44 protein-coding genes, 1 pseudogene and 1 riboswitch (1 of these 46 running past the window's edge) are annotated in these 53034 nt (G+C 48.8%); of the genes and pseudogenes, 27 read left to right on the forward strand and 18 right to left on the reverse strand.

Features of this window, described 5'->3' with window-relative positions; genetic code table 11:
* Together FQ015_RS07510 and metG are read right to left on the reverse strand one after the other, a co-directional pair.
* Positions 1 to 2627, reverse strand: partial view of a DUF4132 domain-containing protein gene (locus tag FQ015_RS07510; RefSeq protein ID WP_160523909.1) — the 5' portion only. Its footprint begins 1171 nt before the window's first position; the window shows 2627 of its 3798 coding nt (coding positions 1-2627); the start codon lies at positions 2625 to 2627; its stop codon lies off the left edge, out of view.
* A gap of 140 nt (positions 2628 to 2767) precedes the next feature.
* Positions 2768 to 4801: a methionine--tRNA ligase gene (gene metG / locus FQ015_RS07515; protein ID WP_160523910.1), complete on the reverse strand. Its 2034-nt coding sequence runs from the start codon at positions 4799 to 4801 to the stop codon at positions 2768 to 2770.
* A 131-nt stretch (positions 4802 to 4932) separates the two neighbouring features.
* On the opposite strand from metG, the gene apbC reads away from it, so the two are divergent.
* The 6 genes from apbC (at position 4933) to FQ015_RS07545 (ending at position 11725) form a co-directional block, all read left to right on the forward strand.
* The gene (gene apbC / locus FQ015_RS07520) at positions 4933 to 6042 is read left to right on the forward strand and encodes an iron-sulfur cluster carrier protein ApbC (protein WP_001005448.1); all 1110 of its coding nucleotides are present in this window, start codon (positions 4933 to 4935) and stop codon (positions 6040 to 6042) included.
* 262 nt (positions 6043 to 6304) lie between these two features.
* A complete protein-coding gene (locus tag FQ015_RS07525) occupies positions 6305 to 6586 on the forward strand; it encodes a YehE family protein (protein WP_001046488.1) in 282 nt (93 codons plus the stop codon).
* Between the two features lie 295 nt (positions 6587 to 6881).
* Positions 6882 to 7424 carry a fimbrial protein gene (locus FQ015_RS07530; protein ID WP_000830468.1) on the forward strand — a complete coding sequence of 181 codons (543 nt, stop codon included), beginning with the start codon at positions 6882 to 6884 and terminating at the stop codon, positions 7422 to 7424.
* An 80-nt stretch (positions 7425 to 7504) separates the two neighbouring features.
* The gene (locus tag FQ015_RS07535) at positions 7505 to 8179 is read left to right on the forward strand and encodes a fimbria/pilus periplasmic chaperone (protein ID WP_160523911.1); all 675 of its coding nucleotides are present in this window, start codon (positions 7505 to 7507) and stop codon (positions 8177 to 8179) included.
* A gap of 15 nt (positions 8180 to 8194) precedes the next feature.
* A complete protein-coding gene (locus FQ015_RS07540; RefSeq protein WP_160523912.1) occupies positions 8195 to 10675 on the forward strand; it encodes a fimbrial biogenesis outer membrane usher protein in 2481 nt (826 codons plus the stop codon).
* A gap of 15 nt (positions 10676 to 10690) precedes the next feature.
* Complete coding sequence (locus FQ015_RS07545) at positions 10691 to 11725, forward strand: putative fimbrial-like adhesin protein (protein WP_000702197.1); 1035 nt, start codon at positions 10691 to 10693, stop codon at positions 11723 to 11725.
* 81 nt (positions 11726 to 11806) lie between these two features.
* Here FQ015_RS07545 and rcnB read toward each other — a convergent pair whose 3' ends face one another.
* Both rcnB and rcnA read right to left on the reverse strand, forming a co-directional pair.
* Positions 11807 to 12145: a Ni(II)/Co(II) efflux transporter accessory subunit RcnB gene (gene rcnB, locus FQ015_RS07550; RefSeq protein ID WP_000153074.1), complete on the reverse strand. Its 339-nt coding sequence runs from the start codon at positions 12143 to 12145 to the stop codon at positions 11807 to 11809.
* A 204-nt stretch (positions 12146 to 12349) separates the two neighbouring features.
* Positions 12350 to 13171 carry a nickel/cobalt efflux protein RcnA gene (gene rcnA / locus FQ015_RS07555; protein ID WP_000134588.1) on the reverse strand — a complete coding sequence of 274 codons (822 nt, stop codon included), beginning with the start codon at positions 13169 to 13171 and terminating at the stop codon, positions 12350 to 12352.
* Between the two features lie 120 nt (positions 13172 to 13291).
* On the opposite strand from rcnA, the gene rcnR reads away from it, so the two are divergent.
* The 9 genes from rcnR to FQ015_RS07595 all read left to right on the forward strand — a co-directional run bounded on the left by rcnR (position 13292) and on the right by FQ015_RS07595 (position 23722).
* Positions 13292 to 13564, forward strand: coding sequence for a Ni(II)/Co(II)-binding transcriptional repressor RcnR (gene rcnR / locus FQ015_RS07560; RefSeq protein ID WP_000019944.1), 273 nt, complete (start codon positions 13292 to 13294; stop codon positions 13562 to 13564).
* Between the two features lie 91 nt (positions 13565 to 13655).
* Positions 13656 to 13752, forward strand: a riboswitch (TPP riboswitch).
* Between the two features lie 34 nt (positions 13753 to 13786).
* Positions 13787 to 14575, forward strand: a complete 789-nt coding sequence (gene thiM, locus FQ015_RS07565) for a hydroxyethylthiazole kinase (RefSeq protein WP_160523913.1) — start codon at positions 13787 to 13789, stop codon at positions 14573 to 14575.
* Positions 14572 to 15372 carry a bifunctional hydroxymethylpyrimidine kinase/phosphomethylpyrimidine kinase gene (gene thiD / locus FQ015_RS07570; protein WP_160523914.1) on the forward strand — a complete coding sequence of 267 codons (801 nt, stop codon included), beginning with the start codon at positions 14572 to 14574 and terminating at the stop codon, positions 15370 to 15372. The genes thiM and thiD overlap by 4 nt, the downstream gene beginning before the upstream one ends.
* A 64-nt stretch (positions 15373 to 15436) precedes the next feature.
* On the forward strand, positions 15437 to 16252 hold the full coding sequence (locus FQ015_RS07575; RefSeq protein WP_160523915.1) for a glycoside hydrolase family 25 protein: 816 nt from the start codon (positions 15437 to 15439) through the stop codon (positions 16250 to 16252).
* Between the two features lie 85 nt (positions 16253 to 16337).
* On the forward strand, positions 16338 to 18425 hold the full coding sequence (locus FQ015_RS07580; protein WP_237427016.1) for a DUF6493 family protein: 2088 nt from the start codon (positions 16338 to 16340) through the stop codon (positions 18423 to 18425).
* The gene (locus tag FQ015_RS24705; RefSeq protein ID WP_237427018.1) at positions 18426 to 18911 is read left to right on the forward strand and encodes a DUF7825 domain-containing protein; all 486 of its coding nucleotides are present in this window, start codon (positions 18426 to 18428) and stop codon (positions 18909 to 18911) included.
* Entirely contained in the window at positions 18908 to 21586 is a 2679-nt protein-coding gene (locus FQ015_RS07585; protein WP_202385077.1) for a DUF6493 family protein, read from the forward strand. Before FQ015_RS24705 ends, FQ015_RS07585 begins: the two co-directional genes overlap by 4 nt.
* Positions 21587 to 22930, forward strand: a complete 1344-nt coding sequence (locus tag FQ015_RS07590) for an SWIM zinc finger family protein (protein WP_160523917.1) — start codon at positions 21587 to 21589, stop codon at positions 22928 to 22930. It begins immediately after the preceding gene.
* Positions 22931 to 22975: 45 nt separating this feature from the next.
* The gene (locus FQ015_RS07595; RefSeq protein WP_000434034.1) at positions 22976 to 23722 is read left to right on the forward strand and encodes a GntR family transcriptional regulator; all 747 of its coding nucleotides are present in this window, start codon (positions 22976 to 22978) and stop codon (positions 23720 to 23722) included.
* Here FQ015_RS07595 and FQ015_RS07600 read toward each other — a convergent pair.
* From FQ015_RS07600 to FQ015_RS07610, 3 genes are read right to left on the reverse strand one after another with little or no spacing between them, the layout of a single operon-like run.
* The gene (locus FQ015_RS07600) at positions 23696 to 24661 is read right to left on the reverse strand and encodes a carbohydrate kinase family protein (protein ID WP_088541338.1); all 966 of its coding nucleotides are present in this window, start codon (positions 24659 to 24661) and stop codon (positions 23696 to 23698) included. The genes FQ015_RS07595 and FQ015_RS07600 overlap by 27 nt on opposite strands.
* Positions 24658 to 25662 (reverse strand): ADP-ribosylglycohydrolase family protein, encoded by a 1005-nt coding sequence (locus FQ015_RS07605; RefSeq protein WP_160523918.1) that lies wholly within the window; start codon positions 25660 to 25662, stop codon positions 24658 to 24660. Before FQ015_RS07605 ends, FQ015_RS07600 begins: the two co-directional genes overlap by 4 nt.
* On the reverse strand, positions 25659 to 26936 hold the full coding sequence (locus FQ015_RS07610) for a nucleoside permease (protein ID WP_088541340.1): 1278 nt from the start codon (positions 26934 to 26936) through the stop codon (positions 25659 to 25661). Before FQ015_RS07610 ends, FQ015_RS07605 begins: the two co-directional genes overlap by 4 nt.
* Positions 26937 to 27192: 256 nt before the next feature.
* On the opposite strand from FQ015_RS07610, the gene fbaB reads away from it, so the two are divergent.
* The 8 genes and pseudogenes from fbaB to FQ015_RS07650 all read left to right on the forward strand — a co-directional run bounded on the left by fbaB (position 27193) and on the right by FQ015_RS07650 (position 34810).
* Positions 27193 to 28245, forward strand: a complete 1053-nt coding sequence (fbaB, locus tag FQ015_RS07615; RefSeq protein ID WP_000129551.1) for a class I fructose-bisphosphate aldolase — start codon at positions 27193 to 27195, stop codon at positions 28243 to 28245.
* A 316-nt stretch (positions 28246 to 28561) separates the two neighbouring features.
* Positions 28562 to 29416: a tagatose-bisphosphate aldolase subunit GatY gene (gene gatY / locus FQ015_RS07620; protein ID WP_160523919.1), complete on the forward strand. Its 855-nt coding sequence runs from the start codon at positions 28562 to 28564 to the stop codon at positions 29414 to 29416.
* A gap of 28 nt (positions 29417 to 29444) precedes the next feature.
* Positions 29445 to 30707, forward strand: a complete 1263-nt coding sequence (gene gatZ, locus FQ015_RS07625; RefSeq protein WP_160523920.1) for a tagatose-bisphosphate aldolase subunit GatZ — start codon at positions 29445 to 29447, stop codon at positions 30705 to 30707.
* A gap of 9 nt (positions 30708 to 30716) precedes the next feature.
* Positions 30717 to 31166: a PTS galactitol transporter subunit IIA gene (gatA, locus tag FQ015_RS07630; protein WP_160523921.1), complete on the forward strand. Its 450-nt coding sequence runs from the start codon at positions 30717 to 30719 to the stop codon at positions 31164 to 31166.
* A 34-nt stretch (positions 31167 to 31200) separates the two neighbouring features.
* The gene (gene gatB / locus FQ015_RS07635) at positions 31201 to 31485 is read left to right on the forward strand and encodes a PTS galactitol transporter subunit IIB (RefSeq protein ID WP_000823264.1); all 285 of its coding nucleotides are present in this window, start codon (positions 31201 to 31203) and stop codon (positions 31483 to 31485) included.
* Positions 31486 to 31488: 3 nt separating this feature from the next.
* Positions 31489 to 32843: pseudogene (locus tag FQ015_RS07640) on the forward strand (PTS galactitol transporter subunit IIC).
* Between the two features lie 47 nt (positions 32844 to 32890).
* Positions 32891 to 33931, forward strand: coding sequence for a galactitol-1-phosphate 5-dehydrogenase (gene gatD, locus FQ015_RS07645; protein WP_160523922.1), 1041 nt, complete (start codon positions 32891 to 32893; stop codon positions 33929 to 33931).
* 105 nt (positions 33932 to 34036) lie between these two features.
* A complete protein-coding gene (locus FQ015_RS07650) occupies positions 34037 to 34810 on the forward strand; it encodes a DeoR/GlpR family DNA-binding transcription regulator (protein WP_202385078.1) in 774 nt (257 codons plus the stop codon).
* An 81-nt stretch (positions 34811 to 34891) separates the two neighbouring features.
* On the opposite strand, the gene yegS is transcribed toward FQ015_RS07650, so the two are convergent.
* Positions 34892 to 35791, reverse strand: a complete 900-nt coding sequence (gene yegS / locus FQ015_RS07655; RefSeq protein ID WP_039021732.1) for a lipid kinase YegS — start codon at positions 35789 to 35791, stop codon at positions 34892 to 34894.
* Positions 35792 to 36205: 414 nt separating this feature from the next.
* Between yegS and FQ015_RS07660 the strand changes: the two genes are divergently transcribed.
* Positions 36206 to 36523, forward strand: coding sequence for a hypothetical protein (locus FQ015_RS07660; protein WP_001353116.1), 318 nt, complete (start codon positions 36206 to 36208; stop codon positions 36521 to 36523).
* Between the two features lie 513 nt (positions 36524 to 37036).
* Here the strand turns inward: FQ015_RS07660 and trhP are convergent.
* A complete protein-coding gene (trhP, locus tag FQ015_RS07665) occupies positions 37037 to 38398 on the reverse strand; it encodes a prephenate-dependent tRNA uridine(34) hydroxylase TrhP (RefSeq protein ID WP_000476037.1) in 1362 nt (453 codons plus the stop codon).
* Positions 38399 to 38599: 201 nt separating this feature from the next.
* Here trhP and FQ015_RS07670 point away from each other — a divergent pair, with 201 nt between their 5' ends.
* Positions 38600 to 39205: a hypothetical protein gene (locus FQ015_RS07670; RefSeq protein ID WP_039021731.1), complete on the forward strand. Its 606-nt coding sequence runs from the start codon at positions 38600 to 38602 to the stop codon at positions 39203 to 39205.
* A gap of 273 nt (positions 39206 to 39478) precedes the next feature.
* Here the strand turns inward: FQ015_RS07670 and FQ015_RS24150 are convergent, their stop codons facing one another.
* The 9 genes from FQ015_RS24150 to mdtA form a co-directional block, all read right to left on the reverse strand.
* Entirely contained in the window at positions 39479 to 39892 is a 414-nt protein-coding gene (locus FQ015_RS24150; RefSeq protein WP_237427020.1) for a hypothetical protein, read from the reverse strand.
* A gap of 121 nt (positions 39893 to 40013) precedes the next feature.
* Complete coding sequence (locus FQ015_RS07680) at positions 40014 to 40733, reverse strand: tetratricopeptide repeat protein (protein ID WP_160523931.1); 720 nt, start codon at positions 40731 to 40733, stop codon at positions 40014 to 40016.
* A 98-nt stretch (positions 40734 to 40831) separates the two neighbouring features.
* Entirely contained in the window at positions 40832 to 41164 is a 333-nt protein-coding gene (locus tag FQ015_RS07685; RefSeq protein ID WP_005075721.1) for a YegP family protein, read from the reverse strand.
* 179 nt (positions 41165 to 41343) lie between these two features.
* A complete protein-coding gene (baeR, locus tag FQ015_RS07690) occupies positions 41344 to 42066 on the reverse strand; it encodes a two-component system response regulator BaeR (protein ID WP_000137876.1) in 723 nt (240 codons plus the stop codon).
* Entirely contained in the window at positions 42063 to 43466 is a 1404-nt protein-coding gene (gene baeS / locus FQ015_RS07695; RefSeq protein ID WP_160523924.1) for a two-component system sensor histidine kinase BaeS, read from the reverse strand. The genes baeR and baeS overlap by 4 nt, the downstream gene beginning before the upstream one ends.
* Positions 43463 to 44878, reverse strand: coding sequence for an MFS transporter (locus FQ015_RS07700; protein ID WP_160523925.1), 1416 nt, complete (start codon positions 44876 to 44878; stop codon positions 43463 to 43465). The genes baeS and FQ015_RS07700 overlap by 4 nt, the downstream gene beginning before the upstream one ends.
* Complete coding sequence (gene mdtC, locus FQ015_RS07705; RefSeq protein ID WP_160523926.1) at positions 44879 to 47956, reverse strand: multidrug efflux RND transporter permease subunit MdtC; 3078 nt, start codon at positions 47954 to 47956, stop codon at positions 44879 to 44881. It lies immediately after the preceding gene.
* On the reverse strand, positions 47957 to 51079 hold the full coding sequence (gene mdtB, locus FQ015_RS07710; RefSeq protein WP_160523927.1) for a multidrug efflux RND transporter permease subunit MdtB: 3123 nt from the start codon (positions 51077 to 51079) through the stop codon (positions 47957 to 47959). It lies immediately after the preceding gene.
* Entirely contained in the window at positions 51079 to 52326 is a 1248-nt protein-coding gene (gene mdtA / locus FQ015_RS07715) for a multidrug efflux RND transporter subunit MdtA (protein WP_160523928.1), read from the reverse strand. The genes mdtB and mdtA overlap by 1 nt, the downstream gene beginning before the upstream one ends.
* A 278-nt stretch (positions 52327 to 52604) precedes the next feature.
* Here mdtA and FQ015_RS07720 point away from each other — a divergent pair, with 278 nt between their 5' ends.
* Positions 52605 to 52661 (forward strand): type I toxin-antitoxin system Ibs family toxin, encoded by a 57-nt coding sequence (locus tag FQ015_RS07720; protein ID WP_100249771.1) that lies wholly within the window; start codon positions 52605 to 52607, stop codon positions 52659 to 52661.
* 271 nt (positions 52662 to 52932) lie between these two features.
* Positions 52933 to 52989: a type I toxin-antitoxin system Ibs family toxin gene (locus FQ015_RS07725; RefSeq protein WP_100249771.1), complete on the forward strand. Its 57-nt coding sequence runs from the start codon at positions 52933 to 52935 to the stop codon at positions 52987 to 52989.
* Positions 52990 to 53034 lie beyond the last annotated feature (45 nt).

Genomic DNA, 53034 nt, shown 5'->3' on the forward strand with positions numbered 1-53034 from the left:
AGCGAAGTAAATGCCCAGTTTTCTTTTGCGGGTGCGCCAGCTTCTGTCCAGGCGGTATACAGATCCCAGCCAAAGTCAGCCAGTGATTCGCGAGTGAAGGTTTCTTTGATGATCTCCAGCCCAGCGTAGGCGGTAATGTCGCGAGGAAAGCTCAGCATAGTGCCCAGGTGGCGCATAGCGTCATCTGGTAGAGGCAGGTTGTTACTTTTAAGCCGTGGTCTGCGCCATAAGGTGAACTGATAAAAGCCGGGCAGTGGGGCGATTTTTGCGGGATATTCTTCCAGAGGATCGCTATCAAATAATGTTGCCAGCGCAGCTAAAACATCAGGTTGATTATATCCTTGCGCGATTTTCTCAATCGTTTCTCGCTGGTTTAATTTCACTAGCAGGCGGAGCGCCTGGCGGGCATATTCCCGATTTTGGCACGGTTTGCCCAGTGCCAAAGGCAGTAGCCCGGCGGCGGCATGGCGCGGGTTATTTGCCAGCCAATTAACGGCATCCTTGTAAGCCATTTTTTTCTGTAACCGCTGCGCCATTGGTAAGGCTAGTTCACTGGCCCCAATAAAGAGGGTGAATATCCACAGTCGTTGATGATCTCGTTGCAAGCAGGTCATAAACGCAGGAATGGCCGTACTACCAAAAACTGCCAGAATCTCTTTCTCACCTGAATATCGCTCCTCAATGATTATTTGGTTGAGAAATGAAATCGCCTGTTGTCCCGGTAAGTAACAAAGCGCAGATAGATTCCAGCTTTTGTTGGCATTGTTGTGATATTTCGCAAACTCAGCTTTTAGTGCTGGAAAATCAAAGCGCAACAAGGCATCAACAGCGCTTTGCGGTATATATTTTTTTTCATGTAAGTCATCTTCGCAATGCAGCCATTCATTAAAACCTAATTGCCAAAGGATTTGTTGTTCTGGTGTAAAAGGAATGAAAGATGTCTCCCAGCTTTCTTTTTCAATTAGTGGCAGGTCGGTAAATAAGGTTTGCTGTGATGCCTGATATTGTGCGATTTCATAGAATCTGGATATGTCAGTATGGCTGATTAACTCTGTAATTCCTGGTGTGATATCCGTGACGGCAGGAATGGGAAGCACAGGTAAATCAAATACGGGTATTACATTTTTCTTCTTATTTATTATCCACGGTGGAGCGACAAACAGCTCTGGCAACATATCCGCAGTGGCATACTCACATTCTTTAGCTACTGACTGAGGACGACATTCAGATAAGATGCCTGCCGCTTTAGCATTAACCCAGGGAATGACGTCAGTGACTAACTCTGGCGTGACGGTAATCAGTTTGACAAGCGCTTTACGCCACTCTTTGTCTTCATGTATTGCCAGCAAAGTAGCATAAGCGGCAATAGCCGCAGCGGGATGTTTTTGGCAGGCTTTGCTTAAGTATTCCAGGTGCTTTTTCTTGCTATTTACACCGAGGATCAGAATTTGAATCGCATCCGGGTGATTCGTTTTCCATAGCCATTTGACAAGATCTTCAGTCTCGCTGATGCGCTCGAAGAGATAAGTGGGATTGTCAGAATGCTCTTCCACAAACTCAGTAAGTATCCGGCTTACACCGCGCCCCCCATTATTTGCCAGCAACATTGCCAGATAAGCGCGAAAATCACGATACAACGGTGGGAAGTCGTATTTTTCTGCTGTAGTCAGAGCTATATCATCGGTTACTACCAGTCTTAACCAGGTTATCGCCGGAACGTTTTGGTCTGCATAATGTAGCGCCATAGCATTGGCAATATCCGGGCGTTCAGGGAGCAGTAACGCGGCAAAAGGTTGCCGTGCTGGGGATAGCGTCGGAATAGCAGTAAGCACTTTATCCACACAGCGTTGCCACTCATCTTCTGAAGCGAGTGAAAGATGATGACATAGACGTTGATGCCAACTCGGTAGCGATTCTGCTTCGTGATTAGGTGGAATGATGGTGGTTACTGCGCCTTTTACTGGTTTATATTTGAGTTGAAGAGCGAGAAGGGCGATTTCAACGGCACTTTCCAGACCACAGCGAATGACTAAGTCATCGACCAGTTCATCTTGAGAGTAAGAGTTCCAAAAGCCCCAGAGCAATGCTGCATCAGATTGCGCACTCCCTGTCGGTTGATTACCCTGAACTCGCATTTGTAACTCAGCAAAAGCCTGCTGCCAGTTTTCTGGATAAGAGCGGTAATTATTGTCGGGGTCATATGCCCTCGTGTTATTCGCGATGCGCTTCCATATTTGGCCATCTTTGTGCAGATAATTGATATCTCTGGGGCGAGAGCGATGTGGAAAAGCAAATCGGTTAATATCGTCGGTTAGCGGAATGGCTGCATCATCAGCCAGCCATGGGCGTTTGTTTTTACTCTCAGGTGAAGTTTCAACGTCAGGAGTGACTTTGGTGACGGGGGGGATATGCACGTTTGCCGAAGCGTCTTCCACATAGCCTTTTTTCGTTTTCTCAGCGATAAGCTTCAGTTCCGCTTTTTCCGCCGCCGCAGCATCAGCAAAGCTTTTTATCTGGCTTTGCCCTTGGGTGCCAACTTTTCCCCAACTGATATGCAACTCGTTACCTTGCTGCTCCACCGTCCAGAATTTATGTGATTTTTCGTCCTGATAGATAAAACTCTTCATCCGTGTTCCCTGTATTTATATCCAGTTATAAGCGGATGCTATCAGTTAATGAAAAAAATTAAGAGCGTTGAACAAACAAGAAAACAACTTTAGGAATTCATAAAGAAAAGGCGCTGTCGATGCAGCGCCTTGAAGGGGGATTATTTCACCTGATGGCCCGGTTTAGCACCGGCATCCGGGCTTAGCAGGAAGATATCTTTCCCGCCAGGACCGGCAGCCATCACCATGCCTTCGGAGATACCGAAGCGCATTTTACGTGGTGCCAGGTTAGCCACCATAATGGTGTGACGACCAATCAGTGCCTGCGGATCCGGGTAAGCAGAACGAATGCCGGAGAAGACATTGCGTTTTTCACCGCCGAGATCCAGCGTCAGGCGCAGCAGTTTGTCAGAACCTTCAACAAACTCTGCGTTTTCGATCAACGCCACGCGCAGGTCAACTTTGGCGAAGTCGTCATAGGTGATGGTTTCCTGAATCGGATCATCTGCCAGCGGGCCAGTAACTGGTGCGGCAGTGGCTTTCACTTCTTCTTTAGATGCTTCCACCAGTGCTTCAACCTGCTTCATGTCAATACGGTTATACAGCGCCTTGAACGGATTCACTTTGTGGCCCAGCAGCGGTTGCTGGATACCATGCCAGGTCAGTTCCGTATTGAGGAATGCTTCTGCACGCTCGGTCAGTTTCGGCAGTACCGGCTTCAGGTAAGTCATCAGCACGCGGAACAGGTTTATGCCCATCGAGCAAATTGCCTGCAGGTCGGCATCGCGGCCTTCCTGTTTCGCCACCACCCACGGAGCCTGTTCATCGACATAGCGGTTAGCCAGATCAGCCAGTGCCATGATTTCGCGCACTGCTTTACCAAATTCGCGGCTTTCCCATGCTTCACCAATCACTTCAGCGGCATCCGTGAAGGTTTTGTACAACTGCGGGTCAGCCAGTTCGCTTGCTAACACGCCGTCAAAACGCTTGTTGATAAAGCCCGCGTTACGGGATGCCAGGTTTACAACCTTATTAACGATATCGGCATTCACGCGCTGGACGAAATCCTCGAGGTTGAGATCGATATCATCAATGCGCGAAGAGAGTTTCGCAGTGTAGTAGTAACGCAGGCTGTCAGCGTCAAAATGATTCAGCCAGGTGCTGGCTTTAATAAAGGTGCCGCGAGACTTGGACATCTTCGCGCCGTTCACCGTTACATAGCCGTGAACAAACAAGTTGGTCGGCTTGCGGAAGTTGCTACCTTCCAACATGGCAGGCCAGAACAGGCTGTGGAAGTAAACAATATCTTTACCGATGAAGTGGTACAGCTCGGCGGTGGAGTCTTTCTTCCAGTATTCATCGAAGCTTACGCTGTCGCCGCGCTTGTCACACAGATTCTTGAAAGAACCCATGTAGCCAATCGGTGCGTCCAGCCAGACGTAGAAATATTTGCCCGGCGCGTTCGGAATTTCAAAACCGAAGTAAGGGGCGTCGCGGGAGATATCCCATTGTTGCAGGCCAGATTCAAACCACTCCTGCATTTTGTTTGCCACCTGCTCCTGCAACGCACCGCTGCGGGTCCATGCCTGCAGCATTTCGCTGAAAGAGGGCAGATCAAAGAAGAAGTGTTCAGAATCACGCATTACCGGGGTAGCGCCAGAAACCACCGATTTCGGCTCGATCAGTTCAGTCGGGCTGTAGGTCGCGCCGCAGACTTCGCAGTTATCGCCGTATTGATCCGGGGATTTACATTTCGGGCAGGTGCCTTTTACAAAACGGTCCGGCAGGAACATGCCTTTTTCCGGATCGTACAGTTGAGAGATGGTGCGGTTTTTAATAAAACCGTTTTCCTTCAGGCGAGTATAGATAAGTTCTGACAACTGTCGGTTCTCTTCACTGTGCGTCGAGTGATAGTTGTCATAGCTGATGTTAAAGCCTGCGAAATCAGTCTGATGCTCCTGACTCATTTCGCCAATCATCTGCTCCGGAGTGATACCAAGCTGCTGAGCTTTCAGCATGATTGGTGTACCGTGGGCATCGTCGGCGCAGATGAAGTTGACCTCGTGGCCGCGCATTCGCTGGTAACGGACCCAGACATCAGCCTGGATGTGCTCCAGCATATGGCCGAGGTGGATTGAGCCGTTAGCGTACGGCAGTGCGCACGTCACCAGAATTTTCTTCGCGACTTGAGTCATAGTAGGCATTACTTCTTAATAGTGAAAAGGGGTTAGATAGTACCAAATGGGAAAATGTTAAGTAAGTACTTCTCTATATTCTTCAGGTAAACTATCAGCTGATGGTTTATCTATACAAAAAAGGAGTCGGGATGAACGAACAATCCCAGGCCAAATCACCAGAAGCCCTGCGCGCAATGGTCGCCGGGACACTGGCCAATTTTCAGCACCCAACCCTGAAGCATAACCTCACCACGCTGAAAGCGTTGCACCATGTCGCCTGGATGGACGACACGTTGCATGTGGAACTGGTTATGCCATTCGTCTGGCATAGCGCGTTCGAAGAGTTAAAAGAGCAATGTAGCGCCGAACTGCTGCGCATCACCGGGGCGAAAGCTATCGACTGGAAACTGTCGCACAATATCGCCACCTTAAAACGCGTGAAGAATCAGCCGGGAATTAACGGCGTGAAGAACATTATTGCTGTCAGCTCCGGTAAAGGCGGCGTGGGTAAATCCTCCACGGCGGTAAATCTGGCGCTGGCACTGGCGGCGGAAGGGGCGAAAGTCGGCATTCTGGACGCCGATATCTACGGCCCATCAATACCCACCATGCTGGGCGCAGAAAATCAGCGTCCAACTTCGCCGGACGGTACCCATATGGCACCGATTATGTCTCATGGACTGGCAACCAATTCAATTGGTTATCTGGTTACTGACGACAATGCGATGGTGTGGCGTGGTCCGATGGCGAGCAAGGCGTTAATGCAGATGTTGCAGGAAACCTTGTGGCCGGATCTCGACTATCTGGTGCTTGATATGCCGCCAGGCACCGGTGACATTCAATTGACACTGGCACAAAACATTCCAGTAACTGGCGCGGTAGTGGTCACCACCCCGCAGGACATTGCGTTGATCGATGCGAAAAAAGGCATTGTGATGTTCGAGAAAGTCGAGGTTCCGGTGCTCGGTATTGTCGAGAACATGAGTGTGCATATTTGCAGTAACTGTGGTCACCATGAACCGATTTTCGGTACCGGTGGTGCAGAGAAACTGGCCGAGAAATACCACACGCAGTTGCTGGGGCAGATGCCGTTACACATTTCCTTACGTGAAGATCTCGATAAAGGCACGCCAACAGTTATCAGCCGTCCGGAGAGCGAATTTACTGCTATCTACCGCCAGCTGGCTGACCGCGTTGCAGCCCAGCTTTATTGGCAGGGAGAAGTCATTCCTGGCGAGATTTCCTTCCGCGCGGTCTGACGCGTATTAACCTTTTTGGTTGTTTTTCGTACACCGCAGAGATGTTACATTGATGCGGTGTATTTGTTTTTGCCGCATTAATGAACACTTATTTAATGCTGCGAATATTCTGCGGACCTTCGTCCGAAACTCTATAAAGTCGATTGATCGTACAGGCAATGCATCATTATCATCCTTCGTGGCTGTGTAGTGGATGTACAGCTATAGTTTGTTATGCACTCATTTTATCCAGGCATAACCTTTACTACAGGGATAACGTTCAATGAATAAGTACTGGCTGTCAGGAATTATTTTTCTTGCCTATGGAATGGCTTCTCCCGCGTTCTCTTCACAGACTGCCACATTAACGATTAATGGCAGGATCAGTCCCCCAACATGCAGTATGGCTATGGTTAATGGTCAACCTCAACAGCATTGTGGTCAGTTAACGTATGATGTTGATACCCGTCATCAGGTTTCTTCGCCAGTCAAAGGTGTGACGACAGAAGTGGTTGTTGCAGGTAGCGATAGCAAACGTCGAATCGTGTTAAATCGCTACGATTAATTTGCCACCCTGGTTCTTTAAGCGGATTTAGAAAGCTGAAATCATTCGTGTGAATGATTTCAGCTTTTTTATTGATATTAATAATACCATTTAAAAAAATCTGCATTAATTAATAGATGTGATAAATATTTAATACGCTTAAGTATTTGTTGTATTTATATTGCAATAGTTAATTTGTTTTAAATCAATAAAACAATATGTTTACATTGCGGCAACTTTTTTGATGTGAGAAATTTGTTTCCAAGAGATACAGACTCTTAACAACCAAAAAATAAATTTTATTAAGGAACATATTATGAAACGTTCAATTATTGCTGCCGCTGTCTTTTCTTCTTTTTTTATGAGCGCTGGGGTATTTGCCGCAGACGTTGATACCGGAACATTAACCATTAAAGGGAATATTGCAGAATCTCCGTGTAAATTCGAAGCGGGTGGCGATTCAGTAAGTATTAATATGCCAACTGTACCAACCACTGTCTTTGAAGGTAAAGCTAAATACTCGACCTATGATGATGCAGTCGGTGTAACCAGCAGCATGTTAAAAATTAGCTGTCCGAAAGAAGTTGCTGGTGTAAAACTCTCGTTGATTACCAACGATAAAATAACCGGAAACGATAAGGCGATAGCCAGTAGCAACGATACCGTGGGGTACTATCTCTATTTAGGTGATAACAGCGATGTCCTGGATGTTTCTGCACCTTTTAACATTGAGAGTTATAAAACAGCGGAAGGTCAATATGCTATTCCGTTTAAAGCAAAATACCTGAAACTGACAGATAACTCAGTGCAATCAGGTGATGTGTTATCTTCTCTGGTTATGCGTGTGGCGCAGGATTAATAAATAAAATTGCAAGTTTCTCCAGGTAATAAACATGGCCGCTATCCCCATGGCGGCTTTTTAATTTAAGAGGCATTAAGATGAAAGGATTATTATCTTTACTCATTTTTTCTATGGTCCTTCCTGCGCATGCCGGAATTGTTATCTACGGGACGCGCATTATTTACCCGGCAGAAAATAAAGAAGTGATGGTGCAGTTGATGAACCAGGGAAACCGTTCTTCGCTGCTGCAGGCGTGGATTGATGATGGCGATACGTCGTTACCACCAGAAAAAATTCAGGTTCCTTTCATGTTAACGCCACCAGTGGCCAAAATAGGGGCAAATTCCGGGCAGCAAGTAAAAATCAAAATTATGTCGAATAAACTGCCCACTAATAAAGAGAGCATTTTTTATCTGAATGTTCTGGATATTCCACCAAATAGTCCAGAGCAAGAGGGCAAGAATGCACTGAAATTTGCAATGCAAAACAGAATCAAATTGTTTTACCGGCCTGCGGGTATTGCACCGGTAAATAAAGCGACATTTAAAAAGTTACTGGTAAATCGCAGTGGCAATGGATTGGTGATAAAAAATGACTCAGCAAATTGGGTAACGATTTCGGATGTCAAAGCTAATAATGTCAAAGTCAATTATGAAACTATTATGATTGCCCCCTTAGAAAGTCAGAGTATTAATGTCAAAAGTAATAATGCGAATAACTGGTATCTGACCATTATCGATGACCATGGCAACTATATTAGTGACAAAATTTAATTGCAGGAGCTGCCTATGTTGAGAATGACCCCACTTGTATCAGCAATCGTAGCGTTATTGCTCGGCATTGAAGCTTATGCAGCTGAAGAAACCTTTGATACCCATTTTATGATAGGTGGAATGAAAGACCAGCAGGTTGCAAATATTCGTCTTGATGATAATCAACCCTTGCCGGGGCAGTATGACATCGATATTTATGTCAATAAGCAATGGCGCGGGAAATATGAGATTATTGTTAAAGACAACCCGCAAGAAACATGTTTATCAAGGGACATTATCAAGCGGTTAGGCATTAATACCGATAACTTTGCCAGCGGTAAGCAATGTTTAACATTTGAGCAACTTGTTCACGGTGGGAGCTATACCTGGGATATCGGAGTTTTTCGTCTCGATTTCAGTGTACCGCAGGCGTGGGTGGAAGAACTGGAAAGTGGCTATGTTCCACCGGAAAACTGGGAGCGGGGTATTAATGCGTTTTATACCTCTTATTATGTGAGTCAGTATTACAGCGACTATAAAGCGTCGGGTAATAGCAAGAGTACATATGTACGTTTTAACAGCGGGTTAAACTTACTGGGGTGGCAACTGCATTCTGATGCCAGTTTAAGTAAAACAAATAGCAATCCAGGGGTGTGGAAAAGCAATACCCTGTATCTGGAACGTGGATTTGCCCAACTTCTCGGCACGCTTCGCGTGGGTGATATGTACACATCAAGCGATATTTTTGATTCTGTTCGCTTCAGCGGTGTGCGGTTGTTTCGTGATATGCAGATGTTGCCTAACTCGAAACAAAATTTTACTCCACGGGTGCAGGGGATTGCTCAGAGTAACGCGCTGGTAACTATTGAACAGAACGGTTTTGTGGTTTATCAGAAAGAGGTTCCTCCTGGCCCGTTTGCGATTACAGATTTGCAGTTGGCCGGTGGTGGAGCAGATCTTGATGTCAGCGTGAAAGAGGCGGACGGTTCGGTAACCACCTATCTGGTGCCTTATGCAGCAGTGCCGAATATGCTGCAACCCGGCGTGTCGAAATATGATTTTGCGGCAGGTCGTAGCCATATTGAAGGGGCGAGCAAACAAAGTGATTTTGTTCAGGCGGGTTATCAGTATGGTTTTAATAACTTATTGACGCTGTATGGCGGATCGATGGTCGCGAATAATTATTACGCGTTCACTTTGGGGACTGGCTGGAATACACGCATTGGTGCCATTTCCGTCGATGCCACGAAGTCGCATAGTAAACAAGACAACGGCGATGTGTTTGACGGGCAAAGTTATCAAATTGCCTACAACAAATTTGTGAGCCAAACGTCGACGCGTTTTGGTCTGGCGGCCTGGCGTTATTCGTCGCGTGATTACCGGACATTTAACGATCACGTTTGGGCAAACAATAAAGATAATTATCGCCGTGATGAAAACGATATCTATGACATTGCCGATTATTACCAGAACGATTTTGGCCGTAAAAATAGCTTTTCTGCCAATATGAGCCAGTCATTGCCAGAAGGCTGGGGTTCTGTGTCCTTAAGTACGTTATGGCGAGATTACTGGGGGCGTAGCGGCAGCAGTAAGGATTATCAGTTGAGTTATTCCAACAACCTGCGACGGATAAGCTATACCCTCGCGGCAAGCCAGGCGTATGACGAGAATCATCATGAAGAGAAACGTTTTAATATTTTTATATCGATTCCCTTTGATTGGGGTGATGACGTTACGACGCCTCGTCGGCAAATATATATGTCTAACTCAACGACGTTTGATGATCAGGGTTTTGCCTCAAATAATACGGGATTATCGGGAACCGTTGGATGCCGGGATCAATTTAACTATGGGGTCAACCTGAGTCATCAGCATCAGGGAAATGAAACGACAGCTGGAGCGAATTTAACCTGGAACGCGCCGGTTGCGACAGTGAATGGCAGTTATAGTCAGTCGAGTGCTTATCGACAAGCTGGAGCCAGTATTTCAGGGGGCATTGTCGCCTGGTCGGGTGGCGTTAATCTGGCGAACCGTCTTTCCGAAACGTTTGCTGTGATGAATGCGCCAGGAATTAAAGATGCTTATGTCAATGGGCAAAAATATCGTACAACAAATCGTAATGGAGTGGTGGTATATGACGGAATGACACCTTATCGGGAAAATCACCTGATGCTGGATGTGTCGCAAAGCGATAGTGAAACAGAATTACGTGGTAACCGGAAAATTGCCGCACCTTATCGCGGCGCGGTCGTACTGGTTAATTTTGATACCGATCAGCGCAAGCCCTGGTTTATAAAAGCGTTAAGAGCGGATGGGCAACCATTAACGTTTGGTTATGAAGTCAATGATATCCACGGTCACAATATTGGTGTTGTCGGTCAGGGAAGCCAGTTATTTATTCGCACTAATGATGTACCGCCATCGGTTAATGTGGCAATTGATAAACAACAAGGGCTCTCATGCACAATCACCTTCGGTAAAGAGATTGATGAAAATAGGAACTATATTTGCCAGTAATAATCGGGTGGCTCTATGAAAATTCGCATAATGTTATTTATATTAATTATGATGGTAATGCCTGTGAGTTATGCAGCATGTTATGGAGAGTTATCTGCCCAGCATAATTTTGCTGTTCAGGGGGATTTTGCACTTACTCAAACACAAACGGCAACATATGAGCATAATTTTAATGATTCGTCATGCGTGAGTACAAATACTATCACCCCTATGAGCCCGTCGGATATTATTGTTGGACTTTATAACGATACCATTAAATTAAATTTACATTTTGAATGGACCAATAAAAACAACATCACGTTGTCAAATAATCAGACCAGTTTCACCAATGGTTATTCGGTAACGGTGACACCTGCGGCCAGTAATGCAAAAGTGAATGTTTCTGCGGGGGGCGGCGGTTCAGTGATGATTAATGGTGTTGCGACATTATCCAGTGCTTCATCATCGACACGCGGGAGTGCTGCAGTACAATTTTTACTGTGTTTATTCGGTGGCAAGTCATGGGATGCATGTGTAAATAGCTACAGAAATGCATTGGCACAAAATGCAGGTGTCTATTCCTTTAATCTGACATTGTCATACAACCCGATAACCACAACCTGCAAACCGGACGATTTATTAATTACTTTAGAGAGTATTCCCGTTTCACAATTACCAGCTACAGGTAACAAAGCAACAATAAATAGTAACAAAGGGGATATTGTTCTGCGTTGTAAAAACTTATTAGGTCAACAAAATCAAACATCACGGAAAATGCAGGTGTATTTATCAAGTTCTGACTTGTTAACCAACAGCAACACAATACTGAAAGGTGCGGAAGATAATGGCGTAGGATTTATTCTTGAAAGTAATGGTTCTCCAGTCACACTTTTAAATATCACTAACAGCAGTAAAGAATACACAAATTTAAAAGAAATTGCGGCAAAGTCAAAACTTACAGATACAACGGTTTCAATTCCGATAACTGCCAGTTACTACGTCTACGATACAAATAAAATTAAATCTGGCGCACTGGAGGCAACCGCATTAATCAACGTGAAATACGACTAATAACAAGCAAGACGAGCAAGTGGCTAATAATAAAAAATAACAAGGTGTCTGCATTTCCCCCTCATGATGAGGGGGCTTTTTTTAGCGATGATAAAAAATCTCACCATCGTAGGCTTTAATGATTTTACCGTCGGTGTCGCTGATCAACACGTACGCGCCACCCATATAGGTCCAGTGCGTCCCGGCATCAGGCGCGGGCAGGTTACGTAACTGCCACTGCTTAATGTTGTACTCATCGGTGCGGTACATCTCTGGGACGGTATCGCCTGGTTTGAAATGCTTAAAGTCAGCAATGAAACTGCTTAACTCATACTTAGAAATTCCCGAGGTATTGGTCGAACCCGCGGTGGCTGGTGCGGCCCAGGCGGCACTGGTAACCAGCAAAAGCACACCCAGCAACATCTTATTTTTAATGGTCATAAACTCTCCACTTTGGGGATCTGTAATATCAGTCGCATATCTTTCCTGCCATACAATATAACTGACAAGCGATATTTTGTTAGTGATCCCATGATTTCGTAAAAAGTGTAAATGAAAGGATGCCCTAAAAGCATCCTTAGCGAGCAGAGAGCCAGCGGAAATAGCTGATTTAAGAATCATCCTGGGCTGAAGATAACATGCAGCCTATCGCATAATGCCCATAAAGCCATGCACGCCCATATACACCCCAACTAAGCCAATCAACAGACTGGAAAAATAGGGGGCACGTTTAGCGAGAGTGTTAAATCCGCTCCAGCGTTTTGCGACCTGCTGAACGCTGATTGCTGCGCCAACGCCTACGGTGACTAGCGTTAACGCCAGGCCAATGCTGAAACTGACGACCAGTGTTGCGCCTAGTGTCAGGGCTTTCAACTGAATACAAATCAACAGCACGGTAATTGCTGCCGGGCAGGGGATCAGTCCACCTGTTAACCCAAACAATAAAATTTGCCAGTTGGTCACTTCTCTGCCATCGAAGCGTCGTTTAATGTCATTGGCATGGGCTCGTGCATGAGCATCCTGATACTCCCCATGTTCGTGATGGTGATGATGTCCATGGTCGTGGTGATCTTCGTGATCGTGATGATACTCATGATCATGCCCGTGCATATTCTCCAGCCAGTTGCGTTCGCCGCGCCAGGTACGCCAGAACATCCAGAACGCGGTGCCAATAATGATCACCGCGGAAATCAACTGGAGCCACGGTTCTGCAGATTGAGCAGTAAAACGTTTGCTGATCACCATCCCGCCAAAGGCAATCAACCAGACCACCGCGGTATGCGAAATGGTTGCTGCCAGTCCGAGCATCACCGCCTGTTTAATGGTGCCTTTGATGGCGATGATAAACGCCGCCATCATCGTTTTTGAGTGCCCTGGTTCCAGGCCATGAAGCGCACCAAGTAAGATGGCGCTGGGGATGAAGAACCAGGCATTTCCTTGCTGAAGAAGAGTGGTAAATTCGGTCATGATAATAATTCTTAGTATTAATTCGGCAATCCGATTCTACTCCCCCCCAGTACCTGATACTACCCCCCAGTAGAATAATAGTGCTATGATTTTTCATGTTCTTGTTAACCAGGTGTTGCCATGTCTCATACAATCCGTGATAAACAGAAACTGAAAGCGCGTGCCAGTAAGATTCAGGGCCAGGTCGTGGCGCTCAAGAAAATGCTCGACGAGCCGCACGAATGCGCTGCAGTTTTACAACAGATTGCTGCTATCCGTGGCGCGGTAAACGGTTTGATGCGGGAAGTGATTAAAGGTCATCTGACGGAACACATCGTTCACCAGGGGGATGAGCTAAAACGTGAAGAAGATCTGGATGTCGTTCTGAAGGTGCTGGATTCTTATATCAAATAATTTCACAACGTTATTGTAATACCGCCGTTTTTCCTCGTTTACAACGTGTGCGCGGGACATTACCATCCATCTCTGCGATTCATCATCGCAACCAAACGACTCGGGGTGCCCTTCTGCGTGAAGGCTGAGAAATACCCGTATCACCTGATCTGGATAATGCCAGCGTAGGGAAGTCACGGACCACCAGGTCATTGCTTCTTCACGTTATGGCAGGAGCAAACTATGCAAGTCGACCTGCTGAGTTCCGCGCAATCTGCGCACGCGTTACACCTTTTTCACCAACATTCCCCTCTTGTGCATTGCATGACCAATGATGTGGTGCAGACCTTTACTGCCAATACCTTGCTGGCGCTCGGTGCATCGCCAGCGATGGTTATCGAAACCGAAGAAGCCAGTCAGTTTGCGGCTATCGCCAGTGCGTTGCTGATTAACGTTGGCACACTGACGCAGCCACGCGCACAGGCGATGCGTGCCGCCGTTGAACAGGCAACACACTCTCAAACCCCCTGGACGCTTGATCCGGTCGCGGTTGGCGCACTCGATTATCGTCGCCGTTTTTGTCATGAACTTTTATCTTTTAAACCGGCAGCGATACGTGGTAATGCTTCGGAAATCATGGCATTAGCTGGCGTTGCTAATGGTGGACGGGGAGTGGACACCACTGACGCCGCGGCTAACGCGATACCTGCTGCACAAACACTGGCACGGGAAACTGGCGCAATCATCGTGGTCACTGGCGAGGTGGATTATATTACCGATGGTCGTCGCACCGTTGGCATTCACGGCGGCAATCCGTTAATGACCAAAGTGGTAGGAACTGGCTGTGCATTATCGGCAGTTGTCGCTGCCTGTTGTGCATTACCAGGCGATATGCTGGAAAATATCGCATCTGCCTGTCACTGGATGAAACAAGCCGGAGAACGCGCCGTCGCCAGAAGTGAAGGGCCTGGCAGTTTTGTTCCCCATTTTCTTGATGCGCTCTGGCAATTGACGCAGGAGGTGCAGGCATGAAACGGATTAACGCTCTGACAATTGCAGGCACTGATCCCAGTGGTGGCGCAGGAATTCAGGCAGATCTCAAAACGTTCTCTGCACTTGGTGCTTATGGTTGTTCAGTAATAACCGCCCTGGTAGCGCAAAACACCCGAGGCGTGCAATCGGTGTATCACATAGATCCTGATTTTGTCGCCGCGCAGTTGGATTCGGTGTTCATTGATGTGCGAATCGACACCACTAAAATCGGTATGTTGGCGGAAACCGATATTGTTGAAGCGGTGGCAGAACGGTTGCAACGTTATCAGATCCAAAACGTGGTACTCGACACCGTTATGCTGGCAAAAAGCGGCGACCCGCTGCTTTCACCTTCGGCGGTTGCCACGCTGCGCAGTCGATTATTGCCACAGGTTTCATTAATAACGCCAAACTTGCCCGAAGCTGCCGCCTTGCTCGACGCGCCACACGCGCGCAACGAACAGGAAATGCTGGAACAAGGGCGATCGCTGTTGGCGATGGGCTGTGGCGCAGTGCTAATGAAAGGTGGTCATCTGGATGATGAGCAAAGCCCGGACTGGCTGTTTACCCGCGAGGGTGAACAACGGTTTACCGCACCGCGCATTATGACCAAAAACACTCACGGCACTGGTTGTACGCTCTCTGCGGCGTTGGCTGCACTGCGCCCGCGCCATACAAACTGGGCTGACACCGTACAGGAGGCAAAAAGTTGGCTTTCTGCTGCGTTAGCGCAGGCCGACACGCTGGAAGTGGGGCACGGAATTGGTCCGGTTCACCACTTCCACGCGTGGTGGTGAGCACCTTACTATAGCTGCTTTGGTTATTGTCAGTATTTGGCGCTGACATTCAGGGATGAAACCAATGCAGCTGAGAATCACCAGTCGAAAAAAATTCACCGCTTTATTATGCGCTCTGGGGCTCATTTCTATCGTTGCGATTTATCCGCGTCAGACGGTGAATTTTTTCTATTCGACAGCAATTCAGATTAAAGACTACATCCACTTCTACGGTTATCGCCCGGTCAAATCTTTTTCTATTCGCATTCCTGCCAGTTATGCCATTCACGGAATAGATGTTTCGCGCTGGCAGGAGCGGATCGACTGGCAGCGGGTGGCTAAAATGCGCGATAACGGTATTCGCTTGCAATTTGCCTTTATCAAGGCGACGGAAGGCGAAAAGCTGGTGGATCCGTATTTTTCGCGTAACTGGCAACTAAGCCGCGAAAATGGCCTGCTGCGCGGGGCGTATCATTATTTCTCCCCGTCGGTATCCGCTTCAGTTCAGGCTCGATTATTTCTGCAAACGGTGGATTTCTCACAAGGCGATTTACCTGCCGTGCTGGACGTAGAAGAACGGGGAAAATTATCGGCAAAAGAATTACGCAAGCGGGTAAGTCAGTGGCTAAAAATGGTCGAAAAACGCACGGGAAAAAAGCCGATTATTTATGCAGGCGCGACGTTTTATCACACGAATTTGGCGGGGTATTTCAATGAGTATCCGTGGTGGGTTGCGCACTACTATCAACGTCGTCCGGACAATGACGGCATGGCATGGCGTTTCTGGCAACATTCCGACCGTGGCCAGGTGGATGGCATTAATGGCCCGGTGGATTTTAATGTGTTTAATGGCACGGTGGAGGAGCTGCAGGGATTCGTGGGGAGCACATTCACGAAGTAAACATCAAAAATCAGAATTTCGGGGGCTGATAAAACAGGTGTTCAACCCGGTATCATGAATAATACTCCATGGAAGAGACTCGCCAATGATACCTGTCGAACTGATTCGCCAAAAAGATTATCCAGCCATTGTTGATTGGGGATTGTCATTAACCGAAAATGAGCGAATTATTGCCTTAAAGGAATTGCAGAACTTTGATTATATTTCACTTCGTCTGGGGGAATATGTTGACGATGCAATCCCTTTGACAAAAATCGTTTGTACGCGTAGTTATGCAGATCAAAAAATGTTTCCTGTTAGCTGGCCAGTGAAACATACGTTACTTCATGTGGTTAGCAGAAGTCGTTACCATGCTATACATGATGCGCTAATCACTTATTTTAATCACTGCCCTCCTGATTATCTGGATAGCGTGTTTGAGGATTGTTTGCGCGTTCCGCATACATACCCAGATATCCGTCTTATCTGGCGTTGGTTTCAGCAAGGCTGGATTACCTTCAACGAAGCAGCGTTTGCCAACGCGTTATTTCACGTTGAGATGTATACTCGCAACGTTCAGGATGAAATTATCTGGCTGCGGGAAAACCCTCAAATCATAGAAAAGATAATTTTACCTTTCACGCAATATGACGTCCCTGTGCTTTTGCTAAGTCACTTTCATCAGGCCGATAACACGCATCATTGTGGTGTCGTTACCGAATTTTGGGATGAAGTGTTTAAGCAACTGTTTGCTGAAAATCTTTTACCTCGCCAGCTCATTAAAGAACTGTTAGCTTCATTAACAAATAATTTTAAAAAAGGTCGCATTGACTGGCATATTCGTCTGATAAAGATGTTTAACCCACAAGAAGATGAATGGATTGATAATCAACAGTTATTATTTTCAGGGCTGAATGCCAGCAATAATTCAGTCGTCAATTTTGTTATTCAGACAATTCAAACATTTTACTCTCACCCTGAGTTCGACCATTCATCATTTATGCAGTGTTTTCCGGTAATTAGCGGACGAGAAAAATGCGATAAATCATTATTAATAGCACTTGATATTGCCGGTGATTTGGCAGAGCGATATCCACAATATCGTACAACACTGGCGCAAAACGTATCTGGAACCTTAATTCAGCGTAGCGAAAAGTTACAACTGCGCACAGCTGAATTAATGTTGAAATACCAATTGGCACAGGACGTTGCCGCGTTAGCTGAGCCATGGTTGGCGGGCTTAAAGCACAGTGTACTGGCACTGTTACAATGTGATTCACCGCTGGGCGAAAGTCATGTTATTCCCATGCTACAACATGAGCAGGTTATTGTTCCTGAAAACTGGGATGCGTTGTTGTTTCAAACTGGAAAAATGTTGGAAAATAAAGAAGCCCTGGACATTGAGCTTTTTTATGCCGGGATTATTGCTCTGCAAGATGAACTTCCTGATGGTTATAAAAAACAGTTACAACCGTACTATAAAAAATTACATAAAAAGTATCTCGGATCATCAATACTATATAGCCTGAAGGATTTTTTTCAGCAGTGGTTAAGTGATGAGTATGCATCAACGCCAGAGCGACATGAACGCCGCCTTCCGCATTTACAAAACCAAAACCAATTGGTACTGGCACGGTTGCGTGATAACTGCCACTTAAGTTTACTGGCAACACCAAGCCATACGCCGTTCTATGTTTCGCCACAAATCCTGGTGGAGAGATTGTTGGCCCACGAACGCGAGAATTATCCGGTTGATGTTGATGATTTAATTGTCGCCTGTAATCGTATTTTGCCAGGCGAGGTTACCGAAGAAGTGAAGCAACAGGCATTAATGTTAACCGGGAAATATGCCCGGGCGGTGCACTATATGTTGGGGATCACAGATGATATATCGGCAACAAATGACGAGTATTTACCACTCTGGACACAGATTACACGTACCCGAGATACAAACGGAGTATTCCCACAATATGAATCTATCGCCATCGCGCAGGCGAGTTGGCCTGGCATAGCCCAACCATTTACCTGTACGTATCGCATATTAATTGATAAGAATGAATATAAAACCTGGTACAGACTGGCATTAAATAACCGTGTGATTCATTGCTGGAAGAGAGATAGTCTTCACCATTATCCTGGTCATTATTACTATATGAGTCTGCGTCGAGATGAGTGTTGTCACTGGAAGGATTAATTGTATTATTTATCTCTGGTACCACATAACCCGGATTCATGGTTAAATCATTTTATTCCAGCGACGGCATCGGGAAACGAAGTTGATGGCTTTGAAGAATGCTTATATCCTCTACAATATTTGCTTGAAAACCAACTTCGAGTTCATCAGGCAGGTTGGATCTACATTGCAGTTTGTTTACTTTTTGAGAAAAAGATTAGCCGCGATTTGGCAGCAGAATATATACAATTGGCTATCCAGCATAACTTTGTAAACAGTCACTATCTGTCTGAATGTATTGCTTATTTACTTATGAATAAGTATGCGCCAGTTAATAGATTTATTGAATATCTTGATAACCACAATAGTGATCCCGCAGTACGAAAATTTCAAAAGCAAATTGTTGAGAATTGCATCACACTGGCTGGTGACAACGATCTTCCCATTAACTATAAAAAAATAATAGCTTACATGAATGAATTTACAACGCAAGGATGTGTGAAATGACCGATATTAAAGAACAGTACTGTAATATTATTGAGTCGGGAAATTCAGAGCAGTTGATGGCTTTCTTAAAAGAACTGGATGAAAAGTCTCGAAAAGACTTAGTTCCATTAATCAAGAAGGATGTAAAAAGATTAAGTAGTTTCAAGGAGATATCACGGAATACATGGGGGATTATTGGTAATAAAAATCAATTTAAAATGTTAAGTATTGCAATATTATGCTGTTACAATAAAAAAGACTTTAAAAGTATAAATTCTCGCATATTTAGAGATAATCAAGATTTGGATATGGCACTGGCGCTATTTTCTCCTGACTGGTTTACCGATTATGTCAATATTTTCGCAGATAAAGATGGTTGTCCTTTTAATTACGAGCAAATTAGTGACTGGATCGCGGCAGGTTATCTTTCTAATGTGTCGCCAATGCTTATCGTAAAAAAAATAATTCATAGTAAAATGCTACAGAAGCACTCATTCACTTTAGATGTTCATCTCTGGGAAATATTTAATTATCCTTGTAATATATCATGGGCTGAAAGTTGGCATCATACACAAGAGAAACCAGAAGACGCCGATGAACATAGATGGATATACTTGTTCAAAAAATACGTTCAACAAAAAAGGTTAGACAGAATGCGGGTTTTAAAAGAAAGCCTTCTTGCTGTCATTCGCGGATTCAATAAAAATCAAACTAACTGGTATGTGGACTTGTTGACTGCTCTGGAACCTGCTGAAAATGAATGTTTGCAACTACAAAATGAATTATTTTCAGTATTTCATTGCCCGCAAAACAAACCAATTTCCTATGTATTAAAAATTATTAACAGCCTTAGTGCAAATCCTGAATTTGATTATGATGCATTTATTAATCATCTGCCTCTCATTTTTTCCTCAACAATTAAGAGTACTTTGAATAGTACTTTAATACTGGCTGATAAACTGGCAAGTAAATATCCTGATAAACGAATGACAATTTGTTATAACCTCACCGGTGTCTTTATAAATAAAGATGCCAGCCTTCAGGAGAAAGCGGCAAAACTAATTGTTAAGTATGGCGATCCGACAGATGCTGAGTTGAGTGCACTGTTGGATAGTTATATTAATAATTTGCTTGCTGGCACTAAACAATTATTAACGGATTTTCTTGATAGCAAACCCCCGGTTGCTGATGAAGCGTTGCTATTGCACCCAGTTATATCATTAATTCGTGATGATAACCGTATCCCAGAAATTGAAAGCTGGGATGATTTTGTCTTCCTGGCAGGTAGAGCGTGTCTTAACCTGGAATCGTATCATTTTGACCTGTTTCCCGCAGCGTTGTTACGTTTTGCGCCTGAGATTAATAAAGATAATCTTAGTCAACTGGAGCCTGCTTTTGGTCTGGCGCTGAAAACATTGCAATCTGGTTCTTCATCAGTTGGCGCATTCGATCAAATCCTTGCAACATTTATCCTTGAGTTTGCTGGTTATTTACTTAATAAATTACCTAACGAAAATATACTTAAAAAGTATAATCAATATCTTGAATTAATTAATAATGAAAATAAGAACTTAAAACTTAACTGGGGGTTTCATGAGTGGCAAAAATCTACCAAAGCAAAATTTCAGCCATGGATTGATATATTAATAAATGTCCTGCATTCGTTACAAAAATCAAACCACCTGCCACTTCTTTCAACTCCGACGCATTTGCCGTGTTTTATTGATCCCTGTACTCTTGTGCAAAGGTTAAGAAAATATCAAAAGGTAACTCAGGTTCCTGATAATTTAGATTTACAACTTGCTATTCAACGTTGCGTGATACCTGAAAATGAAATTAATTTAGCCGGATTAAACCAAAATGATACTGCGCTATTAAAATATTTCTTCCATGGTGATGTGAAGTCACTTAAATGTGTTGAAAATGATGATTTAGCATTGTCAGCCATTATTACACGTAATACCAGTCACTATGATTTAGCGTCATTCGAATACGGTTTGATTTTGCTAAGCAAAAACAATTTACCTGCAAATATCATCTCTAATGAGTTTTCATGGTGCCTTGAGACAAAAACACAGACAGTACCTTATTCAAAGGAGATAGTTTCTTACAAACAATTGAACTTTGATATATCTCGATACTGGCAGCAGGAAAAGACCAGACTTTTTTATGCCTTTAGTTTTATGAAAACATCGAATGGTTGGGAAACAGATAAGCAACGACTGTTATTTTCTTTTCCCGCTGCTCACGATCTTTTTTTAGTGCGGTTTATCGAATACCACTTTAAAACAGAATATAACGAGCCACGTGACACGATCCACTTGTTGCAGGCAATGCTTGAATTGCCTTTGCCGCTAACACCCATGGGACATCTACTTACCGCTTTTTGCATGCTTCACGCCGACAAAACTGTCCGTGCTCTTGCTGGCGAACTATGGATTGAAAAACTGTGTTATCCACAAGGTGTGAATTCTGCCCATATCGGCGACATCCTTGGTCGGCTGGAAAAAGAGGGCTGGTCGCCACTCAAACGCTTTACCGATCTTGCCATGCAGGCGCTTATCAATATCAGTTCCCGCCACAATCAGGCATTACTTGAGATGATAAGTGCAATGGACAGCCATTTGAGCACGGTAAAAATCACCAATTACAAAAAGCTCAATGAGCTGCAACTCGAACTTACAAGGAAGTCATAAATGGAAGAGACACTCACTTATAGTTACAACATCCCATCCGCTTTGCACAAAACAAACGGAAAAGATGAATTACGCCTGGCGAAATACAGTGAGATCCAAAAGGCGTCTGACGCTCCCTGTTTTTTTGTCGGTCAGGTCAGGCAACCTTTTTTGATGGCGCGTTGTTTAATTGCCCTTTCCAACGTGGTGAAGTCGAGCTTTAACCTTTCGCCCGCGCAACTGGCGCTACTGAAAGATCCCATTGTCAGCGCAGGAAATGAGCGGGTGCGTTTTGAAGGATTTTCCCACTGTGCCGGGGTCTATGCGCGGCTTGATATTTTGCCCGATGGCTTAAACGGAGAGTTTTTACAAAGCGGCACGACCAATGTCGATTTTAACCAGCCTATGCTCTCGGCATTAGCAGGGGTAAGCAATAGTGAAGCTGTTACCTTATCCGTCGGTCAGAAATCGGTGGGGTTACATCTGGAAAATCACCAGGTTATTGAACGCAAAGTGCCACTTCCGGTGAAATGGATCAAAGGTCTGAGTAGCGTACAGGTCTACCTTGCTCAGTCGGCAAAAGGCCACCAGTTTACTAAAGTCCAGGCGCAGCAACTGTTTCGTTCCTTACCCAAAGGACAGGTGAAAACCGATTACTATTTACAGGTACGCGGTACGACGCCACAGTTTTCGCCAGTAAAATCAGTTAACGCGATTTGTATCGGCGGGCTGCATCGTCTGCGCTTACTGGAACCCTTGTTACCTTTTGTTGACTGCTTGCAAGTTTTTGCGCAACCGGATATGCAATCCACCACCTGGCAACTGTGGTTTGGCGATTTGCGTTTTACGCTTTCGTTATCTCGTGATTGCTGGCGTGGATTTTCTGGTGAGGGAGCGACGCTGGATGCGCTAAATGAAGGGATTGACGAGGGCTGGCTGACTATTTTTGACGAACAGGCACAGGCCAACCAGACTATTAGTCCGGCATTTTTTGCTTCAGGTGGCAGTCAGTGGCTGGGAAAAACCGACACACTGGCCGCGCAACTGGCGGCAATGGGATTACTGGGTTACGACCTTACCGATAATGCCTATTTTTATCGCCAGTTGCCGTTCAAACTCTCCCGCATAATGAGTCTGAATCCCCGTCTGAAAGGGGCTGAGAAATTACTGCAAGAGAACAAAGTTGAAATTATTAGCCAGCAGCCAGCCAGAACAGAGGCGCGAGTTGAAGGGAGTGGAGTACGGCATACCGTCATTCTCGATGCAAATGGTGAACGCTGTACCTGCGAATGGTTCAGTAAATATCAGGGACAAAGAGGGCCATGCAAACATGTTCTGGCGGTGAAGAAACTGCTAAGGCAATAGGTGCGTGATATACTCCCTCCAGACTCATCGCCTGGAAAAAGACAAATGGAACAAGCGCATACCCAGCTGATTGCCCAACTGAACGAACGTATTTTAGCGGCGGATAACACGCCGCTTTATATTAAGTTTGCCGAAACGGTGAAAAATGCCGTGCGCAGCGGGGTGCTGGAACATGGCAATATTTTACCCGGCGAGCGCGATTTAAGTCAGTTAACCGGCGTTTCGCGTATTACGGTGCGCAAGGCGATGCAGGCGCTGGAAGAAGAGGGCGTGGTGACACGTTCGCGCGGCTACGGCACGCAGATTAATAACATCTTTGAATACTCGTTAAAAGAAGCGCGAGGATTTTCTCAGCAGGTGGTGTTGCGCGGGAAAAAGCCCGATACGCTATGGGTTAACAAGCGAGTGGTTAAATGCCCTGAAGAGGTGGCGCAGCAATTGGCGGTCGAAGCGGGTAGTGATGTCTTTTTGCTTAAGCGTATTCGCTATGTTGATGAAGAAGCGGTCTCTATTGAGGAGTCGTGGGTTCCGGCGCATTTAATTCATGATGTTGATGCTATCGGAATCTCTCTTTATGACTACTTCCGCAGTCAGCATATTTTTCCAAAGCGTACCCGTTCCCGCGTTAGCGCCCGGATGCCGGATGCCGAGTTTCAGTCACATATTCAATTAGATAGTAAAATACCGGTGCTGGTGATCAAGCAAGTGGCGCTTGACCAACAGCAACGGCCTATTGAGTACAGCATCAGCCACTGTCGCAGTGATCTATACGTTTTTGTGTGTGAGGAGTAGTTCCTCGCGGGTTGGCGCGCAATCACCGCCGCGATGCCCGACAACCCACGACGCCACTGCATTGCCCAGCAATACGGCATCCGCCAGTGGCAAACCAGAGGCCAGTCCAGCTAATACGCCACCTGCATGACTGTCGCCCGCCCCAATGGTGTCTACAACTTGCGTTGGAAATGCTGGGATGCAGCCAGAAGCGTTATTGCTGAAATACCATGCGCCTTCTTTATCGAGACGAACGATCAACGGCGCGGCAAATTTCTCCTGCCATTGCTTGCCAAGTGTTGTTATCTCTGCTGATAAAGCAAAACGTTCGGCGGCAATCTCACCCTCCTGACGATTGAGTGACACTAAAGGTCGACAGGCCATGATTCGCGCCAGTAATGCATCCGGGATATCGCCAATACGTGGGCCAAAATCGATGAACGGCGTCACGTCTTGCAGACTCTCCAGCCATTCCACTAACAATTCACCGCAGGGCGAGGCCAGTTGATAACCGGAAAAATAGAGCAGGCTGCCAGGCGCAACGGTTAATCGCGCCAACCATTCGCGATTCCACTGATTTTCCACACCACTGAACGACATAAACGTGCGTTCACCATCAGGCTCAACCAGCGCCAGACACCAGCCGTTATCGCCTTCGGCGTTATCGATGAGGCTGATTAATCCTTCTTTCGCCATCCGGTTACGAATAATTTCCGCCCACACACCCTGGCCGAGCGGCAGGGCATTACCCGCTTCGATACCGAGGCGCTTTAACGCCACGGCAATATTCAATGCACAGCCGCCAACGTTAACGCTCTGCTGTTTCAGTTCGATATCGCACCCACGCCAGGGTAGGGCATAAGCGTCGGCGATCACATCAATGACCGCCGCGCCGACGACCATCACCGGCTGACGCGTGGTTAATTCAGGCAGCAGCGTGTGTAATCGAGCGCCGCTCATACCGCCTCCCGTTGTTGGCGATACTTCGCCAGCGCCGTGGCGTAATGATTAAAATCAAGCTGATTTACCGCATCCAGCTCCGTCTTAAACGCAGGATCGATAGCGTTAACGCCATGCAACGCGCCGCAAATCGCCGTCGCCATAGCGCCGATGGTGTCTGTGTCACCGCCAAGATTGGCGCACAGAATGGCGCAACGGTTCGGGTCGGTTTGTGCTAGTTCAACCAGCGCAATGGCGCACGGAACGGACTCAATAGTACTGGTACCTGCGCCAATGACCTGGTAAAGCTGTTCGCTGGCGGATTCGGTGCCGTCGGCATTGCGCACAATTTTCAGCGCAATCTCCAGGCGTGCCGCCAGTGAGGCGCTGAAGGTGGTGATGCGTTTTTGCTGTGCATGTCGCGCAATCGAGGGTAGAGAATCAACAATCGCTGACCAGCTTTCTCCGTCAATGGCACGGGAAATCGCCCATGCGATGACTACCGCACCTGCCACCGCCAGATCGGATTTATGGGTCGGGCTGGACGCCAGCGCCACATCATCAATAAAGGAATCAACATCGCGCGCCGGAAGCAAACAACCTAATGGCGAGACGCGCATCGCTGCGCCGTTAGTCACGCCATTGTTTTCCAGTTCAGCAACGGGTTTACCGTCGCGAATGGCGTTAAGCGCAATCTTCGAAGTTGGGCCAAGCACGTTTTTGTTAAAGGCGTTGAAACGCAGCGCCCAGTCGAGAATATTACGCCCAATCAGATCCGGATCGATCTTGCCTTCACGTTCCAGTAACGCATCCGCCAGACACAGCGCCATCGAGGTATCGTCGGTGAATTCGGCGCGGTTAAAATAACAGGCTGCGTTATTCTCCTTTGGCCCAGGCAGAAAACGGTCAATCCAGCCAAAGTGCGCTTTGACGCGACTGCGCGGCCAAAGCTCGGAGGGCATCCCCATCGCATCCCCTAACGCCTGCCCATAAAGAGCACCGAGAATACGTTCTGTTTTCATTTAACTTCCCCTTGTGTCAACGCAATATCGCGATCATCGACCTTGATAGCCGTAATTTCGTTGTCGGATTCGCGGAAAAAAATCATGAACAGCACGGCGATAATGGCAATCATCACCGCGCCGAAAGTCCACATCCCGGACCAGTTGAAAGTCAGTCCGTTTACCGGTTCCGGATAAGCGAACATCTTTTCCATCATCACACCGCCAAGACGATAGCCGAGCAAACTGCCGAAGCCCTGGCAGCAGAGCGTGATCAGCCCCTGCGCAGCGGTACGCATATGCACGGGGGCTTTTTTATCGACATAGATGTAAGCGGTAACGTAGTAAAAATCGTAACTTACTCCATGCAGCAAAATGCCGAGGAACAGTAACGCGTAGGTGAAATATTCATCCGCACTACCGTAAATAAAGAAGCCATAGCGGATCGCAGCGGTGACCAGACCAAGTAATAATACCTTTTTGATACCAAAGCGTTTGGTAAAAAACGGCAATGCCAGCATAAAGAAGATTTCAGAGAACTGGCCGAGCGTCATCCAGCCGGTGGCGTTTTTCATGCCGACTTCTGTCAGATAACCGTTGGCAAAGATGTAATAGAACGCCAGTGGCATCGCAAACAGGAATGAACAGAAGAAAAAGACGAGGAAGTTTTTATCGCGCAGCAGGATCAGCGCATCCAGGCCGAGCATGACTTTAATGTCCATTTTGCCGGTGCTTTTTGGCGGCGTGTCGGGCAGGAAAAACGCAAACACACCGAGCAGAGCAGAACTTCCGGCGGTAATCAGCAGCGGGATGTTGGTCGGAGAGATATCGTCATATCCCAGCATCTGAGGCAGGAATCCGCAGACCAGACCAGAGGCAATCCAGCCGATAGTCCCCAGTACACGAATGCGTGGGAAATCACGCTCCACATCCGGCACGTTGGCAAAAGCGATACTGTTAGTCAGCGCAATGGTCGGCATATAGGTTAGCGAGTAGGCCAGCAGTAACGGGAAGAACCCGGCAAAAGTGGTCTGTTGCGCAGCGAAATACATCAGCGCCGCACCAGCGAACATCAATACCGCCAGCACTTTCTGCGCCGAGAAAAAGCGGTCAGTGATGGAGCCAACCAGAATTGGCGACAGGATCGCCGCAATGGCGGTACAGGCATACGACCAGCCAATTTCTCCGGCACTAAAACCGCTTTTACTTAACCACAACCACAATGGCACAAACCACGCGCCCCAGATAAACCATTCAACAAACATCATGAACGACAGCTTTGCTGTTGTTTTCATCTTTTAATTCCTTCATGACAGGTAATGTAAGGTACGCGATGACAATACCATTTAATAATACCTTTTAAATACCTTTGCGGTGAAAACTTGACCGCGGTAACATTTTTTCTGATGAATCGAGCCAACAGAAAACGCTGAAAAAACATCCAAAAGATGGAAAAACTCGCCTGTAACGACCAGGATTATGATTGCCCGCAAAAGGCGGGCCAGGACAATCCATAGCCGATATCCAATCGGAATTTACGGGAGCATAGTAATGACAGATATTGCGCAGTTGCTTGGCAAAGACGCCGACAACCTTTTACAGCACCGTTGTATGACTATTCCTTCTGACCAGCTTTATCTCCCCGGACATGACTACGTAGACCGCGTGATGATTGACAATAATCGCCCGCCAGCGGTGTTACGTAATATGCAGACGTTGTACAACACTGGGCGTCTGGCTGGCACAGGATATCTTTCTATTCTGCCGGTTGACCAGGGCGTTGAGCACTCTGCCGGAGCTTCATTTGCCGCTAACCCGCTCTACTTTGATCCAAAAAACATTGTTGAACTGGCGATCGAAGCGGGTTGTAACTGTGTGGCGTCAACTTACGGGGTGCTGGCATCGGTATCGCGGCGTTACGCGCATCGCATTCCATTCCTTGTCAAACTTAATCACAACGAGACGCTAAGTTACCCGAACACTTACGATCAAACGCTGTATGCCAGCGTGGAGCAGGCGTTCAACATGGGCGCGGTGGCGGTTGGGGCGACTATCTATTTTGGCTCGGAAGAGTCACGTCGCCAGATTGAAGAAATTTCTGCGGCTTTTGAACGTGCGCACGAGCTGGGCATGGTGACCGTGCTGTGGGCCTATTTGCGTAACTCCGCCTTTAAGAAAGATGGCGTCGATTATCACGTTTCGGCTGACCTGACCGGCCAGGCTAACCATCTGGCGGCAACCATAGGCGCAGATATCGTCAAACAAAAAATGGCGGAAAATAACGGCGGCTATAAAGCGATTAATTACGGTTATACCGACGATCGCGTGTACAGCAAGTTGACCAGCGAAAACCCGATTGATCTGGTGCGTTATCAGTTAGCTAACTGCTATATGGGCCGGGCAGGGTTGATAAACTCCGGCGGTGCTGCAGGCGGTGAAACTGACCTCAGCGATGCAGTGCGTACTGCGGTCATCAACAAACGCGCTGGTGGAATGGGGCTGATTCTTGGACGTAAGGCGTTCAAAAAATCGATGGCTGACGGCGTGAAACTGATTAACGCCGTGCAGGACGTTTATCTCGATAGCAAAATTACTATCGCCTGATACGCCTCATACGAACAGCACTACCCCGTAGGGTGGATAAGGCGTTCACACCGCATCCGGCAACCTATGCCTGATGCGACGCTGAAGCGTCTTATCATGCCTACACAGCGCTGCCACGTATGCCGGATAAGGCGTTTACGTTGCATCCGGCATAAAAACACGCGCACTTCGTTACGGCTTCCCCCGGGAGGCCGTTTTTTTTTCCTGTCATTCTGATTAATTTTCATATTGTCGTTTTTGTGATCGTTATCTCGATATTTGAAAACAAATAATTTCATTATATTTTGAATTCGAAAATAAACGACAGGATGTGAAAATGTACGTGGTATCGACAAAGCAGATGCTGAACAACGCGCAGCGCGGCGGTTACGCTGTTCCGGCATTCAATATTCATAATCTCGAAACGATGCACGTGGTGGTGGAAACCGCTGCCAGCATGCATGCGCCGGTCATCATTGCCGGAACGCCCGGTACATTTACTCATGCTGGTACAGAAAATCTGGTGGCGCTGCTCAGCGCTATGGCGAAGCACTATCACCATCCATTGGCGATTCACCTCGACCATCACACGAAATTTGACGATATCGCTCAGAAAGTTCGTTCAGGTGTGCGCTCGGTAATGATCGACGCCTCGCATTTGCCTTATGCGCAAAATATTGCACGGGTAAAAGAGGTGGTGGATTTTTGCCATCGCTTTGATGTCAGCGTCGAAGCGGAGCTGGGGCAGCTTGGGGGCCAGGAAGATGATGTACAAGTCAATGAAGCTGATGCGTTGTATACCAACCCCATTCAGGCGCGTGAATTTGCCGAGACAACCGGGATTGATTCCCTGGCGGTCGCCATCGGCACGGCTCACGGTATGTATGCCAGCGCACCGGCGCTTGATTTTTCTCGACTGGAGAACATTCGCCAGTGGGTGAACTTACCGCTGGTGCTGCATGGCGCGTCAGGGTTATCGACTAAGGATATTCAGCAAACCATCAAACTGGGGATATGCAAAATCAACGTTGCAACGGAGCTGAAAAATGCATTCTCGCAGGCGTTAAAAAATTACCTGACCGAGCACCCTGAAGCGACTGACCCCCGGGATTATTTGCAGTCGGCTAAATCCGCAATGCGCGATGTGGTGAGCAAAGTGATTGCCGATTGTGGCTGCGAGGGCAGGGCATAACGCACCTGCCATTTAACAAGGAAAAAACATGAAAACGTTAATTGCCCGGCATAAAGCTGGTGAACATATCGGCATATGTTCAGTCTGTTCTGCCCATCCGTTGGTTATCGAAGCGGCGCTGGTATTCGATCACAACAGCACGCGCAAAGTGCTGATTGAAGCAACGTCAAACCAGGTCAATCAATTTGGCGGTTATACCGGAATGACACCGGCGGACTTTCGCGAATTTGTGTTTGCGATTGCCGATAAAGTCGGATTTGCTCGTGAGCGTATCATTCTCGGCGGCGACCATCTGGGACCGAACTGCTGGCAGCAAGAAAATGCGGATACGGCGATGGAAAAATCCGTCGAGCTGGTAAAAGCATATGTTCGAGCGGGGTTCAGTAAAATTCACCTTGATGCGTCAATGTCATGTGCGGGGGATCCAATACCATTAGCGCCAGAAACGGTTGCTGAACGTGCTGCCGTGCTTTGTCAGGCGGCGGAAAGTGTGGCGATAGATTACCAGCGTGAGCAACTGAGCTATGTCATTGGCACCGAAGTTCCGGTTCCGGGCGGTGAGGCCAGCGCCATTCAGTCAGTACACATTACCCGGGTTGAAGATGCCGCCAATACTTTACGTACGCATCAAAAGGCCTTTATTGCTCGTGGGCTGACAGAGGCGTTAACACGCGTGATTGCCATCGTGGTACAGCCGGGTGTGGAATTTGATCACAGCAATATTATCCATTATCAGCCGCAAGAAGCGCAGGCGCTGGCGCAATGGATAGAAAACACCCGAATGGTTTATGAAGCACATTCTACCGATTACCAGACCCGGACGGCTTATTGGGAATTAGTCCGCGATCACTTTGCAATATTGAAAGTCGGCCCCGCATTAACCTTTGCTTTACGCGAGGCGATATTTGCGCTGGCACAAATTGAACAGGAGCTTATCGGCCCCGAAAATCGTAGCAGTTGCCTGGCGGTGATTGAAGAAGTGATGCTCGACGAACCGCAGTACTGGAAGAAATATTATCGCCCGGGTTTTAACGATTCATTACTGGATATTCGTTACAGCCTGTCGGATCGTATTCGTTATTACTGGCCGCATAGTCGAATTAAAAATAGCGTTGAAACGATGATGGCGAATCTGGAAGACGTGGACATCCCACTGGGCATGATTAGTCAGTATCTACCCAAACAATTTGAACGCATACAGTTCGGGGAATTATCGGCAATACCGTATCAGTTGATTATGGATAAAATTTATGATGTTTTGCGTGCCTATCGCTACGGCTGTGCGGAATAAGGACGGTATATGACTAACCTGTTTGTTCGTAGCGGAATTTCTTTTGTCGATCGTAGCGAAGTTTTAACTCATATCGGTAATGAGATGATCGCGAAAGGTGTGGTTCATGAAACCTGGCCACAGGCATTAATTGCCAGAGAAGCAGAATTCCCCACCGGGATAATGCTTGAACAGCACGCCATTGCAATACCGCATTGTGAGGCGACTCATGCTAAGTCGTCAGCCATTTATCTGTTAAGACCGGCGAATAAAATAAAGTTTCAGCAAGCTGATGATGATAACGACGTGGCGGTGTCGTTGATTATCGCGCTGATTGTCGAAAATCCGCAGCAGCAACTGAAGCTTTTGCGGTGCTTATTTGGCAAGTTGCAGCAACCAGATATCGTTGAAACGCTAATCACCATTTCTGAATCGCAATTAAAGGAATATTTCACACAGCATATTTTAGATTCCGAATAACCAAAAACCTCTGTACCAATAAAAAGGATTGATTATGAAACGCAAGATAATTGTCGCTTGCGGAGGCGCGGTTGCGACCTCTACGATGGCGGCGGAAGAAATTAAAGAGTTGTGCCATAGCCATAATATCCCCGTTGAAGTAATCCAGTGTCGGGTTAATGAAATAGAAACCTATATGGATGGCGTACATCTTATTTGTACTACCGCCAGAGTTGACCGCAGTTTTGGCGATATTCCGTTAGTTCACGGCATGCCTTTTGTTTCTGGTGTCGGTATCGAAGCATTACAAAATAAAATTCTGACTATCTTACAGGGGTGACCTATGTTTTCAGAAGTCATGCGTTATATTCTCGACCTCGGCCCTACGGTCATGTTGCCGATTGTCATCATTATTTTTTCTAAGATATTAGGCATGAAGGCAGGCGATTGCTTTAAAGCGGGTCTGCATATCGGGATTGGCTTTGTTGGTATCGGCCTTGTGATTGGCTTAATGCTGGATTCCATTGGCCCGGCGGCGAAAGCGATGGCGGAAAATTTCGACCTGAATCTGCATGTGGTCGATGTCGGCTGGCCGGGCTCTTCACCAATGACCTGGGCGTCGCAAATTGCGCTGGTGGCGATTCCGATTGCGATTCTGGTTAACGTGGCGATGCTACTGACCCGTATGACGCGGGTGGTAAATGTTGATATATGGAATATCTGGCATATGACCTTCACCGGCGCATTGCTGCATCTGGCAACCGGTTCATGGATGATAGGGATGGCGGGTGTGGTAATTCACGCGGCGTTTGTTTATAAGCTCGGCGACTGGTTTGCCCGCGATACCCGAAATTTCTTTGAGCTGGAAGGCATTGCTATTCCGCACGGTACGTCGGCGTATCTGGGGCCAATTGCGGTGCTGGTGGATGCTATCATCGAGAAAATCCCAGGCGTTAACCGTATTAAATTTAGCGCCGACGATATTCAGCGCAAATTTGGCCCATTTGGCGAGCCCGTCACCGTGGGTTTTGTGATGGGGCTGATTATCGGCATTCTCGCGGGGTACGATGTCAAAGGTGTATTGCAGCTGGCGGTAAAAACGGCGGCAGTTATGCTGCTGATGCCACGGGTGATTAAACCCATCATGGATGGTTTAACGCCCATCGCTAAGCAGGCCCGTAGTCGTTTACAGGCGAAGTTCGGCGGTCAGGAGTTCCTGATTGGCCTTGATCCGGCGTTGCTGCTGGGGCATACGGCGGTGGTATCGGCAAGCCTGATTTTTATCCCGCTCACCATTTTAATTGCTGTTTGTGTTCCGGGTAATCAGGTACTGCCGTTTGGCGACCTTGCCACCATCGGCTTCTTTGTTGCGATGGCAGTTGCCGTGCATCGTGGAAATCTGTTCCGCACCTTAATCTCGGGTGTCATCATTATGAGCATCACCCTGTGGATCGCGACGCAAACTATTGGTTTGCACACCCAACTGGCGGCTAATGCTGGGGCGTTAAAAGCCGGGGCATGGTGGCTTCAATGGATCAGGGCGGTTCTCCCATTACCTGGTTACTGATTCAGGTTTTCTCCCCGCAAAATATTCCCGGTTTCATTATTATCGGTGCCATTTATCTTACCGGTATTTTCATGACCTGGCGTAGAGCGCGTGGTTTTATTAAACAAGAGAAAGCCGCTCTCGCAGAATAATTTTTGTCTGAGGGGGAGAATATCCCCCTTAACAATCAGGAGTTTTTATGAAATCAGTTGTTAATGATACTGATGGTATCGTGCGCGTTGAAGAACGAGTCATGCCTGAAATCATCCATCGGGACGAGGTACGGGTAAAAATTGCCAGCTCGGGGATATGTGGTTCCGACTTGCCCAGAATATTTAAAAATGGTGCACATTATTATCCAATAACGTTAGGCCATGAATTTAGCGGCTATATTGATGCGGTGGGACCCGGTGTTGATGACTTACACCCTGGCGATGCGGTTGCCTGTGTGCCGTTATTACCCTGTTTTACTTGTCCAGAGTGTCTGAAAGGGTTTTATTCCCAGTGCGCAAAATATGATTTTATTGGCTCACGGCGTGATGGTGGGTTTGCCGAATATATTGTCGTTAAGCGGAAAAATGTCTTTGCTCTACCTGCGCATATGCCTATTGAGGATGGGGCTTTTATTGAACCGATTACCGTTGGCCTGCATGCTTTCCATTTAGCGCAAGGTTGTGAGAATAAAAACGTTATTATTATTGGTGCCGGAACCATTGGCCTGCTGGCCATTCAGTGCGCTGTCGCGCTGGGAGCAAAGAGTGTGACGGCTATCGACATTAGCTCAGAAAAACTGGCACTAGCAAAATCTTTCGGTGCGATGCAAACATTTAACAGCCTTGAAATGAGCGCGCCGCAAATGCAGGGCGTTTTACGCGAGCTGCGCTTTAATCAGCTTATCCTCGAGACGGCTGGAGTCCCGCAAACCGTCGAACTGGCGGTAGAGATTGCCGGGCCTCATGCCCAGCTGGCGCTGGTGGGCACGTTGCATCAGGATCTGCATTTAACATCGACAACGTTTGGCAAAATATTACGTAAAGAGCTGACGGTTATCGGCAGTTGGATGAACTATTCCAGCCCTTGGCCGGGGCAGGAGTGGGAAACGGCGAGCCGGTTGCTGACAGAACGTAAGTTAAGCCTGGAGCCATTAATCGCTCACCGTGGAAGCTTTGAAAGCTTCGCCCAGGCGGTGCGTGACATCGCTCGTAATGCTATGCCGGGCAAAGTGTTGCTTATTCCCTGAAACCGCGGGCCAGCGTGATGCTGGCCCGGTATTGTGCAAAACAGATCATTCACCAATGGTCCCCCTTCGTTTACACTAGCCACAATTGAATATGGGTAAATGACGATGAATTCATTCGAGCGAAGGAATAAGATCATCCAATTAGTGAATGAACAGGGAACCGTGCTTGTTCAGGATCTGGCGGGAGTATTTGCTGCCTCGGAAGCGACAATCCGTGCCGATTTGCGCTTTCTCGAACAAAAAGGCGTGGTTACGCGCTTTCATGGCGGTGCGGCGAAAATAATGTCCGGAAATAGTGAAACCGAGACCCAGGAAGTCGGGTTTAAAGAGCGATTTCAGCTCGCCAGCGCGCCGAAAAACAGAATTGCGCAGGCGGCAGTCAAAATGATCCACGAAGGGATGACCGTTATTCTCGACAGCGGAAGTACGACAATGCTTATCGCCGAAGGTTTAATGACCGCCAAAAATATCACGGTGATTACCAACAGTCTCCCGGCGGCGTTTGCCCTTTCCGAAAATAAAGACATTACTCTGGTCGTCTGTGGTGGCACGGTCCGCCATAAAACGCGCTCGATGCATGGCTCCATTGCCGAGCGTTCATTGCAGGATATTAATGCCGATTTAATGTTTGTCGGTGCTGATGGTATTGATGCGGTTAATGGTATTACGACCTTTAATGAAGGTTATTCGATTAGCGGTGCGATGGTCACAGCCGCTAATAAAGTGATTGCCGTTCTCGACTCAACGAAATTTAACCGTCGCGGTTTTAATCAGGTACTACCGATTGAAAAAATTGACATTATTATTACTGATGATGCCATTTCAGAGGTGGATAAACTGGCATTGCAGAAAACACGGGTGAAATTAATTACGGTGTAGCATTGTTCTTTATGCCGGATAAGGTGTGTACACCGAATCCGGCATCACTGATACTCCCTGAATTAAGAAAGGGAAATTTGATTAACGCAATAATGGACAATCCGGTGGTAATCGACAACGCAACGCCGCCGGAAGTATTTCAATATGAAAGTTTTGCCCACTCAACGGTTCGCCATCAAGATTAAAGGTAATTTCGTGTGGCGCTTGTATATCGAACCACGCCGAAGCACCTTCGATAATATTCGGGTTATCTTCGTCAGATTTTAAGGTTGATACGAGAGCCGGAAGAATTTCATCTCCGGTGAAAATGCGCAGTTGCAGTAAGCCGTCGTTAATTAATGCGTTCGGGCACAATTGCTGACCGCCACCTGCCTGACGGCCGTTACCAATACCAATGACTAGTGCGTCACCTTGCCAGTGAAAGTTGTCACCGCGGATTTCACAACGGTCCGGTTGCAGTGTATCCATGCGCATTAAGCCGTGAATGATGTAAGAGACGCCACCCAGCGCTGCTTTTAATTTTTCCGGCGTTTCTGTGGTAATACGTGTCCCAAACCCACCCGTTGCCATATTAATAAAACAGGTTTTTTTGTTGACCTGCGCCATATCAATCGCAATAGCATCACCAGCAATTGCTAGTTTCAGCGCCTTATCCAGTGCCTCAGGTATACCCACGCTGGTCGCGAAATCGTTCGCTGTACCTAGTGGCAAAATCCCCAGCGCGGGTATGTCATCGCCCTCACACTGAATCAGCGCCGAGGAAACTTCATTAATAGTGCCATCGCCGCCACCGGCAATTACCGTTGCGACGCCCAGCTTCCGGGCCTCTTCTACAAATCGGGCGGCATCGCCTTTCTCCCAGGTGACCCGCACATGGATCGTCATTCCTTCCTCGCGCAACAGCATAATTGCTTCGCGCAAGGGTTGATTGTCAGTACTTTTGCCGTTAAGAATCAGTAAGCTGGCGGGAAATTCTGCCATAATCGTATGCCTTTATGATTGGTCTGTAGATAGTGTAGAGCAGAAAAGAAAAGGCGGAGTCAGAACAGGATGAAAATCGGAGGATAAAAAATCAGTTCAAGGATGGGGGATTCAGTGGTTACCACCAGGAGCTTGCAATGGGGACAGTGAATGTTAACGGTAGCCACCGATAAATTTCAAAAAAGAACATATACCTAATATTCAACTAAACAGTGGCATCTTCAATATCTTATTCTAAATATATTAAAGCCCTCATGGGGGGTACCTGGGAAGGGCCTTCATGTTTGTAATTCCTACTTATGTAGGAAATGTTGTACAGAACATTTATTATAATCCTATTCAATTATAATAATCATGCCATTATTATATTTAAACACCAGAGCGTGTCGTTGATATTTAATGGGGGAAGGTGAGATGAAAAAGACAGCTGCTATATCATTAATTAGTGTTTTTCTTATGTCTGGTTGTGCTGTGCATAATGATGAGACAAGTATCGGTAAATTCGGTCTTGCCTATAAAAGTAATATCCAGCGTAAACTCGATAACCAATACTACACTGAAGCCGAAGCATCTTTAGCCAGGGGCAGAATATCTGGTGCGGAAAATATAGTGAAAAATGATGCAGCTAATTTCTGTGTTACTCAGGGCAAAAAAATGCAGATAGTTAACCTGAAGACTGAAGGAGCAGGATTACATGGCGTCGCGCGTCTGACATTCAAATGTGGAGAGTGAGAATAGATTCAAGACTACCATGGACATATTCATTTTTATCTCTGATGGGATATTCTTCAACACCATTATTGAATGTGAGTAATAATGACAAACAGGTAGATGAAACTAAAGCAGAAATTTTATTTTTATGCAGCCATCAGAAAATGATGTCAAAAATATTCCAATGCTATAAGTTCATTTTTTTGTAAGCGTCAAACATGCGCGTTCTGATTGTGCGTAGCCGGAACCTGTACGAGCACGATGCCGTTAAGTGAAAGGCATCGTGCTATGAAGGGGAATTCTATCGATGTGGTCAATGGAAGACGGTCACCTGGGATCAATCCGTCTCTATGGTTTATGCATAAAAAATAAGCCCGTGTAAGGGAGATTACACAGGCTAAGGAGGTGGTTCCTGGTACAGCTAGCATTTTATGGGTTATGTTTTTCAGCGAAACGGATGATAACCTTAATAAATGCAGCTGTATGTGATCGGTTTCTAAGAATTTTCCATCCGGGAAAAATAATCGAAATTAATCACTTACCGTGGGGGTTACGCGTGGTTTCCCCGGAGAAATTACGCATCAGCAGCGCATAATTCAGTTCGAGATCCTGCGGTACCGGGATCCACACAGTATAACCATCGCCTGGTGCGACCGGCATAGCTTCACCTTTGGCGTTTTCCATATGCTCAAGGGTAAAGTTAATGTTGCCTTGCGGCGTCATCAGCTCAAGGCTGTCGCCAACGGAGAATTTATTTTTCACCGCTACCGCCGCGAGGTCCCCCTTGCGCTCACCGGTAAACTCACCAACAAACTGCTGGCGGTCAGAAACCGAATAACCGTATTCGTAGTTCTGATAATCGTCGTGAGTATGACGACGCAGGAAACCTTCGGTATAGCCACGATGCGCCAGACCTTCCAGAGTTTCCAGCAGGCTGGTATCGAACGGTTTGCCCGCAGCGGCATCATCGATAGCTTTACGATAAACCTGTGCGGTGCGTGCGCAATAGTAGAAAGATTTGGTACGGCCTTCGATTTTCAGCGAATGCACGCCCATTTTGGTCAGGCGTTCTACATGGGCGATGGCGCGCAGATCTTTCGAGTTCATGATGTAAGTGCCGTGCTCATCTTCAAACGCGGTCATATACTCGCCCGGACGCTGGGCTTCTTCGATCATAAACACTTTGTCGGTTGGCGCGCCGATACCCAGCGTCGGCTCAACATTTTGCACCGGAATCGGCTCGTACTTGTGCACGATGTTGCCAACGTCATCTTCTTTCCCTTCCTGGACGTTGTACTCCCAGCGGCAGGCGTTGGTGCAGGTGCCCTGGTTCGGGTCGCGCTTGTTGATATAGCCAGAGAGCAGGCAGCGACCGGAGTAGGCCATGCACAGCGCGCCGTGAACGAAGATCTCTACCTCCATATCCGGCACCTGATTGCGGATCTCTTCAATCTCTTCCAGCGACAGCTCGCGAGAGAGGATCACGCGGGTCAGGCCCATTTGCTGCCAGAATTTCACCGTCGCCCAGTTCACGGCGTTAGCCTGTACCGAGAGATGGATCGGCATTTCAGGGAAGTGCTCACGCACCAGCATAATCAGCCCTGGATCGGACATAATCAGCGCATCCGGCCCCATTTCAACCACCGGTTTCAGGTCACGGATAAAGGTTTTCAGCTTGGCATTGTGCGGTGCAATGTTGACCACGACATAAAACTTTTTCCCCAACGCATGGGCTTCGTTAATGCCGAGCTGGAGATTTTCGTGGTTGAATTCGTTGTTGCGCACACGCAGGGAGTAACGCGGCTGGCCCGCATAAACAGCATCTGCGCCATAAGCGAAAGCGTAACGCATATTTTTCAGCGTTCCCGCCGGGGAAAGGAGTTCCGGTTTAAACATAATTCTCTCGTTCTGATGACAGGTCAGATCCGCTTCACCTGATGAAGCGGTTAGGGGAGTGCCCCCACTTTAAGGGCGGGCATTGTAGCGCAATCGGCGGGGTTGGCTCCAGTGTAATTGTGATGAGCTTTTCGATGCCTGGCGTACAATTGACATCAGAATTGAGTATATTTACGACTGTGAATGCTGAGGAGTTAAAACATGTGGATGTTAAAGAAGGGAATCACGCTGGCTCTGTTGGTTCTGTTTTCTCTGCCCGCTACTGCCGGTCTTTCGCTGGAGGAGACTGCTCGCAAGGTGATTATCGGCTTTCAGCAAGAAGATGCTCAATTAATCAACTCGTTAATTGATAAAAAAACGGGGTTGTATGTTCTCTTCCAGCGTGGCGCTTCGATGGATGTCGAAAATTTTAAGTCAATTGATTTTAAAACGCCTGTTCCCGAGTATTTACTGTGGCCTTCGGCATGGGAACATATTCCGCGAGATGAAGAGTTTGATAAGAAAACTATCCCGGAATTTGACTGTGAACGTGGCTGGAATAAGCACGGATATTTTATTAGCAGCAGCGATACACACCATAAAGTCAGCCGTAATTTGGTCTTCACGCAGATGTTTGGTTCACCGCGAAACACTATTTCTGATGCGCAGATTGCCGCAGCGCGTCGAATGGAGTACGGGGCCGTGCGTGTGGTCGCTGCGCCAGAAGGGGGGAGCGATGGACTGGTATTTTATTTAAGTCAACTTTACGGTTATGACCGTGACTGGTATCTGACGGTGGTGGATCAGATTGGTGATTGTGGGGCGTGATAAAGATTTATCCGCCCGCAAGCAGTGATGTTATTTGAAGGGAATGCAACCCCATAATCTGTTGTGAAGTTCCGGATTGCAGGTAAAAAGCGCCTGAAGTTGCTGACGCTGAGGAGCATTTGGTTGAATGTCCGAAAGATTGAATTTGCGTTGCCATATTGCGAGCTGTTTACCTGCAAATTCTTCAGTTAGCTTGTGTTGCGATTGCAGCAGAAGAATTAAACCGTCCCATTTGTTCAAACTATGATAAAGCCGACAATATGCGCAAGCATGTTAAACTGACGGTGCGTTTTCCTGCAACTGCCGTATTTCCTCGAACGTGAGCGGAACGCGACACCATACACAGATGTTAACCATTAATCGCAGCCCGGTAGCGTCCGGGTTTGCCAGTGTGCTGAGAATAGTCTTTTTGACATCGCCATCAGGATTATCTTTTGCAAGAATGTGCATTGCGGCTAAACGCAGTGGGAATACATTCTGAGATAATCCCCATTCTGCCAGTTTTAAAATATTGGCATCATGAATGGAGTCCAGACCATATAAAGCAGCCCGGCGCTGTGAGGGAGTATATTCAGTTGAGGTGACAACATGACGCCAGAATTGCGCAACATCCATGACGTCATTAAGCATGTTTTTAGCGCGTAGACGGATCAACGTATTGTTATCCAGCAGTAATGCGCTGTTCAACGCCGGAGGAATTTCTATAGCTCGATCAGTAAGACTAAACAACGTTGCTTGTCGAATTTGCGGGCGGTTATTTTCTGTCAATAAGAATCTAAGTATCTTTAATCATTTCATCCCGGTCTGCTCAATCGACACGAAGGTAAGGGCCGTCTGCACTAACGTTGGCCCCGAAGCCGCAGTCGTTCGGCGTATTGGTGCTTACTTTAAGCGTTTCGGTAGTAAGTTTGAGAGCAATATTGCAGTGAATCATATTGTCTGCATCATCACGCAATGCAATTACGCCTGTGCCATTGTTCAGCGTTACAGATTCAGAAAACTCACCGATATTTGGCCCACTGTAAATGCCCATCATACCAAAGTAATAACCCTGAAAATCTACCTGCATCTTGCCTGTTAACCGCGCGGGTTTAAAGATGAACGTATTCCATGTCGCTTTGCCCGCGTAGCTCCAGTATTCATTGGTTGTTGAAAAATCAGAGGGCAAATCTGCGAGATTATCTTTGATAAGTTGCAAATTGTAGATGGATTTGGAATCTTGCGGTAGAAGCATGAGCCAGGCACGGGCTTTGCGCCATTGATTCTCACGCATCCAGGTCAGTGCGACATTGTTATAAGCCGTGGCGATCGCTTTCTCATCATTAGCTTTACAGTCTTCACTCCATGCGGCTTGCTGTTCGAAGTATTTGCGTGCCGCAGGGTAGTTTTTCGCTTTATACAATGCCTGCCCCTGGCTTGCATACATGGTGATTTTCGCGCAATCAGTGTTAATTTGCTCGTCAGTTATCTCAGCATGTGCATTAGCCGACAATAGCAAAACTAAAGATATGAAAAAGGGTAATTGCATGTTAAATCCATTTAAAGTGAATAATTCCAGTCGTGATAGTAATGCCGTGAGAGTCGGAAATAAAGCCGGACGCCAACAACCCACGCCCGGCATCGTAATTACGTATTGTCTTTCACCGTCTGGCTTGTGCCATTGGCTTTAACGGAGGCAATTCCGGTTTCACGAGATTGCGCGGTGGCGTACATCTGGCTGGAGCCGATAATTTGATGATTGGCGGCTTTCAGATTGAAATAGAATTTGCCGTTACTTGCTGTTTTTTTCTCATAGCGTTCTTCTTGTGGGCTGTTGCTACGCACTGACGCGATGCCCTTTTCCGCAGAGGCTTTTGAGGTATACAGCTCGCTGGTGAGGATAGTCTCCCCATTGCCCGCTTTTAGCACAAACCGGAATTGATTATCACTGTTCTTACTGAGTTCAAACCAACCAGCCATAATGACTCCTTGATTGAAATTGCGTATCGAAAACAGCATCTAAAAGGACTGTTTGCCGATTAAAGTATGAGCGATTTTCAGGTGCTTGCCAGGGCGGAGAGATAATGTCAGATAGCCGACAATGCGCGGGATAATGCTGCCGGATGTGGCGTGAATGCCTTCTCCGGCAGGTAAAAATGTTAAACGATGCGGCAAGCGTCGGCTTCCCAGCGATAACCGACACCGTAGACGGCGCGGATAAAAGACTGCTCTTCGTCCAGTGCTTCCAGCTTGCGGCGCAGGTTTTTAATGTGGCTGTCGATGGTGCGGTCAGTTACTACGCGGTAGTCGTCATAAAGGTGGTTCAACAACTGCTCACGGGAGAATACTTTTCCCGGTTCATGAGAGAGCGTTTTCAGCAGACGAAATTCCGCAGGCGTCAGGTCAAGCATTTTACCGCGCCATGAAGCCTGAAAACGACCTTCGTCGATAATCAACGGGCTTTCAGCATCCTGTTGCTGCAACTCACGCTGCGGTTTGCAACGGCGCAAAATGGTTTTGACGCGTGCTACCACTTCCCGTGGACTGTACGGCTTACAGATATAATCATCTGCGCCAATCTCCAGCCCGAGCAGGCGGTCGATCTCTTCGATTTTTGCTGTCACCATTACGATCGGAATGTCAGAAAAACGACGAATTTCCCGACACAACGTCAGGCCATCGGTGCCAGGGAGCATCAGATCCAACAGGATCAGATCCGGTGGTGTCTGGCGCACATATGGCAGTACCTGATCGCCGTGGCTGATAAGCGTCGGCGCATAGCTCGCAGCACGCAGGTAGTCGATAAGCAACTGCCCCAGCTTCGGTTCATCTTCCACGATCAAAATACGTGGCGTGTTTTCGTCGATTGGTAACTCGGTCATACTTCTCTCTGTAAATCCCGTTCCAGCGGTAACTCTACTGTAATGCTTACCCCGCCAAAAGGCGAATGAGCGGCAACAATGCGACCATTATGTGCTTCAACAATGTTAAGACAAATCGCCAGCCCCAGGCCGGAACCGCCGCTGGCACGGTTGCGGGAACCTTCGGTGCGATAAAAACGCTCAAACAATTTTTGCAGTTGAGCGTCACTAACGCCCGGTGCACTGTCGGCAAAGGTCAGGCGCACCGTTTTGTCATGTTGCTCGGCAGAGATATGCAGGCTGCCGCCGCTGTCGGTATAGCGCAGGCTGTTTTCCAGTAAGTTATTGAACAACTGCATTAAACGATCGCGATCGCCAAATACGGTAATGCTGTCTGGCAGGGAAAATTGCAGTTTCAGCCCGCGGCTGGCGAAACGCTCACGAAATGCGCCACCCGCGACTTCCAGTAGCGGGATCAGATCCACCGACGATTTCTGGTAGGCGAGAGCGCCTTCATCAGACATCGACAATTGATGAAGATCGTCCACCAGTTTGGTCAGTGTACCGACCTCTGCCTGTAAAGAAGCCACCGTCTCCGGGGTGAATTTACGCACGCCATCCTGAATAGCTTCCAGTTCGCCGCGCAGTACCGCTAAAGGTGTGCGCAGCTCGTGGGAGATATCGGCCATAAAATCGCGGCGCATCTGTTGGTTTTTCTCCAGCGTGCTGGCGAGCTGGTTGAAGTCTTGCGCCAGTTTGCCCAATTCATCTTCACTGGTGGGCGTCACGCGAGTAGTGAAATCGCCCGCTGCCAGTTTGTGTGTACCGTCCACCAGTCGTTTGACCGGAGCCAGCAAACCGCGCGCCAGTGGGAATGTCGCCAGCGCCGCTAACAAGGTAGATAAAGCGACAATCAGCCAACTGGTTTGCCTCTGTTGTCTGTCAAAATTGATATCGGTATTGCGGGTCAGTCGTTCAACAGGGGAGGCGATCACCGCACCCACTTCCGCCCCATTGACCATAATGGGCCGCCGTGTGCCGTCTGGTGGAATCGGTGCTCGCGGGCCAACCAGCACTTTGTTGTTTTGATCAACCACCCAGAATTGCGTGCGCCAACCGTGTGGCGGCATACCGGGGCCGGGCTTATCTTCGTTGTTATCATGCTCCAGCGAACGTAGGATCTGAAATACAAAGCGATCGTTATTACGCAGGAAGCGCCAGTTCCCGTGCTGGGCGTACTGCTCACCAAGCGCATCGCCGAGCATTTGCAGCCGTTGTTCATTACCATGCTTGATGTAATCGATAAAGCCGCGCTCAAAACTGATACGTACCGCCCAGTGCATCGTGATCAATAAGACAATGCAGGTGGCGAAAATCGCCAGAAACAGTTTGCCGGTAATACCGGGTCGCCAGAACTTCATTGCGCGCTCCTTTTTCGCCGTGAAATAGCGACATTTTGATGCGTATCGTTTGGCACTCTGGCAAAGACAAACGCCGGAAGGGCGATGATAAACGCCATGCTAAGCCAGGTGTACATAAAGACGGTTTGTGTGGTGCTGCTGTCTACGCTGACATGCTGTGAACCAAAAAGCCCCAGCAACAGCCCGGCGATGGTGACACCGATACTCATTGATAATTGCATAATCATCGACAGCAGGCTGTTGCCGCTGCTCGCCAGATTGTCTGGTAGATCTTTCAGCGTCAGGGTGTTCATGGAGGAGAAACGTGTCGAGTTGACCATTCCTTGTAAAAACAGGACGAACGGCAAAACGTAGTACCAGCCCAGCAGAGCGGTAGTCATAAACAGCAGGGTGACCAGCGACAGGCCCAGTGTGGTCGCCACCAGTACCCGACGGTAGCCAAAGCGATTCACCACCTGCACTACAATTCGCTTCATTCCCATGCTGCCGAGCACCATCGGGATCATCATCAGTCCGGCATGGAACGGCGAGAAACCGAGGCCAATCTGTAAGAAAACCGGTGTCATAAAGGGCAACATGCCACTGCCGATACGTCCGGCAAAGCTCCCCGCCAGGCCCAGCGAAAATGTACGAGTGCGGAACAGTTTCAGACTGAACAGGGCGCGGTTGTTGTTTCTGGCGTGCAGCAGATAAAGCACCAGTGCCACCACGCCAATCGCTGCCAGTCCGGCAATCGCCAGCGGTGAAAGTCCCGTGCCTTTACTGCCATCCAGCGCCAGCGTTAATACCGCCATGCCGACCGCCAGCAACAAAAAACCGGAGAGATCGAAACGCCGCGTCTGCATGGTGTAGTTTGGCATTAACATCAGCGTGGCGATCGCACCGATAATCCCTACCGGAATGTTGATCAAAAAGATCCAGTGCCAGGACGCGTATTCCACCAGCAGGCCGCCGAGCGCCGGACCCAATAGTGGGCCGACCTGACCGGGCAGCGTAACAAAGGTCATCGCCGCCATATATTGCTCACGCGGAACAATTTTCATCACTGTTAACCTGCCGACCGGCACCATCATCGCGCCGCCAACGCCCTGTAACGCGCGAGCAAGCAACAGTTCGTTTAGCGTGGCAGAAAGCGCGCAAAACAGCGAACCGAGGGTAAACAGTATGATGGCGGTAAAGAAAATATTGCGCACGCCGACTTTGTCCGCCAGCCAGCCGCTGGCGGGCAGCATCACCGCCACGGTCAGTACATAAGAGACAATGACCATGTGCATATGCAACGGACTTTCCCCAAGGCTTTGCGCCATTGAGGGAAGCGCGGTGTTAACGATGGTGGTGTCCAGCGACTGCATAAAGAAGCCGAAAGCCACAATCCACAATTGCCAGCGGGTGCTGTCGGGAAGATCTGTCATTTACTCGGTTACCGTTTGTTTAGGTTTACGCGAAAAACGCAGCCGCAGACGGTCGAAGAAGAGATACACCACTGGCGTGGTATACAGCGTCAGGAGCTGGCTCATTACCAGACCGCCGACAATGGTGATCCCCAGGGGTTGGCGCAGCTCCGAGCCGTCACCGCCCGACAACACCAGTGGCAGCGCACCAAACAGCGCCGCCAGGGTAGTCATCATAATCGGGCGAAAACGCAGCAGACAGGCCTGGAAAATAGCTTCCTGCGGCGTCAGGTTACCGTGCCGTTGGGCTTCGAGCGCAAAATCGACCATCATAATGGCGTTTTTCTTCACGATGCCGATTAATAGCATGATCCCTATCAGGGCGATTAGGCTGAACGGGGCATTGAATAGCTCCAGCGCCAGCAGCGCCCCAACGCCCGCCGAGGGCAGGGTGGAGAGAATCGTCAGTGGATGCACGTAACTCTCGTAAAGGATACCCAGCACGATATACACCGTGGCGATGGCTGCGATAATCAGGATTACCTGCGAGTTCATCGTCTCCTGGAATACCTGCGCTGTTCCGGCAAAACTGCCACGCACCGTCGAAGGCACACCAAGCTGGGTCATTGCGCGGTCGATCGCCGCACTGGCGTCCGAGAGCGATTTCCCGGTCGGCAGGTTAAACGAGATGGTCGAGGCCGCCGATAATCCCTGATGATTCACCGACAGCGGGGCATTCGCCGGTTGCCATTTAGCGAAATATGACAGAGGGATCGCTTTTCCTTCGTTATTAATGACGAACATTTTTTCCAGTGCACTGATGTCCTGGGTATAGCGCGGATCCACTTCCATCACCACTTTATACTGGTTCATCGGCTGGTAAATGGTCGAGATTTGCCGCTGCCCGAAGGCGTTATTCAACAGGCTGTTGGCGGCCTGCACGTCGATTCCCAGTCGTGCCATAGTGTCGCGGTCGTAAACCAGATTCATCTCCGCGCCGTTATCCTGCTGGTCGGAATTCACGTCCGCCAGTTCCGGTAACGTTGCCAGTTTTTTGCGGATTTTCGGCTCCCATTCGCGCAGCGCCGCCAGGTCGTCGGATAACAACGTGTACTGATAGCTGGCGTTCGACTGACGTCCGCCAACGCGAATATCCTGTACCGCCATCAGGAACAGATTCGCCCCCGGTTCTTTCGCCAGCTTCACCCGCAGACGGTCGATAATTTGCTGCGCCGTTTCGCTGCGCTCGTCGCGTGGTTTGAGAGTGATAAACATCATCCCACTGTTCACCCGCGAGCCACCGGTAAAGCCGGTGACATTATCCACTGCCGGATCGTCACGGATAATTTTCATAAAATCCTGCAACTTACCGCGCATCGCCTGAAACGAAATACTCTGATCCGCCTGTATCCCGCCCATCAACACGCCGGTGTCCTGCTCCGGGAAGAAGGTTTTCGGGATCGAGATATACAGCCAGATATTCAAAGCAATGGTGCCAAGCAGCACCACGCCCACCAGACGGATATGATTGAGCACCCATTTCAGCGACTTGCCGTAGCCTTGTTGCAGAGCAACCAACATGCGACCAAAACCACGCAGACGCTTTTGCTCGCGCGGCTTGCTGGCTTTTAGCATCCAGCCGCACATCATCGGCGTTAACGTCAGGGAAACCAGCAACGAAATACCAATGGCGACAGAAAGCGTCACGGCAAATTCGCGTAACAGTCGGCCCGGCAATCCGCCCATCAGCAGCAGCGGCAGGAACACCGCCACCAGTGACAGACTCATCGACAGTACCGTAAAGCCGACTTCGCGAGTACCTTGCAGCGCGGCTTGCAACGGTTTCATTCCCGCTTCCAGATGACGGGCAATGTTTTCCAGCACCACGATGGCATCATCCACCACAAAGCCTGTAGCGATGGTCAGCGCCATTAACGAAAGATTATTGAGACTGAAACCGCACAGGTACATCGCCGCAAACGTACCAATCAGCGAAACCGGCACCGCAACGGCGGGAATAATAGTGGCGCGACCCGAGCGCAGGAATAAAAAGACCACCAGAATCACCAGCGCCACCGAGATAATCAGCGTTTGCTCGACTTCCTCCAGCGAGGCGCGAATGGTGGGAGAGCGATCCTGGGCAATTTGCAGATCAATCGCCGCCGGAATGGTCTCCTGCAACTCCGGTAATTTTGCCCGGATGCTGTCTACCGTCTGGATAATATTGGCTTCCGGCAGCTTGCGGATCATCAGCAAAATAGCCGGTTTAGCGTTGGTCATCCCGGCGTTGCGCACATCCTGCACCGAATCGGTCACCGTCGCCACATCACCCAGACGAACCGCGCCGCCGTTGTTGTAATGAACAATCAGCGGTTGGTATTCGGCTGCGGTTTTTAGTTCATCGTTAGTCTGGATCTGCCAGCGGTGAGTGCCATCTTCCAGCGCGCCCTGCGGTTTACGCACGTTGGCATTGCTGATGGCAGTGCGCACATCGTCCAGCGACACGCCCTGATTAAACAGCGCCTGCGGGTTCAGCCCAACGCGCACGGCGGGCAACGAGCTGCCGCCGACATCGACATCACCGACGCCGTCGATTTGCGAAATTGTCGGAGCCAGTTGCGTCGAGGCAAAATCGTACAGTTCACCCTGCGAATAAGTATCGGATGTCAGCGTGAGGATCATAATTGGCGCATCCGACGGGTTCGCTTTGCGATAGGTCGGACGGCTGGGCATCCCACTGGGCAGCAAACTTTGTGCAGCGTTGATCGCCGCCTGCACATCGCGCGCTGCGCCGTTGATATCCCGATCAAAATCAAACTGCAAAATAATACGCGTGCTGCCAAGCGAACTGCTGGAGGTCATTTCACTGACCCCGGCAATGCGCCCAAGTGAGCGCTCCAGCGGAGTGGCAACGGAAGACGCCATTGTCTCCGGCGACGCACCGGGCAGCGAGGCGCTGACCATAATCACCGGAAAATCGACCTGTGGCAGCGGGGCGACCGGCAGCATACGGAAGCCCAGTATGCCGCACAGGGTAATGGCAACCGACAGTAAAATTGTCGCCACCGGACGGTAAATGAAGAGGGCAAAAAACTTCACTTACGCCTCCTCTTCATGGCGAGCAAAGCGGCTTTTGGTCCACAATGCCAGGCGGTCGAATAGCAGATAAATCACCGGCGTGGTAAACAGCGTCAGCACCTGGCTGACAATCAGACCGCCGACCATGCCGATACCTAACGGACGACGCAGTTCCGCGCCGACCCCGGTACTTAACATCAGCGGCAACGCGCCAAGCAGAGCCGCCAGAGTGGTCATCAGGATCGGGCGAAAACGCAGCAGACAGGCCTGGTAAATAGCATCGCGCGGCGACATGCCTTGCTCGCGCTCGGCTGCCAGCGCGAAGTCGATCATCATGATGGCGTTTTTCTTCACAATACCGATCAGCAAAATAATGCCAATGATGGCGATCACATCCAGCTCACTTCCGGCAATCATTAGCGCCAGCAGTGCGCCAACACCTGCCGTTGGCAACGTCGAGAGAATGGTGATCGGGTGAATAAAGCTTTCGTACAGAATACCCAGCACGATATACATCGCCACTACTGCCGCGACAATCAGCCAGACAGTGCTGCCCAATGCCGACTGGAAGGCGAGGGTGCTACCCTGGAACTGCGTGGTGATATCCACCGGCAGATTCAGCGTCTTTTCGGTGTCCATAATCGCCTGCACCGCATCGCCCAGCGAATAGTTATCCGGCACGTTAAAGGAGATGGTCGTTACCGGGAACTGATCCAGATGGTTGATGGAGAGTGGCGCAAAACGCTGCTCAATTTTGGCAATTGAGCTTAGCGGTACCACGCCACCGTCGCTGCTGGTCAGGCGGATAGTATCCAGCGCCGCGAGGCCTGGGGTATTTTCGGTGTTGTGTTCCAGCACCACGCGATACTGGTTGGCCTGAGTATAAATAGTGGAAATCAGTCGCTGACCAAACGCGTTGTACAGGGCGTTATCGACGTCCGCCATGCTGATCCCCAGACGGCTGGCGCTGTCGCGATCAACATTGACATACGCCACCAGCCCTTTGTCCTGCCAGTCGCTGGAGACATCAGAAAGCTGTGGCAGTTGCTGGAGTTTTTCCATCAACTGTGGCACCCAGGTACTGAGCGCATCCAGTGAGGTGGCCTGCAAGGTAAACTGGTACTGGGTGCGGCTGACCTGAGTATCGATGGTCAGGTCCTGCGTTGGTTGCAGGAAGAGATCGATGCCCGGCACTTTATCCACCGCCGTTTGCAGACGGGCGATGACTTTTTGCACCCGATCATCACGTTCATCCAACGGTTTGAGGTTGATCTGCAAACGCGCACTGTTCAGCGACGGGTTAGTGCCATCAACGCCAACAAATGAGGTCAGGCTTTGCACCGCCGGATCCTGCAAAATCACATCCGCGACCTGGCGTTGCCGCTGGGCCATATTGGTAAAGGAACTGGATTGCGGTGCCTGCAAAGTGCCCTGAATAATGCCGTTGTCTTGCACCGGGAAGAAACCTTTCGGAATGAACACCCACAGCAGCACGCTAAGCAGCAGCGTGCTGAGCGCCACGCTTAAGGTTAGCCACGGATGATTCAGCACTTTCGCCAGTCCACGACCATAGGCGGCGATTATCCTGTCGAACATTTTCTCCGAGGCACGGGAGAAGCGGTTCTGTTTACGCAGCGACTCCTGGCTGAGCATCCGCGCGCACATCATCGGTGTCAGGGTCAGCGACACCACGGCTGAGATCAAAATCGCGACGGCCAGAGTAATAGCAAATTCGCGGAACAGTCGCCCGACGATATCGCCCATAAACAGCAGTGGGATCAACACCGCAATCAGTGAGAAGGTCAGCGAGATAATGGTAAAGCCGATTTCACCCGCGCCCTTGAGCGCCGCCGCCAACGGTTTTTCGCCTTTTTCGATATAGCGGGAAATGTTTTCGATCACCACGATGGCGTCATCGACCACAAATCCGGTGGCGATGGTTAACGCCATCAGCGTCAGGTTATTGATCGAAAAATCGAGAAACACCATGACCGCGAAGGTGCCGATTAACGACAGCGGCACGGCGACGCCAGGAATGATGGTCGCCGGAATATTGCGCAGAAACAGGTAGATAATCATGACTACCAGCGCGATAGCCATCATCAGTTCAAACTGGGTATCGTCGACTGATGCGCGGATATTGGTAGTGCGATCGGAAAGTACCGTCACTTTTACCGATTTCGGCAGACTCTCGGTAAGCTGTGGCAGCATCTGTCGGATACTGTCGGCGGTGGAGATAATGTTGGCACCAGGCTGGCGCTGAACATTCATCACAATGGCCTGTTCTTTGTTCGCCCATGCGCCAAGCCAACTGTTTTCTGCGCCTTGTTCAACGGTTGCGACATCACCAAGACGAATCGGCGCGCCGTTCTGGTAGGCAATAATTAGCTGGCGATACTCTTCGGCGGATTGCATCTGGTCGTTCGCGGAAAGGGTGACCGCGCGGGAAGGGCCGTCGAGGCTACCTTTAGCCGAGTTAACGTTAGCACCGGTAATGGCGGTGCGCACGGTTTCGCTGGTCAGGCCGAGGGCGGCAATCGCCTGGGCGTTAAGTTTGACGCGAACAGCCGGACGCTGACCGCCGGAAAGCGTCACCAGCCCGACGCCGGAAATCTGCGAGATCTTCTGCGCGACGCGGGTTTCCACCATATCTTCCACTTGCGTCATCGGCATGGCGGTTGATGTGACGGCAAGCGTCATGATCGGCGGATCTGCCGGATTCACTTTGCTGTATACCGGAGGGTTAGGCAGATCGCTCGGCAACAGGTTAGTGGCGGCGTTAATCGCGGCCTGCACTTCCTGCTCGGCGACATCCAGCGGCAATGTTAGCTGGAATTGCAAGGTGATAACTGACGCGCCGCCGGAACTTTGCGATGACATCTGTTTCAGGCCAGACATCTGCCCGAACTGGCGTTCGAGCGGCGCAGTAACGGCGGAGGTCATGACATCCGGGCTGGCGCCAGGGTAGAGCGTGACCACCTGAATGGTCGGATAGTCCACTTCCGGCAGCGCCGAAACGGGCAGGGCGCGATATCCGATAATCCCGGCGAGTAAGATCGCCACCATCAGCAGCGTGGTGGCAACAGGACGCATAATAAACAGGCGCGACGGACCGCCTGTGCTGCTCGGAGGTAACACCTGCATCAGGAACGCGCTCCTTTTTTCGCGTATTCGCGGCTGGTGGCTTTCTCTTCCGAAGTGGTGGCGCTTTGAGCTTCAACCACTTCCACTTTCGCCCCTTCGGTCAGACGATCTATGCCATCCGTCACTACGCGGTCGCCTGCAGAAATACCTGCGCGGATCACCACTTTCTGACTGTCCTGAATGCCCGGCGTCACCAGATGTTTGCTGACCTTGTTTTCGCTATTCAGCACCCAGACAAAATGGCCTTCGTTGCCCATTTGCAGGGCGGCGGTGGGGATCACCACGGCGTTTTGTTCGGTGTCGACTAACATGCGCGCGTTAACAAACTGATTGGGAAACAGCGCATCGTCCTGATTATTAAAGCGTGCTTTCACTTTAATCGTACCGGTAGTGGCATCGATTTGGTTATCGAGACTTAACAGCGTGCCTTCACTTAATTTCTTCGAGTTGGTGCGATCCCAGGCTTCTACCACCAGCGGTTTTCCGGTTTTTTGCGCCTGCACAACGGTAGCGATATCGCTTTCCGGCAGGGTAAAGACTAAATCGATAGGATGCGTCTGGGTGATCACCACAATCCCGGTGGTATCACCACTGGAGATTTGGTTACCAACATCAACCTGCTTGAGACCAACGCGACCATCGACTGGTGCGGTGATGCGGCTCCAGTCGAGTTGCAGCTGTGCGCTGGCGACGCTTGCTTCATCAGCCTTAATGGTGCCTTCGGTTTCACTGACCAGCGCCTGTTGGGCATCCAGTTCCTGACGAGATACGAGATTGGTTTTTACCAGTTGTTGATAACGCGCCAGGTCACGGCGGGCGTTGGCAAGCGTGGCTTTATCTTTTGCCAGTTGGCCCTGGGCTTGTGCTAAAGCAACTTTGAACTGGCTGGGGTCAATTTCTGCCAATAAATCGCCTGCTTTGACCTGCTGGCCTTCCTGGAAATGCAACGCCATCAGTTGGCCGTCCACGCGGCTGCGCACCGTAACGGTGTTAGCAGCGGTAATCGTACCAAGCCCGGAGAGGTAACGCGGAACCGCCTGTTCCACGGCAGTTGCTGCCTGAACCGGGGCCAATGGGCCGGAACGCATACCACGGCGGCCACCGGCTGGCGACTGCTGTGCTTGCTTCGTCGCACCTGGCGCTGCGCTCTGGGATTCATTGCGGCCTTGCCAGAACCAGAAAGCGGCGATGGCGGCGATAACCACCACGATTACGATTACCCAACGGGATTTATAACTGCCTTTCATCGTTAAGAGTTTCTCTTCCTGAAACGTTTCGCGGAATGATACTAGTGTAGCCAGCCAATAAGGGAGAAAAATGGAGGAATTATGAAACACTGTCGGGAATCGTCTGAATGACGGGCACTTTTGCGAGCACGCATCCAGTAATAACACAGGAAACTATTTTATCTACGCGTTAGCGATAGACTGCATTAAGGGCAAAAGGAGGTAGGCCGACGATTTCAGCGGGACGCTGAAACGGGAAAGCCCCTCCCGAGGAAGGGGCCTTAAATAAGGAAAGGGTCATGATGAAGATACTCATCATCGTGGTGCTCTTAGTCGTTAGCTACCCAGCTTACTAAGACTACCAGGGCGGGGGAAACCCCGCTCTACCCTCACTCCTGAAAATATGCCTTCACGGTCAGAATGTCAATCCGCAGGCTTTGCAGTCTGCGATCCTGCTAGCAAATATTCTTTGCGAGTCGTTACGCAATAATCACAGATGAAACTATTTTATCTACGCGTTAGCGATAGACTGCATTCAGGGCGAAAGGAGGTAAGCCGACGATTTCAGTGGGACGCTGAAACGGGAAAGCCCCTCCCGAGGAAGGGGCCTTAAATAAGGAAAGGGTCATGATGAAGATACTCATCATCGTGGTGCTCTTAGTCGTTAGCTACCCAGCTTACTAAGACTACCAGGGCGGGGGAAACCCCGCTCTACCCTCACTCCTGAAA

The organism is Escherichia sp. HH26CH (assembly GCF_009820205.1).
GTDB classification, from domain to species: domain Bacteria; phylum Pseudomonadota; class Gammaproteobacteria; order Enterobacterales; family Enterobacteriaceae; genus Escherichia; species Escherichia coli_F.

What these genes read in the sequence shown, in the direction of transcription:
- rcnA (WP_000134588.1), bottom strand. Translation starts at nt 13,171, where the DNA reads ATGACCGAATTTACCACTCTTCTTCAGCAAGGAAATGCCTGGTTCTTC.
- gatB (WP_000823264.1), top strand. Translation starts at nt 31,201, where the DNA reads ATGAAACGCAAGATAATTGTCGCTTGCGGAGGCGCGGTTGCGACCTCT.
- FQ015_RS07590 (WP_160523917.1), top strand. Translation starts at nt 21,587, where the DNA reads ATGGAAGAGACACTCACTTATAGTTACAACATCCCATCCGCTTTGCAC.
- FQ015_RS07525 (WP_001046488.1), top strand. Translation starts at nt 6,305, where the DNA reads ATGAATAAGTACTGGCTGTCAGGAATTATTTTTCTTGCCTATGGAATG.
- FQ015_RS07670 (WP_039021731.1), top strand. Translation starts at nt 38,600, where the DNA reads ATGTGGATGTTAAAGAAGGGAATCACGCTGGCTCTGTTGGTTCTGTTT.
- FQ015_RS07660 (WP_001353116.1), top strand. Translation starts at nt 36,206, where the DNA reads ATGAAAAAGACAGCTGCTATATCATTAATTAGTGTTTTTCTTATGTCT.
- FQ015_RS07650 (WP_202385078.1), top strand. Translation starts at nt 34,037, where the DNA reads ATGAATTCATTCGAGCGAAGGAATAAGATCATCCAATTAGTGAATGAA.
- thiD (WP_160523914.1), top strand. Translation starts at nt 14,572, where the DNA reads ATGAAACGGATTAACGCTCTGACAATTGCAGGCACTGATCCCAGTGGT.
- FQ015_RS07610 (WP_088541340.1), bottom strand. Translation starts at nt 26,936, where the DNA reads ATGAAAACAACAGCAAAGCTGTCGTTCATGATGTTTGTTGAATGGTTT.
- apbC (WP_001005448.1), top strand. Translation starts at nt 4,933, where the DNA reads ATGAACGAACAATCCCAGGCCAAATCACCAGAAGCCCTGCGCGCAATG.
- rcnR (WP_000019944.1), top strand. Translation starts at nt 13,292, where the DNA reads ATGTCTCATACAATCCGTGATAAACAGAAACTGAAAGCGCGTGCCAGT.
- gatY (WP_160523919.1), top strand. Translation starts at nt 28,562, where the DNA reads ATGTACGTGGTATCGACAAAGCAGATGCTGAACAACGCGCAGCGCGGC.
- mdtA (WP_160523928.1), bottom strand. Translation starts at nt 52,326, where the DNA reads ATGAAAGGCAGTTATAAATCCCGTTGGGTAATCGTAATCGTGGTGGTT.
- FQ015_RS07530 (WP_000830468.1), top strand. Translation starts at nt 6,882, where the DNA reads ATGAAACGTTCAATTATTGCTGCCGCTGTCTTTTCTTCTTTTTTTATG.
- fbaB (WP_000129551.1), top strand. Translation starts at nt 27,193, where the DNA reads ATGACAGATATTGCGCAGTTGCTTGGCAAAGACGCCGACAACCTTTTA.
- FQ015_RS07585 (WP_202385077.1), top strand. Translation starts at nt 18,908, where the DNA reads ATGACCGATATTAAAGAACAGTACTGTAATATTATTGAGTCGGGAAAT.
- metG (WP_160523910.1), bottom strand. Translation starts at nt 4,801, where the DNA reads ATGACTCAAGTCGCGAAGAAAATTCTGGTGACGTGCGCACTGCCGTAC.
- baeR (WP_000137876.1), bottom strand. Translation starts at nt 42,066, where the DNA reads ATGACCGAGTTACCAATCGACGAAAACACGCCACGTATTTTGATCGTG.
- rcnB (WP_000153074.1), bottom strand. Translation starts at nt 12,145, where the DNA reads ATGACCATTAAAAATAAGATGTTGCTGGGTGTGCTTTTGCTGGTTACC.
- mdtB (WP_160523927.1), bottom strand. Translation starts at nt 51,079, where the DNA reads ATGCAGGTGTTACCTCCGAGCAGCACAGGCGGTCCGTCGCGCCTGTTT.
- FQ015_RS07700 (WP_160523925.1), bottom strand. Translation starts at nt 44,878, where the DNA reads ATGACAGATCTTCCCGACAGCACCCGCTGGCAATTGTGGATTGTGGCT.
- trhP (WP_000476037.1), bottom strand. Translation starts at nt 38,398, where the DNA reads ATGTTTAAACCGGAACTCCTTTCCCCGGCGGGAACGCTGAAAAATATG.
- thiM (WP_160523913.1), top strand. Translation starts at nt 13,787, where the DNA reads ATGCAAGTCGACCTGCTGAGTTCCGCGCAATCTGCGCACGCGTTACAC.
- FQ015_RS07680 (WP_160523931.1), bottom strand. Translation starts at nt 40,733, where the DNA reads ATGCAATTACCCTTTTTCATATCTTTAGTTTTGCTATTGTCGGCTAAT.
- FQ015_RS07600 (WP_088541338.1), bottom strand. Translation starts at nt 24,661, where the DNA reads ATGAGCGGCGCTCGATTACACACGCTGCTGCCTGAATTAACCACGCGT.
- FQ015_RS07540 (WP_160523912.1), top strand. Translation starts at nt 8,195, where the DNA reads ATGTTGAGAATGACCCCACTTGTATCAGCAATCGTAGCGTTATTGCTC.
- baeS (WP_160523924.1), bottom strand. Translation starts at nt 43,466, where the DNA reads ATGAAGTTCTGGCGACCCGGTATTACCGGCAAACTGTTTCTGGCGATT.
- FQ015_RS07605 (WP_160523918.1), bottom strand. Translation starts at nt 25,662, where the DNA reads ATGAAAACAGAACGTATTCTCGGTGCTCTTTATGGGCAGGCGTTAGGG.
- gatZ (WP_160523920.1), top strand. Translation starts at nt 29,445, where the DNA reads ATGAAAACGTTAATTGCCCGGCATAAAGCTGGTGAACATATCGGCATA.
- FQ015_RS07545 (WP_000702197.1), top strand. Translation starts at nt 10,691, where the DNA reads ATGAAAATTCGCATAATGTTATTTATATTAATTATGATGGTAATGCCT.
- gatA (WP_160523921.1), top strand. Translation starts at nt 30,717, where the DNA reads ATGACTAACCTGTTTGTTCGTAGCGGAATTTCTTTTGTCGATCGTAGC.
- FQ015_RS07580 (WP_237427016.1), top strand. Translation starts at nt 16,338, where the DNA reads ATGATACCTGTCGAACTGATTCGCCAAAAAGATTATCCAGCCATTGTT.
- FQ015_RS07685 (WP_005075721.1), bottom strand. Translation starts at nt 41,164, where the DNA reads ATGGCTGGTTGGTTTGAACTCAGTAAGAACAGTGATAATCAATTCCGG.
- FQ015_RS07595 (WP_000434034.1), top strand. Translation starts at nt 22,976, where the DNA reads ATGGAACAAGCGCATACCCAGCTGATTGCCCAACTGAACGAACGTATT.
- FQ015_RS07575 (WP_160523915.1), top strand. Translation starts at nt 15,437, where the DNA reads ATGCAGCTGAGAATCACCAGTCGAAAAAAATTCACCGCTTTATTATGC.
- yegS (WP_039021732.1), bottom strand. Translation starts at nt 35,791, where the DNA reads ATGGCAGAATTTCCCGCCAGCTTACTGATTCTTAACGGCAAAAGTACT.
- gatD (WP_160523922.1), top strand. Translation starts at nt 32,891, where the DNA reads ATGAAATCAGTTGTTAATGATACTGATGGTATCGTGCGCGTTGAAGAA.
- FQ015_RS07535 (WP_160523911.1), top strand. Translation starts at nt 7,505, where the DNA reads ATGAAAGGATTATTATCTTTACTCATTTTTTCTATGGTCCTTCCTGCG.